Genomic DNA, 54,750 nt, shown 5'->3' with positions numbered 1-54,750 from the left:
ATGAAAAGGAATTTCTGGAGCTCACGCGGTCGAAATTCGGCATCCAGTCGTACGAGGCGATCAAGGAGTTTGCAGTACTTGCAAAACAGTATGTGCCGAATGTTGTGATGACCGTTGTCGAGAAAGTTATGCCGGAAGAAAAGATTCAGAAATGCCGGGAAATCTGCGATGAATTAGGTGTTACCCTTCGTGTCCGCCCGTTTGAAAATTAAAGTGTGCGGAACGGAATCTTTCGCTTGTGTTTCCAGAATATAACGCCTATAATGGGAAGGAAAAACAAAAGAGAGGGAGAGACGTATGAACGAGTCTAATGGAGTCATCCGCGATGCGAGAAAGCTCGGTATTCCTAAAATGCTGATTCTCGGATTGCAGCACATGTTTGCCATGTTCGGTGCAACCATTCTGGTGCCGATTCTGGTAAACAGCTACTTTGTAGACGCATGCGGCGAGGGGCCGTCCCGCGGTCTTACCGTATCCGTCACACTGTTCTGCGCCGGCTTTGGAACCCTGCTGTTTCATCTGTGCGCGAAATTTAAAGTACCGGCATTTCTTGGTTCTTCGTTTGCATTCTTAAGCGGTTTCGCCGCTGTTGCAAACCTGAATACCGGAAAATATGCCAGCATGAGTGTCAACGACAAGGCAGCCTATGCCTGCGGAGGTATTGTGGTAGCAGGTCTTCTGTACCTGATTTTTGCCTTGATCATCCGCATGGTCGGCGTCAAACGCGTGATGCGCTACCTGCCGCCGGTTGTCACAGGTCCGGTTATCATCTGCATTGGCCTCAGCCTTGCTGGTTCCGCCATTAATAATGCTTCGACGAACTGGTTCCTGGCACTGGTTGCGCTGGCAGTCATCATCATTTTCAACATCTGGGGAAAAGGAATGCTCAAAATCATTCCGATTCTGATGGGCGTTGTGATTGCCTACGCTGTGGCAGTTGTCCTGAATGCACTCGGCATCAAAAATCCGGACGGATCCGTGATCATCAACTTTGCGCCGGTTGCACAGGCAGGCATCGTCGGACTTCCGCCGCTGCAGCTCTGCAAATTCGATCTGACCAGCATTATGATTATGGCACCGATCGCGATCGCGACTATGATGGAGCATGTCGGCGATATGTCGGCGATCTCTGCAACCGTAGGAGAGAACTTCCTTTCTGATCCGGGCCTGCATAGAACCCTGCTCGGTGATGGTCTTGCAACCGCAATGGCAGGTTTCATCGGCGGACCGGCCAACACGACGTACGGCGAGAACACCGGCGTTCTGGAATTGAGCCGCGTACATGACCCGAGAGTCATCCGTATTGCCGCAGTCTTTGCGATTATCGTCAGCTTCATTCCGAAGGTATCGGCACTCATCAGCACCATGCCGTCCTCCATCATCGGAGGCGTCAGCTTCATGCTGTACGGTATGATTTCTGCCATCGGTGTGCGCAACGTGGTTGAGAACAAGGTAGACCTGACGAAATCAAGAAACCTGATTATTGCGGGCGTCATCTTTGTCTGTGGACTGGGCTTCAGCAACGGTCTCTCCTTTACGATCGGCGGAACGACCGTCACCCTGACTGCACTTGCCATTGCAGCCATCGCAGGAATCCTGCTGAACATGATTCTGCCGGGCAACGATTACGAATTCGGCGTAAACGAGACCGGAGACGAGAACAGAGGAATCCACGCATAAAGAAAAATGCAAAAGAAAATCCGTTTTTTCTGCATCTGTATTCTGCACAAAGGAATGTGCAGAAACAGAGGGGAAAAAGCGGATTTTCTTTGCATTTCGGTACGGGCAAGTGTATATTGGATGGTAAGAAGATATAAGGTTGGTAAAAAAATGACACACGAAAGATCGAAAAAGGGGATGATGGGACAGGTCGTCGGATCCTTATATTACCTGGATCCAACGGTGATTCCGCGGCTGAAAAGTCTGCGAAGCGGTGACGATCCGGTGTTTTCGTTTGGTGTTTTATTTTACGCGCTCAAATGCAATCCGCGGAGAGTGGTTCAGTACGTAGATGATGCCGCGCCGTTCAAATCCGTTTTTCTGGATCAGATGCTGCATGATTTGATTGTCCGTATGCGTATCGACGCGCAGGTGCGGGATCTGTGTCCAGCAGTAATCGACGATCTGGGAGAAAAATCCGTGGATTGTTCCGTCTGAGGCAACCTGGTGGATCGTGCCATACGGCGCATCGGAGAGCCAGGAGCCGTCGTCGATCTGCAGATACGTCGGATCCTCACCGATGATGAAGGCAAACGCGCCGTGCAGCGTGCCGTTTTCTTCCAGGACAAAAAGCTGTTTGTCACGGATTCTGTTGTGAATCAGCTCCTCCGGCGGAAAATGGTTTCCCCACTGATTCGGATTTCCGGTTTCCTGCATAAAAGAGCGGGCGTACGCATAGATTGACATGAGCGAAGTAAAATCCTCCGGGACGGCAAGTCGTATCATGATAAAAATTCTCCTTTTAGTTCAAAATAAGCAGTTTTATTGTAGCACAGCGGACGATGAAGCACAAGAAAGAGAAAACAGGATTTGACTTTTTGAAAAATCCCATGTACAATGCAGTTAGTTACAACTAACTAAAGCAACCAAAACCACAACAAAATGATTTCTGCCGATCCTGGATGGGCCGGTTCCGTATCAAATTGTCAGAAAGGAAAGAATATGAAACAAAATCGAAAACGAAAAGAGACGGCGGGCATGAATTTTCTCCGCTATCTCGGTCCGGGACTTTTTGTCACGGTCGGTTTTATCGACCCGGGAAACTGGGCATCCAACATTGCCGCCGGATCGGGTTACGGCTACGAGCTTCTGTGGATGGTTACCCTGTCCACGATCATGCTGATTTTTCTGCAGCACAATGCGGCGCATCTCGGCATTGCCACGGGAAAGTGCCTCTCGGAGGCGGCGAGCCTCTATCTGCCTGCGTGGCTGAAAAACACGATTCTTGCGACGGCGATGATGGCAGCGGTGGCGACCGCAATGGCGGAGATCCTCGGCGGTGCGATTGCGCTCCAGATGCTGTTCGGCATTCCGATTAAGCTCGGCAGCATGATGATTCTCGTGCTGGTTCTGATCTGTGAGTTTACAAGTGCTTACAAACGGATTGAAAAACTGATCATTGTGTTTGTCTCGCTGATCGGCTTTTCGTTCCTCTTTGAAGTCTGGATCGCCGATATCGACTGGGCGCAGGCGGCTGTCGGCTGGGTAAAACCGTCGTTTCCAGAGCACTCAATGCCGGTCATCTTAAGCGTCCTCGGTGCGGTCGTCATGCCGCACAACCTGTTTCTCCACTCGGAAATTATTCAGAGCCGCCAGTGGAATCTTGAGGATGATGAGGTGATTGTGCGCCAGTTAAAGTATGAGTTCAAAGACACCCTGTTTTCCATGATCATCGGATGGGCCATCAACAGTGCAATGATCCTGATGGCGGCCGCAACGTTTTTCCAGCCACAGAATGCAAAGCAGGTGGATGATCTCGCAACGGCGGGAAAGATGCTGACACCGCTCCTTGGAAATGCCGCATCGGTGATTTTTGCAGCAGCGCTTCTGCTCGCCGGAATTTCATCGAGCATCACCGCGGGAATGGCGGGCGGAACGATTTTTTCGGGGATTTTTAACAAGCCGTATGAGATCAAGAGTAAGGAGACACGCTGGGGAATCCTTCTTACCATGATCCCGGCCGCAGCGGTCATTCTTCTGATTGATTCCCCGTTCCAGGGCCTTCTCTATTCACAGATGTTTCTTGGAATGCAGCTCCCGATTACGGTATTTACGCAGATTTATCTGACGTCCTCGAAAAAAGTCATGGGAAAATACGCGAACAGTCTGCGGCTGAAAATTGCCCTGTTTGCGATTGCGGTGATTGTGACACTGCTGAATATCGCGCTGCTGTTTGTGCAGTAAAAAGAATGAGAAATAAAAAAAGGAAGTCCGCTGCGCTGATCCCTGAAAAAGAGACTGGCGCAGCGGACTTCTTCTATTATAATATGCTCTCCATGCAGGCATCGACAAAGTCCTGCAGAAGCGGAGAGAGTTTCCGCCCCTTTTTCCAGATCACGGCGATCTGCGTTTCCAGGTCGCTTTCTGCGAGCGGCTGGATGCGGAGTCCCTGGCAGAGAGAGCTCATGGACTGCGGGAAAATGGCAGTGGCAAGGCCTTCCTTTGCCCAGAGCATCGCGCCGCGGGGATCGTCGCAGACGCAGAAAAGATCGGGCTCCATGCCGCGCGAGTGGAACGCATCCATGATGAGCGCCTCATACCGGCGGTAGATGATGAGCGGAATATTCAAAAGATCCGAGAGCTTTAGCGATCCGTTCTTCTCGGGAAGCATATCTTTTGAAGAAACGGCAATCATAGGTTCAGAGCTTAAAATTTTATAGTCGACATCGTCGAGCCGCAGCGGCGTGCGGGCGATGGAAATGTCGATGATGCCGTCCATCAGATAGCGGTACAGCGTGTAGGTGATGCCGTCGTGCACCTCGAAGTTGACATCGGGATTGCGGCGGGAAAAAAGCGAGACGCACGGCATGATCGTCGCAACGGTGGTCGGTGTGATGCCGAGGCGCAGAACCCGCTTTTTGCCGACCTTTGCGACCTCAAGCTCCGTCGATTTCACGTACTCGAGCAGGTTGGCGGAGCGGTCGTACAGCAGTTTTCCGGCTTCGGTCAGGCGGACGCTTGGCGGGTGCGTTCAAATAAAGTGACATTCAGTTCGGCTTCCAGCTGCTTTAACTGATAACTGAGCGGCGGCTGGGACATATTGAGGCGGCGGGCGGCCTCGTGAATGCTTTCGGTTTCGGCGATGACGCGGAAATATTCAAGCTGGCGCAGTTCCATAAGAGACTTCCTTTCGTGAAATTATCTATGATATTAAAATTGTATCACTAAGCCATAAAAACAATACTATTCGTATTAATCATATGAGATTATACTGTCAATGTCAAGAAACAAAGAAATGGAGAGTGAAAAAGAAGATGAAAAGTCTTGGAGTCTACTTGAAGCACTACAAAAAAGAGAGCATCATCGCTCCTTTGTTCAAGCTTCTGGAAGTCGTATTCGACCTTCTTGTGCCGATGGTTGTTGCCAGATCATCGATGTGGGTATCGCAGGCAATAACCGTCCGTACATCGTCAGCCGTTTTGGAATCCTCGTTCTGATGGCGGCAGTCGGACTTTGCTGCAGCTTCACCGCGCAGTATTTCGCGGCAAAAGCGAGCGTCGGCTGTGCAACCGAGCTTCGCCAGGCGGTCTTTGACCACATTCAGGCTCTGTCCTTTACGGAGCTGGATACCATTGGAACCGATACGCTGATCACCCGTCTGATCAACGATATCAATCAGGTGCAGAACGGAATCAACATGGGTCTGCGTCTGCTGCTGCGGAGTCCGTTTATCGTATTCGGTTCCGTTGTGATGGCATTTACCGTCAACGTAAAATGTGCCATCGTATTCCTGGTTACTATTCCGATCCTATTCGTTGCCGTATTCGGCATTATGCTGGTCAGCATCCCGCTGTTCAAAAAGGTACAGGCGGCACTCGACCGCGTCACCGGAATGACAAGAGAAAATCTGAACGGTGTCCGTGTCATCCGTGCGTTCTGCCGTGAGGAGCAGTCTGTTGCCGATTTCGAAAAGAGCAACGATGAGCTGACTTGTCTGAACGAGTTTGTCGGAAAAATTTCCGCACTGTTAAATCCGCTGACCTATGTCCTCATCAACATCGCAGCCGTTGTCCTGATCTGGCAGGCAGGCTTCAGGTTAACATCGGCAGTATGCAGCAGGGACAGGTTGTCGCACTTTACAACTACATGCTGCAGATCATCGTGGAGCTGATCAAACTGGCATCGCTCATCATCACCTTAAACAAATCCGTTGCCTGTGCAGAGCGTGTCTCCGGCGTACTGGCGGTTCCGACAACCATGAACTACCCGGCAAAAGGCGGCGCTGCAAAGAAAGTAACTGGCGATGCAGCTGTTACATTTAAAAATGTCAGCTTCACCTATGCAGGAGCCGGCGCAGAGAGCTTATCGGATATCAGCTTTACCGCAAAACGCGGACAGACCATCGGAATCATCGGCGGTACCGGAAGCGGAAAATCGACGCTGGTCAGCCTGATTTCCCGTTTCTACGATGCGACCAGCGGTGACGTCATGGTAGACGGCGAGAATGTAAAGAATTACACGAAAGAAGAGCTCTGCAATAAAGTCGGTGTTGTTCAGCAGAGAGCAGTGCTCTTTAAAGGCAGCATCCGCGACAATATGAAGTGGGGCAAAGAGGACGCCACCGATGCAGAAATCTGGGAGGCGCTCACCACAGCCCAGGCGAAAGAAGTCGTAGAAGGCAAACAGGATCAGCTCGATTTTATGCTGGAGCAGAACGGAAAGAACCTCTCCGGCGGACAGAAACAGCGTCTTTCTATTGCGCGTGCGCTGGTAAAAAAACCGGAAATCCTGATTCTGGACGACAGCTCGAGTGCGCTTGACTTTGCAACGGATGCAAAACTCCGCAAAGCCGTCCACAATCTCGAAGGAAACACGACAACCTTCCTCGTATCCCAGCGAATCGCCGGCATCCGTCAGGCAGACCAGATCCTCGTTCTTGGAAATGGTACGCTCGAAGGAAACGGCACACACGACGAGCTGATGAAACCTGCGAGGTTTACCGCGAGATTTACTTCTCCCAGTTCCCGGAAGAGCGTGCAGCTTATAACAACGAAAGCGGGGTGATCGCATGAAAAAGACAGAAAACAAGTCCGGAAAAAGCGGCATGCAGGTCATGAAAAAGCTGATGGCGTTTATCGGAAATTATAAAATTTTCTTAGGCCTTAGTATTGTCCTGGCTGCGGTTACCGTTATTTTACAGCTTTATATTCCGATCCTGTTCGGCGATGCGATCGATGAGGTCGTTGCAGCCCACCAGGTCAATTTCCCGGAGATGTGGTTCTATCTGAAACGAATCGTATTCTTTACCCTCGTTTCCGCACTTTCCGCATGGATCATGAACCTGATCAACAACCGTATGACGTACCGCATCGTGCGCGACCTTCGTTCCCAGGCGATCCGTCATATCCAGGTGCTGCCGCTGTCCTATCTGGATCAGCACAGCTCCGGAGACATCGTAAGCCGTGTTATCGCAGATACCGATATCTTATCGGACGGTCTTCTGCTTGGCTTTACACAGCTGTTCTCCGGCATCGTAACCATTATTGTGACACTGTTTTTCATGTTCTCGAAGAACGTATGGATCACCCTTCTTGTGATCTGCCTGACACCTCTCAGCTTCTTCGTGGCAAAATTTATTTCCGGCCGCTCGTTCAAAATGTTCCAGAAACAGAGTGAGACGAGAGGAAAACAGACCGCACTCATCGATGAGATGATCGGAAACCAGAAAGTAGTCAAAGCGTTCGGCTATGAGGAAAAAGCTTCCGAGCGTTTTGCAGAGATCAACAAAGATCTGCAGAAATACAGCCAGCAGGCCGTGTTCTACAGTTCCTTAACGAACCCGTCCACCCGTTTTGTCAACAACGTGATCTATGCCGGTGTTGCCCTTGTGGGAGCTTTCATGATCCCGGGCGGCGCGCTGACCGTCGGCGGACTTTCCGTTCTGCTGTCGTACGCAAACCAGTATATGAAACCGTTCAATGATATCAGTTCCGTTATCACTGAGATGCAGAACGCGCTTGCCTGCGCAGGCCGTATCTTTGCTCTTCTGGAAGAGAAAGAGGAGAGTGCAGACCCGGCCGGAACGATCGATACCGTGACGGGAAATGTGACGATCGATGATGTAGCATTTAGTTATGACAAAGAGAAAAAACTGATCGAGAACTTTAATCTTGACGTACAGCCGGGCATGCGTGTTGCCATTGTCGGCCCGACCGGATGCGGAAAGACGACGTTTATCAACCTGCTGATGCGCTTCTATGATGTCGATGCCGGAAAGGTCTGCATCGACGGAAAGCCGATCGACGAACTGTCCCGCCATGCGCTCCGCAGCTGCTTTGGTATGGTGCTGCAGGATACCTGGATCAAACAGGGAACCGTGCGCGACAACATCAGCTTCGGAAAGCCGGATGCGACGGAAGAGGAGATCATCAATGCGGCCAAAGAGGCACACAGCTGGGAGTTTATCAAGCGTCTGCCGAAGGGACTTGACACGGTTCTCAGCGAAGACAGCATCAGCCAGGGGCAGAAACAGCTTCTCTGTATCACCCGTGTCATGCTCTGCCTGCCGCCGATGCTGATCCTCGACGAGGCGACCTCCAGCATCGATACCCGTACCGAACTGCAGGTTCAGGAGGCGTTTGACAAGCTGATGCAGGGCAGAACGAGTTTCGTCGTTGCCCACCGTCTGTCCACGATCCGCAATGCTTCGCTGATCCTCGTCATGAAAGACGGAAAGATTATCGAGCAGGGACGCCATGAGGAGCTTCTTGAGAAGAAAGGCTTCTACTACAATCTGTACAACAGCCAGTTCCAGGCGTCATAAAAGATATTTGGAAAAGAGAACAGCAGATCTGTGCCGCGCATGCGATTTTGAGGCGTGCGCGCTCAGATCTGCTGATTTTTTATATGTTTTTGCAATATTCTGAAAAAAATACGGCATGGGGTATTGACGAATCCTATCACAGGTGCTATAGTTTTACAAAAATAAAAAAAGACGTAGAAGTTTTTAGAAAATGTGCGGAGAGCTTTTGGAAATTTAATTTTCGAAAGGTGCACGACCGAAGAAGTAAAACTTTCAGGTGCTGGTTCTCTTCTTAAAACAAGAACGGACGGGAGACGGCGAGGACTAAAAACGGAGTGGTCTCTGGAGAAGCTCTTGAAAAGAGTGCCGAAGGTGCAATGCAGCGATGCAGAATCTCTCAGGCAAAAGGACAGAGTCAAAAAAGATACAGAAGAAAAACAGCCGCGGAACAAAAAAGCGGTGCGCAGAAACGAAAAAATTCCGGAAGCGTGGTTTTTTGCTGTATTTTTCAATCAGAGCCATGTTCTGCAGGAAAAATTCCGCAGGAGATGGTATTTTTTTTCTCAAAACGGTGCGGATGTGTGATCCACATCGTTCAGACCATACGTCGAATGGAAAGGGAGAAAAGAAAATGGATGCATTGAATCAGGCAATTGCGCAGATCAGTGATGTGCTCTGGAACAGCGTACTGCTGTTTCTGCTGGTAGGTACGGGAGTTTATTTCTCTGTTCGGACCCGCTTTGTACAGGTAAGAAAGTTTAAGACCGCGTGGAACCGCGTCTTCGGCGGTTTCTCGTTAAAGGGTAAGAAGGCCGGAAAAGACGGCATGACTTCCTTCCAGGCGCTTGCAACAGCGATCGCCGCACAGGTCGGAACCGGAAACATCGCAGGATGTGCGACCGCACTCGTATCCGGCGGCCCGGGAGCCATCTTCTGGATGTGGCTTGCTGCGTTCTTCGGCATGGCAACGATCTACGGCGAGGCGTATCTCGCGCAGATCTCCAAACGCCGCGATGAGAGCGGAGAAATCATCGGAGGACCGGTTTACTACATTACCCACGCATTCAAGGGAACGTTTGGAAAAGCACTGGCAGGCTTCTTTGCCGTAGCCGTTATTCTGGCGCTTGGCTTTATGGGAAATATGGTACAGTCGAACTCCATCAGTGATGCGTTCTACACCGCATTTTCCGTACCGAAATGGGTGATGGGTGTGATTGTAGCCGTTCTCGCCGCATTCATTTTCATCGGAGGTATCTCCCGTATCGCATCCTTCACCGAAAAAGTTGTTCCGGTGATGGCAGCACTGTATCTCGTCGGAGCCCTTGTTGTTATTCTGATCAACATCCAGCATGTGCCGTCAGCGATTGCTTCGATCTTTATCTGTGCATTCCGTCCGGACGCCGTATTTGGTGCAGCAGCCGGTATTACCGTGCGGAAAGCCATGCGTTACGGTGTTGCCCGAGGCCTCTTCTCTAATGAAGCCGGTATGGGTTCCACCCCGCATGCCCATGCGATTGCCGATGTCGAGAACCCGGAGGATCAGGGTGAAGTAGCGATGATCGGTGTCTTTATTGATACCTTCGTTGTCCTGACCATGACCGCTCTCGTTATTCTTTCTTCCGGCGTTCTGGAAGAGATGATGAGTACCGGTGTTGTAGGAACCCCGGTCGCACAGGCGGCATTCCGAACCGGCCTCAAAGGCTTCGGACCGGCGTTCGTAGCGATCTGTCTTCTGTTCTTTGCATTCTCGACCATCGTCGGATGGTACTTCTTCGCAAGACAGAACGTACAGTATCTGTTCGGAAAGAAAGCAGTCGTTCCGTTCTCGCTGATCGTCGTTGTGTTCGTTTTCCTCGGCTCTCTGCTGAAAGTAGATCTCGTATGGAACCTGTCAGACCTCTTTAACGGCCTGATGGTAATTCCAAACCTCATGGCGTTGATCGTCCTCGCAGGAACCGTAGCAAAAGCGGCAAAAGGTGAAAAAGTAGAATTCTAATCATATATACAGAACGGGAAAAAGGAGGAAAGTCTGCTGATGCAGACTTTCCTTTTGCAATTATTCAGAGCCACATCTCGATTCCGCTGCGCTGCATCTCGATGTGGCTTCTCGCCATATAAAATTTCAAGAAGAACTGTTCGTTCATGCGAGCATGACTCACAGTTCTTCTTGAAATTTTGCATGGCTCTGAATAATTGCAAAAAGAAAGACCGGCAGGGGAGCTACCGGTCTTTCAAGGGGAGTATAAATAATTAATAAGGGGTTATTAATTGTAAAAAAATTTATGAAGGGTAAATTCTTTTACAAAATTGATTATAATACAGATAACGGGAAAAAGCAACATCGAAATTCAAAAGTTGGAAAAAATTACCACAATTTGGAAAGCAGTGGTCCGAAAGCAGGAAAAACACTGTATTTTTGGGCTTGCATTCCCCACTTTGGAACAGATACCGTGGAAAAACAGGGTTCTGGATGCATAATCTGCGCGGAAAAAGCGATACTAAAGGATGTCGCAGGACAAAAAAACATTCAGGAGGAAACAAGATTATGACCAGAAACAGCAAAAATGAATACAGCAAAAACGAGTACAGCAAAAACGGATACGAGAAAAGCGAATACAGCAAAAACCAGAAGAACAGCAGAGACTGCAATCATGTGAAAGACCGTGAGATGTCATCCTACGGTCAGCAGAACCGGGAGCAGGACGAGAAGGATGAGTATGAAAAATACTAAGTAAACCTTGGGATTCCGGCAGAAAAAGCCGGCGGAGGGTCCCATACGGACTCTGCCGCCGGTTTCTGCATACATATAAAACAGGAGAGAAAGTCAGATCCGGAGAGGGGGACCAGGATATGGCAGGCATGACACTGCTGGCGGCAGACCAGCTGGACTGGTACGTGGGAAAACCGTGGGCGATGATCATCGATGTGCGGAGCCGGCGGGAATACGAAAAAGGGCATGTGAAAGGAGCGGTGAATCTTCCCTATGACCATCTGCTCGAACGGGTCTGTCTGCCGCGGGACAAAATTCTTGTGATCTGCTGTGAGCGGGGTGCCGCGAGCATGGCGGAGGGAAAGCGGCTGGCGGAGAACGGATACGAGGTCAAAACGGTCATCGGCGGAATGCATGCATACCGCGGACGATATCTGGTGGCGGGAGAAGAGCTGTAATGGGGCGGCAATCCAACATTTCTTCTTGTCAAGCGGGAAAAGATACGGTAAGATGAAACAGAAAACAATACAAAACCAAACCACAAAACGAAAGAGAGATCACGATATGAAATACATGTTTGCATCTGATATTCACGGTTCTGCCTATTACTGCAGAAAAATGCTGGAAGCCTTCGAGGCAGAGGGCGCAAGCCGCCTGTTTCTGTTAGGCGACCTTCTCTATCACGGCCCGAGAAACGATCTTCCAAAAGAATACGCACCGAAACAGGTCATCGCCATGCTGAATGAGAAAAAACAGTACCTCACCAACGTGCGCGGAAACTGCGACGCAGAAGTAGATCAGATGGTACTGGAGTTCCCGGTGCTGGCAGATTACGGCATCCTGATCGAGGGAGGCCATACCTTCTATATGAGCCATGGCCACATCTACAATGAGCAGAATCTGCCGCCGCTGATGGATGGAGATATCTTCCTGTACGGCCATACCCACGTCCTGCGTGCCGAGAAAAAAGGCGCACACACCTTCCTGAACCCGGGTTCTGTATCTCTGCCGAAAGAGGGCAATATCCCGACCTATGCAATCCTCGAGGACGGCGTATTTACGATCAAAGGCTTTGACGGCACCGTCGTAAAACAGCTCACATTATAAGAGGGGACGGGAGAGTATGGAATTATATGAACTGATCGCCCCGTGCCACTTCGGCCTGGAGGCGGTGATGAAACGTGAAATCCTCGACCTCGGCTACGAAATCGAGCGCGTGGAGGATGGAAAAGTAACGTTTCTTGCAGATGCAGAGGGAATCGCCTACGCCAACCTGTTCCTTCGCACGACCGAGCGTATCCTGCTCAAAGTAGGACAGGTCCACGCCGAAACGTACGATGAACTCTTTGAAGCGACAAAAGCGCTCCCGTGGGAGAAATTTATCCCGAAAAACGGAAAGTTCTGGGTAACGAAGGCAAACTCCATCAAGAGTAAGCTCTTCAGCCCGTCCGATATCCAGTCGATTATGAAAAAAGCGATTGTCGAGCGATTGAAACAGGTCTACCACATGGAGTGGTTCCCGGAGGACGGTGCACAGTACCCGATCCGTGTTTCGATTTTAAAAGACGAGGTTACGATCGGACTCGATACCTCCGGCGTTTCCCTTCATAAGAGAGGCTACCGCAAGCTGACCGCGAAAGCGCCGATCACCGAGACCCTTGCCGCAGCACTTATCATGCTGACTCCGTGGAAGGGTGACCGGATTCTTGTCGATCCGTTCTGCGGAAGCGGTACGTTCCCGATCGAGGCGGCCATGATGGCGGCCGATATTGCACCGGGTCTCAACCGTTCTTTCCTTGCGGAGCAGTGGACGCACCTCGTGCCGAAAAAATGCTGGATGGATGCGGCGGAGGATGCACGCTACCGGATCCGGAACGATATTGAGACAGATATTCAGGGCTTTGATATCGACGGAGATGTCATCAAGAGTGCCAGAGAGAACGCAAAGCTGGCCGGTGTGGATCACCTGATCCATTTCCAGCAGCGTCCGGTTGCCGAGCTGTCGCACCCGAAAAAATACGGTTTTCTGATTACCAACCCGCCGTACGGTGAGCGCCTGGAGGACAAAAAAGATCTTCCGGCCCTGTATCAGACATTAGGAGAGCGGTACCGCGCTCTCGATTCCTGGTCGATGTATCTGATCACGAGCTACGAGGATGCCGAGCGGTATCTCGGCAAAAAGGCGGATAAAAACCGTAAAATTTACAATGGAATGCTGAAAACCTACTTTTACCAGTACGCGGGACCGAAGCCGCCGCGCCGGGAAAAAGAACAGAAATAATACAAATGGAGGAGCAATGCCGAATGATTTTTGGCGTTGCTCCTTTTTGATAACAAAAATTAAAAGAAAAATTTTAGAAAGGTTTAATATTTCCTTGAAATCACTGCACTACTGTGCTAAACTGTCCTTATGCGAAATTTTTTCATCAAGCGGAGGAAACCATGAACGGACAGGAGATCAGAGACAGGCTGCTGCATTCCTACGAGAGGAGCTACGATATCGTAAAGCCGTCCGAAGTAAACGGCCATACATACGATGCCTGTGCAAGCTACCACGAGAGCGGCGCAAAATACGTGCTCTCAAAGAAAGCAGAGCTGTGGAGGATCAGCTGTCATGAGCATGCGTATTTTAAAGCGGTGGAAGAACTGAACGACCAGGACGTCGAAACATTTCTGACGGACCTGACAGAATGGATAGAGCCAAAGGTGGTTCGCGAGGGGAAGGAAGTACCGGATACCGACCACATGTACACGCTGGTCACCGGTATTTTTTTGCGGACAAACCGGTTGCGGACAGCGTAAAGAAGAAAATCCGAAAATATAAGTATTATAAAAATTACCGGTTTTCTTTGAGAGGCTACTGTCAGGTGCGGCTGCTCGTCTTTGATACGGCAGAACAGAAAGTGTTTGGAAACCGGGCGGCTTGGGAATTGGTAAAGGGATATGCTAAGATGTTCCGGTCTTAGTTATCTATAAATTTATTCTATCAAAAAGAGGGAGGAAAAAACAAATGAATAGTATTCTTGTACTGGTTGTCGGAATCGGCATTCTGATCGCCGGATACGTATTCTACGGAAAATGGCTTGCCGAGCAGTGGGGCGTTGATCCGAAACGGAAAACCCCTGCATTCACCGAGGAGGACGGTGTGGACTACGTTCCTGCCAAAGCTCCTGTCTTAATGGGACATCACTTCTCATCCATCGCAGGCGCAGGCCCGATCAACGGACCGATTCAGGCCGCTGTCTTTGGATGGGTTCCGGTTCTTTTATGGGTACTCATCGGCGGTATCTTCTTTGGAGGCGTTCATGATTACGGCGCACTGTTTGCATCCCTGCGCCACAAAGGACAGTCCATCGGCGAGGTTATCGCAGACACCATGGGAAGTAAAGCGAAAAAACTCTTTATCGTCTTCGCTTACCTGACCCTGATTCTTGTTGTTGCAGCCTTCGGTTCCATCGTTGCCAATACCTTCAAGGCAGCCTATACCGAGAGCGGCGCTGTCGATGTGGCAGCAAGTTCTGCAAATGCAACAACCGCTATGATTTCCATTCTGTTCATCGTACTCGCCGTTGTGTTCGGTTTCATGGTATACAGAAGAAATGTATCTCTTGGCGTTTCCACCATCGCAGGCGTTGCAGCCATTGTTGTCTGCGTTGTTGTTGGATTAAACTTCCATCCGATCTATCTCTCCGAGACAGTATGGATGGTAATCGTTGGTATCTATATCACCGTAGCTTCTGTTGCACCGGTCTGGATTCTGCTTCAGCCGCGTGACTACTTAAGCTCCTTCCTTCTGTACTTCATGATGATCGTAGCCGCTGTCGGTGTCATCGGAAGTGCTCTGATGGGCCATGCATCCCTGGATATCCCGGCATTCACCGGATTCAAAGATACGCTGGCTCCGACCGGAAGTTCTCTTGGATTTATGTTCCCGGCCCTGTTCGTAACCATCGCCTGCGGAGCAATTTCCGGATTCCATTCACTCGTTGGTTCAGGAACTACATCGAAACAGCTTGACAATGAGAAAAATGCCCGCCCGATCGCATACGGCGGTATGCTGATTGAGTGTGCACTTGCAATCGTATCTCTGTGTGCAGTCGGCTACATCTGGTCCAGATACGCAGACGGAACCACCGTTGTTCCGACCGCTGTATTTGCAACCGGTATCTCCGAGATGGTAGCAACCATTCCGGGACTTGGCGGATCGACCCATGTACTGTACTCTCTGCTGGTTCTGACTGTATCGGTATTCTGCCTGACTTCTCTGGATACCGCAACCCGTCTGGCAAGATACATGTTCCAGGAGTTCTGGCTTGAGCCGGGACAGACTTACAAAGAGGCAACCGGCTACAAAGCCGTTCTGACCAATCCGGTTGTATCAACCGTTATCACCGTAGTACTCGGCATCGGCCTTGGCCTGACCGGTTATTCCAAAATCTGGCCGCTGTTCGGTGCATCCAACCAGCTGCTGGCAGCCATCGGACTTCTTGCTGTTGCCACCTGGCTTGGAAAAGTCGGCAAAAACAACAAAATGTTCCTGTTCCCGATGGTATTCATGCTGATCGTAACCATCACATCCCTTGTACAGACGCTGCTCGCAAACTTCAAGGGCCTTGGCGCAGGCGTTGGCATCGGCTGGTGCGTAGCACGTATCGTGCTGGCAGGCCTGCTTGTCATCCTGGCGCTGATCCTGGCTGTCGATGGATTCAAGACTCTGGCAAATCAGAAAAAAGCAAAATAATGTGTGATTACAAAAAAGGCTCCCGGATAAAAACGGGGGTCTTTTTTTGTGACAGGGTTCTTGTGTTTGCGTCACACATACGGTATAATGATCGCAAGTTATTTCAGCGTGAAAGAAGGAAAACGGTTATGAAAAAAATTGTATTTGCAACAGGAAACGCCGGCAAAATGAAAGAAATCCGTGAAATCCTTGCGGATCTGCCGGTGGAAATTTATTCGATGAAAGAAGCCGGCATTTCGGTCGAGATCGATGAGAACGGCAAAACCTTTGAGGAGAATGCAAAAATCAAAGCACAGACCGTTGCCGGATGCACAGACGGCGACATGATCGTGCTGGCGGATGACTCCGGTCTGGAAGTGGATGCCTTAAACGGCGAGCCTGGTGTCTATTCGGCAAGATATATGGGAGAGGATACGTCCTACCGCATCAAAAATCAGAGCCTCGTTGACCGCCTGGAGGGCGTGCCGGTGGAAAAAAGAACGGCACGATTCGTCTGTGTGATTGCAGCCGCCTTCCCGGATGGAACAGTCTGTACCACCAAAGGAACGATCGAGGGAAAAATCGGTTACGAGGAACGCGGGGAGAACGGTTTTGGCTATGACCCGATTTTCTATCTGCCGGATATGAGCCGCACGACCGCAGAACTTTCTCCGGAAGAGAAAAACGCAGTCAGCCACAGAGGAAAAGCACTGGCGGCGATGAAAGAACAGATTGCATCATATTTGAAATAAGAAGAGGGAAGAGAATGAGTATGAAATTTCTGATAGTGAGCGATACCCATGGACGGATGTATAACCTTGAGGAGGCCATGGAACGTGAGGAGTTCGACGGCATGATCCACTGCGGTGACGTGGAAGGGATGGATGACCTGATCAAATCCAAGGTAAACGGCCCGTGCTATATGGTCATGGGAAATAATGACTGGTTTTCAAACCTCCCGGCGGAGATTCAGGTGAACATTGATGATTACCGTGCCTTTATCACACACGGTCATAACTACGGCGTATCGCTCGGCCTGGAGGGAATCTATGCGGAGGCGCTTTCCAGGGGTGTGGATATCGTACTGTTCGGCCATACGCACCGGCCGGTCGCAGAAAAGCGTGGAAATCTCTGGATTGTCAATCCGGGCAGCCTCACGTATCCGCGTCAGATGGGAAGAAAACCAAGCTATGCCATGCTGACGATCAATGAAGAGCATGAGCTTTCGGTGGAAATCAAGTATTTGGATTAAAAAACGGGTCGAAAAAGGGCGGAAAACAGCCCAAAATCGAATGAATTATCGCAACTAACATGACTATTCCAAAGAAAACAGGGTAGTACCGGAGCAGGTTCTGACTAATCCTTAAAAAGTTTGTCAAAAAAATACAATTTAGGTGTTGACAGATGAGAAAAGATATGATAAGATCTCTTTGTTGTCCGGTGAGAGCAAAACAACACAAAAAACATTTTGAAAAAAATGAAAAAAAGTGTTGACAAACCGAAAACAATGTAATATAATAAATCTTGCGTCGAGCGCGAAAGGGTTAAACGCAAATCGGGAAACCTTGTTTACGGGGTGTGGCTCAGCTTGGCTAGAGCGCTGGTTTGGGACCAGGAGGTCGCAGGTTCGAATCCTGTCACCCCGATGTCGTGCGGGTGTAGTTCAATGGTAGAACACCAGCCTTCCAAGCTGGATACGTGGGTTCGATTCCCATCACCCGCTTGCTGCTACAATTTTGTAGAAGCTGTGTGCTTGTAGCTCAGTTGGATAGAGCAACGGCCTTCTAAGCCGTGGGTCGGGGGTTCGAATCCCTCCAAGCACGCTTCACTAAAATTAAATAGTGAAAAAGACTGTAAGTCGTAATTATGGTGGGTATAGCGCAGTTGGTTAGCGCGCCAGATTGTGGCTCTGGAGGCCAAGGGTTCGAATCCCTTTATCCACCCTGCCAGCAAGGCGAAACATTGGCTATCGCCAAGCGGTAAGGCACAGCACTTTGACTGCTGCATTCGCTGGTTCGAATCCAGCTAGCCCAGTTGGATGCAAAAGTATACGGAGCATTAGCTCAGTCGGTAGAGCACTTGACTTTTAATCAAGTTGTCCGGGGTTCGAATCCCCGATGCTTCATCAAATGGAAACGGCTGAAAACCTTGATTTTACTGGGTTTTCAGCCGTTTTTCTGTTACAAAAATGAAATTGTAAAAAATGGTCGTACGACAAAGTAGAACAAAGTAATACAAAGTAAATGTGTCACTTCCGTGTCACATATACAGCGCTGCTTCTACGGCCCCTGCGGTGTCCTCGCGCTCCAACATAATGTGATTATACACGCGCAGCACCATGGCCTCGCTGTCGCCCAGGAGCGCCGCAATATTCTTGATCGACACGCGCGGGATCTGGTAGCACATCGCCGTACAGTAATTGTGCCGGAAAATGTGCGCTGTGAGCCCGGATATGGGCTGTTCTGCGACTTCATTCATGGCCTTGATAATTCTATCCCACTTGCGGCGATAAGAGGATTTAGACACCAATTTGCCGCCGCGCATGGAAAAGAGCTGGGTTCCTCTCATGCAGAAACGAACGTAGGACTCAAGAGAAGAGAAGAGCTGCGGAGGGATCGGAACCTGCCGGTATCCGTTATGAGACTTTGGGCACTTGATACTCGGATGACCGGCATCGTCAAATTCGATTGATTTATTGACGTTGATTGTTTTCTCCACAAAATCAATATCGAATCGAGTGAGAGCAAGAACTTCTCCACAACGTAATCCGGTGGCATACAAGATATCCACAAAAATCCGATCAGATGGGGATAACTCAGCATCTTTCATTGCTTTCTTCTCGTTTTCGGTCAGCGGACGCTTCTCATCCGCCTTGTAGTCGACCGGTTTCATGATGTCCTTCAGATCCTCGTAGAGATTCGCGGCGTAAAGGCGATCATGCACTGCGGTCCGCATAATTTGCGAAAAGCAGAGGAGCAGCTGCTGCTGAGTGCGCTTCTTGCCGGCGGCATCGTTGAGGAGCATCTGGTAGTGGATCGGGAGGACGTCACAGAGCCGCACACCCGCCATCTGGCTCATGTGTTTCTCAATGATGTTGAGATACATTCGTTTTGTATTGTTGGCCGCTTCGGCCTTATAGACGGTAAGCCACTTGTGAGCGTAATCCAGAAACAGGATGTGTTTATCGCGGACTGCCTCCATATTTTTGATTTTGTTGTTGTACTGAGCAACCTTTTCTTCCAGATCTTTGCTGCTCTTCTTTGATCGGATCGTGATATAGTGTTTCTGGGTCCCCTGATAGGTGCCGTCCCATACGCGGGCCTGGAAATATCCGTTTTTTTGACGTGTATATTTTGCTTTTGCCATGTTCTATACCTCCATTTTCTGAAAAAGGGTGCAAAAATAACAGGCATCGGGAAACGAATGTTCGTTTTGACACCTGTTCCAGAAAATGGTAATATACAGATGGTACCTGTGTCCATTATCTGGATGCAACCCCGCCTTGGTGTTGGCGCACCGGGGCGGATTTTTTTATTTACTTTTTAATGGCATTTCTTGCAAGGCGTGTATCCTTGCGCCTGCGCATCGGATAACGAGATCTGATGCGGATTTGACATATTGCTGCAGCTTGATTTGGAATGATATTTCTTTCCGGAATCAGAAACCCATACCATAGTTTCCTGCTGATCGGACGATGCCGGAGCCTGTGTAGCGGCGGGAGCAGCGGTTGGCTGTGTATCGGAAAGATAATCACTTGCCACGTAAGCCTCTGTCCCATTGTAGTCGATCTTAGACCAACCGTTTTCAGAACTGATAACGGTAACAGAGTCGCCAGCCGAGAACGTGCCGAGCTTTTCGGCATCCGCGCTTGCAGCGGCTCGAATGTTGAGCGATGACTGGGAGTACATTACTTTCGTTTCCACGGGCGCTTCTGTGGGAGTCGGCGTTGAGGTCTCAGACACAGCAGAAACGGTGGAAGATGAAGCTGCGGAAGAGGATGAAGCCGCGGCTTCGGCTGCTTTCTTCCGCCCGCTACTGAACCCGCTTGAGAAGACACCGACGATCAGGAAAAACAGAATGAAGCCGAGCAGGATAGTGCCACATCCGACGGTTCCACTTTGCGCTTTTTTAGAGGATTTCCTTTTACGAGATCCTCCACCGGAAGTTTTAACGTAGCTCAGTCCGGTACCAGGCGCGCTTACAGTGGTTGTCTTTCGACCGCTGCTACTCACAGAATGATGAACACCTTTCCCGCCAACAGAAACACCAACGCTCTTATTGGAGACGTTCAGTTTGACGCCTGGAGCAATTTTCTTACTCTTTTTGAATCGCATACCCATAACGATTCCCCCTTTCTGGAAGTATAATTTCCCGAATATCGGGAACTATAATGTCATGAAAATATTAATTCAAGACATCATATACAAAAGAAATTTGACGCTCCGCCAGGCGGCCTTACTGACTGGAATCCCAAAATCTACGCTGGAAGATATCTGCAGCGGAAGAATGCCGAGAATCGACACGATGGAATCCATAGCCAAAGGCCTGAAAGTGCGGATTACAGACTTATTCGACAGTCCGTACAAATAAGTGTCCGGGAACCCGGACAAATGTCAAAAAATACTAATTTTCGCCCGAAGATCTCGTATTATTAGCAAAGGGACGTTCGAAAAAAGATATTGAAATCGAACGAACGTTCGTATATAATAAGGATAGAGATCGGAGGGCGTACATATGGACTACAAAAAAATTATAATTGAGATGCTCGATCATGCAAATCAAAAACAATTGAGAATGATTTACATTCATATTCGAGCACTCTTGGGGCTGAGATAACTCAGCCCTTTTTTATTTGGATGGAATCAAGGAAATTTTCTAAAACGCTCCATCCGTTTTCATCCAGTGCAGCCAAACCAGAAATCAGGCGGCGTTTGAAAGAATCTTCTTCATTAGAAAGCAAATCTCCGATAAATTCTTCAATTTGTTCGTCCTTAGATAATTCGGCAAACATTTCGCCATCTCCTGTGCGGAGCCATTCAGGATTAAGATTGAATGTCGCACAAATCAAATCTAAAAAAGGTTCATCGGGATTGGTCCGACCGAGTTCAATATTTTCAATTTTCCCTCTGCTTTTTAAACCTAATTTATTGGCGAATTCCTCTCGGGATAATCCGAGAGCTTTTCTTAACTCCTTTATGCGTTCGTTCAATGTTTTCTCACCTCCGTTTCTAAAAATATTATAACACCTGCAAAATACGTTGTCAACGTAAATTAAAAGAAAAAATGCGAAAAATACGTTGACAATGCGTTGATAATGCGTTATAATACGTTCACAAAGCAAAATAAGACAGAAAAGGAGTGGCGAATATGTCAGAAAGAGAAAAAGAAATTCTTGAAAAGCTTACAGAAAAACTTCCGCACATGTCCGAAAGAGAGCGCGGCTATTTGGAAGGCACGATCAACACCGCGGCGGCGATGAGCGAGAGACAGAAAGAAAAATCGCAGAAGCTGGAAAAATAAGAAGAAAGGGGAAATCTGAATGGAAAAGATAACCACAGATGAAGCAGCAAAGATGCTGGAGCACCTGACAGGAAAGAGATACGTAATCAGTGCCAGCAAGAAGAAAGAGCCTATGCGCGTCGAGTATCCGGCGCGCTACATGAGAAAAGCGGAGCTGCTGAGAATGGAGAATCCGCTGATCGGAAGAGAAGTCCTGAACCGGGCGATCATGTACGCACCGGAGGGCGTAGCACGGAAAGTTGATCCGCGGAAGAAAAACAGTCCGGTCATTTTTGACACAGAAAAATTTGAAGAATGGAGGCAGAAACATTGAAAGTACAGAACGTAATTGCTGTTATGGCAGGAGTAGCAGGAACATGGACTTATTTTGCAGGAGTGGAGCAGTGGAAGCCGTCCCAGATGGCCGCCGGTCTCGGAATCGCCGCCGCCGGCTGGGCAGTCAAGCGGATATGGGAGACGATCGCAAAGCGTAAAGCAGAAGAAGAGGAGCGGATCGCACGCCATAAGGACGAGGTGTTTTCGATTTGGATGAACTGCGGAGCAAGTATGTTGTTTAGAGGTGATAAAAAATGGCAAAAGAAAGATTGACAGTAAAAAATCCAGATGGAACGTACCGGATCTGGATGGATCACGCCGGAACATTCCGGCTGGAAAGCCAGATGAATTCTGTATTTGCTTACGGAGACTTGGTAGACAAGCTGGGAAGATATGAAGATCTTGAAGAAAAGACAAAAAAGCGTCCTACATGCTGAGAAACATGTAGGACAGGGATTTAGAAGTGTTTTTTCGATATCTATCTTATCACGATCGGCATCGAAAGTCAAAGAAAATATTGAAAAAATAAGGGGAGAAAGTCCCCTGTTAAACCTTGATAAAGAGATTAAAGTTAGGACATAAGAGATGGCGATCAAGAAGAAAATATATAGGCTTCGAGGGGGAACCGTTCTGGATATCGATGAATTCCATGACGGGAGATATGGAGGGCCTGGGGGTAAGAGAGAAAAGAAAAGAGAAGTGACTCCGGAGCAAATGAAGGAAGCGAATCACCGGACGAAGGTGAAAAACTGTCAGCGAAGGATGTTGCAATACTTCCGGGCGGGAGACTGCTTTGCGACATTGACATATGCCGTGCAAAACAGACCGGCAACGATGGAGCAGGCGGTGGATGACTTCGGAAAAGCGTGGAGAAAGGTGAGAAGCGAGTATAAAAAACGTGGAAAAGAGCTTTTCTGGATACGAAATGTGGAGCGCGGGACAAAAGGCGCGTGGCATATTCACATTCTGATCAATGAGGTGGGAGACACGGCCACAATCCTGCAGAAAGCATGGAAGAAGGGAGGCGTGTACATAGAGACGGTAAAACAGAATAAATGGTACGATGTGTCTTTTGGAAAATTGGCTGAATACATGACAAAAGACGGAGATACGCAGGAAGAGAAAGAGGATGGAACGCTTGCAAAACCGAAATTGAAAGAAGCATCGTACAACCACTCAAGGAATATGCCGTTGCCGGATCCGGAGAAAAAGTATCTGAAAAGGTGGAAAGAAAAAGTAAAACCGCCGAAAGGGTATTACATAGCGGACTACTACGAGGGAATCAATCCGAAAACGGGCTACAAATACCGCCGATACACGCTGATCAGTCTGGAAAGGAGGAAAGAGGACGATGGAGACCGGCATCTACATAGAGCTAAGCGCAAACGATCCGCGAGAAAGAAGCCGTAGTTGGGGCTATGTACTGGAAGCTCCTGGAGGAAAGACCAAACACGATACAGGAGAGTGTACCAGTACAATGCACGGAGCCACCCTGCAGACATTGATCAAGGCGCTTGGCCGGTATCACAAGCCGAGTCAAATCACGATCCACGCCGCGGACGAATGGGTTCTGAACATGCTGGAGAATCAACTCCCGGCATGGGAGCAGAACGGTTTCCGGAATGCGCGTGGGGAACCGATCAAGTATCAGCAGGAGTGGGAGCAGCTGGCAGAAAAAGTAAAAGACCACAAGATCACGATCGCGCCGGGACGGCATGAATACAGCGCCTGGCTGCAGGATGAAATGAAAAGAGGAAGATGAGATGTTTGAACGATTTGGAGAGCTGGAATCAGCAAAAGAAATTAACGAGTTGGCAGTAAATCTGTTCAACGAGGGAGACGTGGAGAGTCTGCGCGTCATGGCGACAGAAAACGGAATTCCGGAGATTTTCGTGGATTTGTTCTGCGAGGGAGAAATTCCGGAACTGTGCGATCCAATGACGGCCGCACTGGGCAAAATTGAGGTTGAGTCTGCAGAGCTGCAACCGAAAGAGATCATGGAGGACTGGGTGGAGTATATAAAAAGCCAGTGTATGGAAAACGAGCTGATGGCCTACAGCGTCAGAAAAAAAGGAAAATCGCTGAAAGGCTGTATTGCCGCGCTGCTGAAATGGTCATTCGGGAACCAGATTCCCATCGAAAAGGAGATTCTGAAAGCCGCCGGCGTGACAGCGGGAAGAGTGACGCTGGGGATTCCGGGGATGGGAACTGCGAAGCGGATCATCCGGGAATATTATATGGGAAAGTAGGCGGAGCAGATGAGAAAAAAAGAAATTGAGAGAATCCCGTATCTCGGATTGAAGAAAATCAGCAGGAAAAAAGATGTGAAGTACATCGGAGTGACAGCGGTTAAGATCGTTGGAAACAAAAAGCACTTGTTTTTGGAGGTGTACAAAAACAAGAAAGAATCCAAAATGGTACCTGTGGTGCGAATCATCCTTACAGAAAAGGAGTTTTGGAATTATTTTCCCAAAACAGAGCAGTGGACACGGCAGAAAGTGGAGAAAGATGGTGGATACGGGAATTATATATGGGGAGAAAAAGCTGTTACATGGGAGCAGATAGAAAAAGAAAATGTCCTCCAGAGCACGGAGGATCTGGAAAGAATAAAGAAATTCTGCAAGATAAAAATACCTGTATACTACGAGGCGCGCTGGTGGCAGTACATCTACAAGCACGAGGATGATCTTGCGACCGCTGCCAGAATTGACAGAGAACATCGAAAATTCGTACGCCGACAGGAAGCACTGAAAGACAGGATGTCGCATACCGCAAAACTTCCGGAAAAAAGAATTTTAGAATATGCGGACAGAATTTATTTCCACAACAAACACCATCTGTATTACAAGAAATGCGGGAGCTGGGCGAAAATCGCCTGCAGCAAATGCGGCGGCGTAACGGATGCGCGGTGGAGAGATGGCATATCCTACGAGAGCCAATTTCAGAAACATACCGAAGAACCGAGAGAAGGAAAAAGCGGAAAATGCCCGATGTGCGGCGCGGTTGGAACGTACAAGTGCCAGGGAAAAATAAAGGGTGAATACAGTAAGAAAATCCATCTGTTCCTGGGACAACGATACAAAGAAGATGGAGCAGTGCTGCGGTACGTGGAGATTGAGAAAGCATGGACACTGGGCTTCATCGAGGGGAACGATGGACCAGAGATGTACAATGCCGCAGAAGAACTTTCCGGCGTAGAGGTGGCAAGAGCCTACTTTGAGCCAGGGAAAAAGGTGCAGATTGACTATCATAAACACGACTTGTACCGGAATGAAGACTTTTGGGACGACTGCAATCTATATGGACTTGCCAACATTGACATCAAAGCGGCGACGATCATGCCGGAGACTTACGAAGAGTTGAAAAATACTATATTTCGTTACAGTGGCTTAAAAGAATATGACGAACAGGCGCAGGAAGTAAATCCGATCCGGTATCTGCAGAATTATCAGAAAACGCCGCAGATTGAAATACTGGCAAAATTGGGGCTGAGTGAGATTGTGAAAGGCATCAACGAAGGGCGCACCGGAATTATTGTGGATGCATCTGCGAAAAGGTTGGATGCGTTGCTGGGAATTCGAAGGGAACGTACAAAAAAGCTTATCGAAGAAAAGGGAGATGCGCGCCTTTTGAGAGTTCTGCAGATCGAAAAGAGCCTGGATCAGCATTGGACGGAGGAGCAGGTAAATCATCTGCGGGAAACGGGGTTGGACATTGCACACATCGCATTTGTGCTGAATTACATGACCATTCAAAAACTGCTGAATCGAATTGAAAAATATGCAGGATGTGCTTATGAAACAAATTGCGGGAGAGCCGTGGCGAACATCCGAAACACGGCTATCATATATATTGATTATCTGATGATGCGGGAAAGACGTGGATACGACCTGCATAATACCGTGTACCAGCAACCGCGGGATTTGAGCGCAGCTCATAGACAGATGGTTACCGAGACAAACCGGGAAGAGGTCAAAAAACGGTTGGAAGAAACAGAAGAAAGATATGAGAATATCAAGAAGCGGTACAGGAGCTTGCGAAAAGAATATTGTTACGAGGACGCAACGTATCTCATCCGGCCGGCTCGATCAGCAGAGGAAATCGTGATGGAAGGGCGCCTTCTTCATCACTGTGTGGGAGGAAATGGCTATTTGAGCAGACACAACGAAGGAAAAAGCTATATTCTGATGATGCGATTTCGAAAAGAACCGGAAACACCGTACATCACCGTAGAAATCAACCCAGAACAGAAGAAAATCGTGCAGTGGTACGGAGAAAGGGACACGAAGCCAGATGAGGAGAATATTCAAAGCTGGCTGGATAATTATCTGGAAAAGCTGAAAAGCGGAACTCTGCAGGAAGAAACCAGTGAAATGATGACAATGACAGCATAGGAGGTAGGTATGGAAGAATATACACAATTAACCCTAGATGACTGGCTTGCGATGAAAGAGAGCCTTAAGCGGGACTTGATCGGCGTGCAGGAGAGTTTTGTGCGGATCGGTTACACACTCCGGAAGATCGAGGAGCAGAAACTATATAAAAATGATGGCTATGAGACAGTGACAGAATTCGCTAAAGCAGAATACGGATTGAACGCATCGACGATCTCGAGATTCATGAGCATCAACCGAAAATTCAGCATCGACGGTTATTCGGACCGCCTGCGGCCGGAATATGCGCAGATGGGGAGCAGCAAGCTCTCCGAGATGCTTTCCCTGCCGGATGCAGACTTAGAAATGGTTCGGCCGGAGATGCCAAAGGCGGATATTCGGGAATTAAAACATTTCAACAAGGAGGAGCCGGTGCCGGAAGCCGCGGATTCGCTGGAAAAATTGGTGTGGAAGTTCTTCGAAGCCAATGCAGCGATCGCGAAGGAGCTGGAACAGAGCGAGGCCTATGCGGACGGCGAAGCGGAGAAAATGGTTGAGATCGTCAACCCGGCGGGAGTCAAAACGTTCCGCGCCGGGCTGTACTATATGGCGATGTACGAGAATGACATCCAGATTAAGCAGTTTGGGCAGCAGCCACAGAAAATGAGTTGGGCGGAGTTCTTCGCGATCACAAAGAAAATCTTCAAAAGCGCGGAATGGAGCCAGAGAGTGCAGGAAGAAGAACATCCCAAAACAGAGACACAGGAAAAAGCTGAGAAAAACCCAATTGCGCCGGCGCAAATTAAAAAGCCAGAAAGCCCTGTAAATACAGAAGCGGAGCCGGTTTTGGAGACACCGAAAAAGCCAGAAAAAGAGACGTCCCAAAATGCGGCGCAAAAGAAAAATGAGGCACCGCAATCAGAAGAACCGCGGAAACCAGAAGAAAAAGTGCAAAGTGAGACGGAAATTGCGGAAAACGGAGCGGAAAGCACGCAAAACGCAACGGAAATCACACAAAACGCAACGGAAACCGCACAAACCGAGACAGAGGAGCAGCTGCCGGGGCAAATGAATCTTCCAGAGGATTATCCGGGAACGGAGAGCATTGATGTACTGGGAAAGACGATGCAGCGAAAAGAGTATCTGGATACGCTGACCGCGTGGGGCGTGGCGGAATACCTGCATAAAAATCTGACAGCAGAGATCCTGGGAAACAGAGAGGGTCTCTATGAATGGCTGAAAGGCAAGGTCGATGAGCGGGGATATGGAATGGAGGACGTGAATGTATTGTAGAAGAGAGGGTACGGCGATCAAGGAAGAAATATACCGATATATCGCCAGATACATTTCAAAACATGTATATCCGCCGAGCTACAAAGAGATAGCGGACGAACTGAGCATATCTGCAAAAACGGTGAAAAAACACATGGATGAGCTCGTAGCCGATGGAATCCTTGAGACAGATGCGGAGCCGGGAGTGCAAAGAACGTTCCGGATCAAAAATACAAAGGTAATAAAGAAAGGGGAAAAGAAATGAATAAAGTGATGCTGATGGGAAGATTAACCAGAGATCCGGACGTCCGCTGGACACAGGGACCGGAGCAGAGTGCGGTGGCGCGCTATACGTTGGCAGTGGATCGCCGATTTCAGAAAGAGGGAGGAGCGACTGCGGACTTCATCGGATGCGTAGCGTTTGGCCGGCAGGCGGAATTTGCAGAGAAATATCTGCAGAAGGGAATCAAGATCGCCATCACCGGCCGGCTTCAGACAGGAAGCTACACAAACCGGGACGGGCAGAAGGTATACACGACAGACGTGGTTGTAGAGGAGCAGGAGTTCGTAGAGAGCAAGGGAGCGAGCGCGGCCAGACCGCCAAAGAGAAAGACAGAACCGGAGACGGATGACGATGGATTTATGAATATTCCAGAGGGTGTTGAAGATGAAATTCCGTTCCGCTAACAGAGAGGAGAGAAAAATGTTATTTCCGAAACCGCAGACGAAAAAGAAGAGAAAGAAGCACAGAGAGAGCCTGCTGCAGAACAAGGAGAGCCGGATTTGCTACCTCTGCGCCAGAGGGGGGGATTATAGCTGGAAACAGGTGTTAGAGGAACATCATATCTTTGGCGGCCCGAATCGGCACCTGTCAGAAGAATATGGCTTGAAAGTATACATCTGCCCGGAATGTCACCGGACATCCGCCAGAGCGGTGCATCAGGATCCGGCGGGAGAAGCCAACCGGTATCTGCAGACGAAAGGACAAAAAGCATTCGAAGAGCATTTCCCGGGATTAAGTTTCCGGGAGATCTCGGGAAAAATTACCGGTAAAGGGGCGAGAATGCATGAGCAGACCAAGAATACCGAAAGAAAAAGAGGAAAAGGTTGTAGAGATGCTGCTTGCGGGAGCAACACCGTATCGGATACAAAAAGAACTCGGAGTTGTCAAAAGTACAATCACACGGATCATGTGGGAGCATGGAATGCAAAGCAAACCGGCAAAAGGGGACGAGAAATACAATCAGGCAAAAAAAGAACTGAAATTCTCGAAAAATTTGCTGAATGACTGGGACTGGACAACGACGATGCTATTGAAATTGCTGAAAGGAGGAGAAAATGGAAACAATCATCGGAATTGTGATATTCTGCGCGGCGACGGTCGGAGCAGCAGCGTGGCTGCTGAACCGGCCGGAACATCCGAAGGACCCGCGGGAAGATCAGGAGCAGATGGAATATCTGATAGAGTGGAATAAAAGACACGGGAAGGGAACAAATGAAAAATAAAGAAAAATATCAGAAAGAAATTGTTGAAATCGCGTGCGAAGGAAGAAAATTCGCGGTCCACATCAATGGAAATCTGTACCCATGCGTTAAGATTGCTTGCACAAACTGCAAATTTTGCAGCAACTCGGTGTGCGAAGAAAATAGAAAAAATTGGGCAGAAACAGAAGCAGAACCGGAATTGACCGAACAAGAGAAAAAGACACTGCGGATGCTTGATCCAAAGTGGAAATATATTGCTCGTGACAAGCGCGGAAGGTTATGTATTTATAAATACAAACCAGAAAGAGAAGATACATACTGGGACGACGGAGAAGAGTGGGCGCATATAGAAAGCTTGTTTGCAGAATGCGATTTTGCCGCGATCAAATGGGAAGACAAAGAGCCTTGGGAAATCGCAAAACTGATCGCGGATCGACGATTGAAATGTGAGAAATGAGCATGAATGGAGAGGTGATGCCGATGGAGCAGACCAAAGGAGAAAACGAGAAGAAAAAGGAGTATTTGAAAAGGTACCACGCAGCGGTGCTGGCGGAGAAAGAAATCCAGGAGGAAATTGACCAGCTGCGAATGGATAAGATGTTTCCGGGCATGATCCAGGACGGAATGCCGCACGGGAGCAGCTGTGGAGATTTATCGGCGTACGCGGCGCAGCTCGATGAATTATTGGTAGAACTGAAAGATCAGATGGAGAAGAGGATCCGGATTCGACGGGAAATCACTAGAAAAATCGAGTCAATGCAAGATGAGACCGAAAAAACAGTTTTGAGACTGAGATACATACGCTGGTTGCGGTGGGAGCAGATTGCTGAGCGGATGGGATACGGATGGGCACAGGTACATAGAATCCATGGAAAGGCGTTGGCGAATTTCAAAATGAAATAGAATGATACACGGTATATATGATATAGTGTAAAAGAAGAGAAACGGGAAAAGGAAAACCGGTTCTCTTCCAGTTCAAAAATCGATCACACCTTGTCGAAGAAAATCCCTGCAGAAATGTGGGGATTTTCTTATGGGGGAAACATGACAGATAAAGAAGCAAAGGAATTCTACAATTCCGAAAAGTGGAAACACAAACGCCTGGCCATTCTGCGAAGAGATCAGTACGAATGCCAGGACTGCAGAAAGAGACTGCAGGAAGCAAAAGAAAAAGATGTGAGGCTGCCGGCGATGGATGCAAAGATCAGGAGGGCAACACAGGTCCATCATATCATGGAGCTGAAAGAGCATCCGGAGCTGGCGCTGGATGATGAGAACCTGGTGAGCCTGTGCACACAGTGCCACAATGAGCGGCATGGCAGACATGTCGAACGGAAATTCATTCCGAAGCGCCGAGTGATCGCGCCGGAGCAGTGGTGACCATCCCCCCGGGGTAATTCTCGGCGATTTTTGGCCGGGGTAGAACGGGTAGGAAGGGACATGACTGTTCAGATTTTTCGGATTCTCGCGTGAAAGGGGTGGGGTAGCCAGTTCGGATGGAACAGAAAAACAGAAGGGTGGTGAGCAGATGTCACAGAAAGATGTTAAAGAGTCGCTGCTGGAGCAGTTGAAATTACAGGGAAAAACGGCGGATTTTTACGGGGATCTGGTGGAAGATTATATGCACTACTGGAAATTAAAAAAGGATCTGATTCAGGATATTAAAAAGCGTGGAATCCGTTATGAAGCCATGAACGGAAACGGAATTAAGGTGGAAAAAACGAATGAATCTGTGCAAAATCTGCAGAAAACCACGGCAATTATGTTAAAAATTTTGAGTGATCTTGGTCTGAGAGACCAGATCTCGAATGAGTCTGAGGCAGATGGTTACCTGTAAAGAAATTGACGACTATCTTGCCTACGCGAAAGCACATCCGGAATGGATCAACACAGAAAGAAAACTGTTAATCGAGAACATCGTACTCACGACTTTGAAGAGAGACGATGTTTTTTTTGACGAAGAAACCTACAGAAAATGTCTGCAGTATTGCGAGAATAATTATTACCCACTTTTTACGTACCAGAAATTCATTTATGCGTTTGCTTTTATGTACATTGACGACATGCCGCTGTTTCAAAAATTCATCGTGATGATGGGAAGAGGAAACGGAAAGGATGGATTTATTGTACCGCTGGCGAATTTCTTTCAGACGCCATTGTACGGCGTTGAAAATTATCACATAGAAATCGTGGCGAATGCGGAAGATCAGGCGAACGAAACTTTCAAAGTTGCTTACAATGTCTGCAAAAAGAAAAAGTTTAAAGGAAAATTCAGCGTTACAAAAGAGCTGATCACGAATCTCAAGACCGGGTCGGAGTTGAAATACAATACAAGCCGAGCGGAAACCAAAGATGGAAAAAAGCCCGGATGCCTGATTCTGAATGAGATACATGCCTATGAGAATTATGATCAGATCAACGTGTTTGAAAGTGCACTTGGAAAAGTAAAGCATCCGCGGGAATTCATTATCACGACAAATGGATACGTGCGAGATGGACCTCTGGACGAAATCCTGACGATGATAGAAGAGATTCTGAGGACGGGAGAAAATCCGCTCGGATATTTTCCTTTCGTCTGCAAGCTGGACACGAAAGAAGAAAAAGATCTTCCGGAGGCCTGGCACAAAGCGAACCCATCGTTGGAATATATGCCAATTTTGGCAACGCAGATCATGAAAGATTATCTGGAAGCACAGAAGCTTCCGAGTAAACTTCCGGAGCTGATGACAAAACGTTTCAATTTGCCGGCGCGGAATGAAGAAGAGACCGTAACGTCGTGGGAAAACATTCTGCGGTGCTGCTATGACGATATCGAGCGGAAAACGCCGAGAAGAACTGCAGACACGAAAGGAAAGCTTGCGATTCTGGCGTTGGACTATGCCGATATTCGAGATTTTGCGTCGGCCGGAGTGCTGACACAGGACGGTGAGGAGTTCATATGGAGGCAGCACACATGGATCTGCAAAGATTCGCCATTTCTGGAAAAAATCAAATTCCCGCTGAACAATTTCGGACAGCCGGAATTTGAGGACTTCGAGGTGGTGGATGGCCCGACAATTCCAATTGATGCCATCATTCGGTGGTGCGTTGAGAGGATGAACGAATATGTCGTGCAGAAAATCACGATGGATACTTACCGCTACCAGATGTTCAAAACAAAATTCGAGGAGGCGGGAATATCAATCGAAAGCAAACAGAATCCGGCGGGGCTGGTAAGGCTGGTACGAAGAATTGGATCGGCGTGTGCCATCATTGCTCCGGAAATTGAAAGACTGTTTGCGGAAGGAAAAATAAATTATGGTCCATCATCCATCATGCGATGGTACACGAACAATACGAAAGTGAGCACGGACAAATACGGAAACAAGATGTACGGAAAAATAGAACCGAAGTTAAGAAAAAACGATGGATTTATGGCTTTCGTGGCGGCGATGTTTTCGAAGGATGAGATAAAGGAGACGGTTATCTATGTTTGATTGGTTTTTCAAAAGAGCAGAAAAAGAAGAGTCTCTGCTCGAAATCATAACATCGACCACACAGCAGCTGCAGTTGTATGAGTTCGCAAAAGAGAAAGCAATTGGCATGATTGCGGATGCGATTGCAAAATCGGAAATTGTAGTCCAGAGGAAAGACAAAAAAGGAACAAGACGGGCAAAAGATGACGTCTATTGGCGGCTGAATGTGCGACCGAATGCCAATGAAACCGGAACGGATTTCTGGCGTGCGGCGATCCACAAACTGCTGACGAAAAAAGAAGCGTTAATCTGCAGAGTGGGTGAGCAATACTTTCTTGCGGATTCCTGGACACTGAATGACAGTGTAATCTTACCGCAGATCTACAGCGATATCACGATCAGCTGCAACGGAAGAACGATGACGCTGGACATGTACCTGACGGCGGATCAGGTGCTGCACTTGCGGCTGCGAAATGACCGGCTCAGTGCACACCTTGGGAATATTGCGAAAAAGTACAATAAGCTGGCGAACGCGGTCTGCACGATGCAGACGTATGTTAATACGCCGAAATTCAAGCTCCATTTTGACGCAACAAATTCCATCATTGCGACAAAAGATGAGAATGGAAACGTGAAAACGCTGACAAAAGATCAATACAAAGAGAAGCTGCAGGAGACGTTGCTGAGTGATGAACCGTCAACTATCATCACGAGCGCCGGAATTGATATCAACCAGATTGAAATTAAGGCCGGAGGGGCAAGTGAGGACGTTGTAAAGTTTGCGAAAGAAATTTTTAAGGACACCGCAATGGCATTTAACATCCCAATGGCGGTATTCCTGGGAGAAATCACAGAAAAAGCGGACAGCACAAACGAGTTCATCACCTACGCAGTTTCACCGATTGCCGAAATTCTGAACGATTCATTCAACGCAAAACTTGTCGGAAAAGAAAGTTATGAAAAAGACGAGAAAATTTGGGTGGATCTGTCAAGATTCAAGCACCGCGACCTGATCGAGTGCGCAACCGGCATGAGTACCCTGCGGAGCATCGGCTTCAACCTGGATGAGCTGCGGGAATCCATCGGCTGGGAAGCACTGAATACAGAATTCAGCCGAAGCCGTATGGTGACAAAGAACTATACCGCGGACGAAAGCGCGGTCACGGGAAACACAGAATAAATCTCCCAGCTGATGGGTGAAACAGCAAATAACAAGGGAAGGAGAAAGCCATGAAAAGAAAAGAGATGCATTACTGCCAGCAGGTGGATGGCAACGTGCACAAGATCTTTCTGTATGACGATATCTCGAAATATGGAGAGTGGAACTGGGAAACCTGGGACTATGACGAGTCGGAGACATCCGCGGCACATTTCCAGAAGCTCCTGGAAGCGGTGCCGGATGGGGAAGAAATTGAACTGCATATTAATTCCTACGGCGGATCGGTTTCGGAAGGAACGGCCATCTACAACCTGCTGCAGGAGAGCAAGGCACACAAAGTGGGAATCGTGGACGGCGTATGCCATTCAATCGCGTTTACAATTCTGCAGGGGTGCGATGAGCGAATCATGGGGTACGGCACAAGCGCGATTATCCACAACATGTGGGCCAGCGTCACAGGAAATGCAAAACAGCTCCGGGAAGAGGCGGACAAGCTGGACGTGTGTATGGAATCCTGTGTGCAGCTGATGATGCGCCGTGCGACCATCGATGAGGCAGAACTGAGAGCCATGATGGATGCAGAGACCGTGCTCACACCGCAGAAAGCCCTGGAATGCGGATTAATTGATAAAATCGGCGTGGAGCAGAAGGAGGAGCCGCGGACAGAACAGCTTCTCGCAGAAAATGAACAGCTGATCAAACAGCTGAACAATCGCACATTCCTGGATGCGGAGGTTAAAAAGTTCATGCGGGCCGTTGCGCCGGCGCAAAAACAGAAAAGCGGATTTGACGCTTTCTTTCAGAAAGGAGAAAAAAATGAACATCGATAAAATCACAGAGGCAGAGCTGAAACAGAAAGTAATGAAGATGATGGAAGATGCAGACGATAAGGTAGAGGCGATCTATCAGGCTGCAGCTATGATCGTGGAGGAGAAAAACAAAGAACTCATCAATCAGCTGGTGGAGCAGAACGCCCGCGCGGCTCACGATGAGGAATACAGAAAACGCCTGAACCTTCACAATCTGTCAGACAAGGAAAAACAGTTCTACGAGGGGCTGAAAGATGTGAAACAGGCAATCACTGCAAAGCAGATCGACATTATTCCGGATGAAATCATCGACAGAACGCTGGATGATGTGAAAAAGGCAAGTAAAATTCTGAGCCTGGTAAAATTTGCCCCGGCAAATGTGAAAAAATGGCTGGTTGGTGAACATTCCGGGACTGCAGTATGGGGGGACTTAACAGATGCCATCAAAGGAGAGCTGAACGCAAGTTTTGAAACTCTTGACCTGGAAGTGAAAAAACTGACAGTATATCTTGTGATTCCGAAAGCAATTCGGGATCTTGCGCTGCCATTTGTGGACAAATATTTTACGGCAATTCTTGCGGAGGCAATGCAGGACGGTCTGGTAAAAGGATATCTGGATGGAAACGGAAAAACGGGTCCTGTAGGAATCATGAATAAGATCGCGAGCTTCAAAGCGGACGGAACCGCGCAGGCGAAAACGGTAATGAACACGGTAACCAAATTCAGCCCGAAAGGACTTGCTCCAGTAAGAAAGACACTGAGCAAAGACGGAAAGAGAGAAATCGGAACGCTGTATTTACTGTGTAATCCGAGCGATGAGGCGGAATATGTGGACCCGGCGCTGTATGGAGAAAGTCTCACAGGAGGATATAGAAACACCTCATTTATGAGCCTTGAAAAGATTCCGGATGCGAACGTACCGAAAGGAAAAGGCATTTTTACCATGGCAGGTGTCTACACGATGGGAGCATCTGGCGTGGAGCTGAACACTTATGATCAGACAAAAGCAATGGATGATGCAGACGTTATCATCGGAAAATGCTATGCGAACGGCCGCGCGGTGGATGATGACTGCGCCGTAGTATTTGACGTGACGAAACTGGAAGAGTACGTGCTGCCGGTTCAGCAGGTAACGGTTCCACAGACAATCGCGCAGGCAGCAGAGCCAACAGGAGAATAAGGAGGTAAGGCGGAATGCTGGAAGAAATGATTGAGGAAGTGCGGCAGGAATTTCAGATTCCGCCGTATTTCCCGGATGAGTCGCTGCTGCGGTACCTGAAAGAAGGAAAACACCGTCTTGATACGCTCAATCCGGGAAGAAGCCTGGAAACAGATGATACGTTTCGAAGTCTGCTGAAAAATTACGTGTACTATGCATACAATCATAAAACGTACGAATGGGAGCAGAACTATGCTGCAATTATCTTATCATGGCAGCTGGAAAGCGAGGTACCGTCATGAGCCTGCCGGTGTACACAAGCGGCTGCTTTGAACTCTATAGAATCAAAACAGACGAAACCAAAGATTTTCCAGAAGATATTTTGGAAAATCAGCATATGACGATCTGGTACAACGAGATTTCTGTGTATGACCATACCCGATACGCACTGAGCCAGAGCGGCCGGGAAATCACGATGAAAATTCGGATTCCGCAGTACAAGAAAATTGACAGTGACTGTGTGTGTATCATTGAGGGAACACAGCACAGAGTCTATAACGCCGCACACATCATCAACAAAGACGGATTCCCGGAAACGGAGCTCACACTGGTGCGACCAGATCGAACGATTGAGGTGATTGCATGAAAAAACAGGAATTAAGCGATTTGCTCCACTCGCTCCAGATCCCGGTCAATGAGGGAATCGCAAGCCAGGAAAATACAAACAAATACCCGCGTGTGGTCTATTGGGACTATATCTGGGAGGATATTCTGGCATCTGGAGAAGAGTACGAAAATGTGGAAACATACCAGATTAGCTTCTATTCTCGTACGCCGCGGAATGAAAAACTGATGGAACTGAGAGAAAAACTCAGAAAAGTCGGGCTCCATCCTACCATCTATCACGAGTACGTGCAGGAAGATAAGGTCTTTCATTCTTATTTTTCCGTTGAGGTAACAGTATGAATGAGGACGATTTCTATTCTGCAGGCATGAACGAATTTCAGAAGATCATTCAGGAATATCAGGAGAAATTCGAACAGAGCAGAATTGAAGCAGCCATGATGGATGGCGCGGAGCAGCTGGCCAGAGATGTGCGGGCGCTGCCAAAACCGAGATCACAGATTCGAAAGTCTGGATACGCCCATCTACTGGACACCGTTTCGGCCAGAAAAGGAAAAAACGGAGAAATTGAAGTGGGATGGGGAAAATATTACGGTCCAATGGTAGAAGCTGGAACACGAAAAATGAATGCACAGCCGCATCTGCGCGGATTGTTCAAAAAAGATTCAAATAAATATTATAACCTGATACTGCAGAGATTGTTCAGGTAGAAAGGAAAAAAATATGTCAATCAAAACGAGAAAACCACCGCTGAAAGAAACAGTGGGAGCACAGTATGTGTGTTTCAATACGCCGGACGAAAATGGACAGTGGACAGAAACGTTTGAGGAAAGCGTGGAGAAAACCGAAGTTGTAAAAAGCGTAAAAGTAACAGAGAACACAGGGACAACGGATGTATATGCTTCCGGGAAAATCTACGATACAGACACCCGCCAGCCATCAACGAACATCGAAGTCGAGGTAGTGGCGTTCCCGGCAGATACGCTTGCAAAAGCGAGAGGGGATGAGGTGACGAAAAACGGCCTCATTCTGTCCGGAGGAAAGAGCATTCGTCCGTTTTTTGCGTATGGAAAAGTGGTCAAAAACAAGGACGGCTCAGAGAGATATGATTGGTATCCGAAATGTAAGCTCACAGCAAACACAGATGATGCGGCAACAGGTGAGGAAACGTTTTCCGTGCAGACAGATACAGTAACGATCGTTGCGTACCCATTCGACGCAAAAGAAAATATTAAAGTATCGCTGGATTCCAGCATGAAAGCATTCCCGGAGGGGCTGACAGAAGAAAAGTTCTTCTCGAAACCAATCCTCAAGGATGACGATCTGACAACGGCAGTAGCCGGATAAGGAGAAACATGAAAGATTATATTGTAGATTTGACGGACGGCACCCGGCTGCCCGTCAATGTTAATTTTGGCACACTCTATTATCTGCAGAAAATGCCGAAATTTTACAAGCTGGCCAAAAAGAAGCAGGAAAAACTGACAGATCCGGAAAAAATGGATCTTGCGGCCGCGTCCGTGTACGCAATCCTGCGAAGCAACGGAAAAACGGTGACGTTTGACGAGGCACTGCAGCTGGTGCCGATGGACGATGAACAGATCCGCGTGCTGCTGGAGGGATTTTCGGCCAGATGTGACGAGTATGCTAAAAAAAAACGAGCACGCCAGCAGATGGCGAAGGGCTTGACGTAGACTGGGCGGAATACCGGATCTGCGCCGCGGAGATGGGGATGAGCGAGGAAGAATTTTTTAATTGCGACCCCATATTTTTTAACGAAATGTGTGAAAAATTTTGGGAGAGAAAGAAAGTAGGTGAGCTGTATGGCGGATGATATGAAGCGGGTCGGTTTATCGTTCAAAACGGACGGTACGGTAGATTTTCAGAAAAGCCTGAAACAGATTTCGGAAGCCGTACAGGGTAACCGGGAAGAGTTTAAACGTGCGAGAATCGCCTGGGATGACAGCACAACGGCCATGGAGAAACTGACCGACAGACAGAAATACCTGCAGAAACAGACCGAAACATATAACGAAAAAGTGGAGGTCCTGAGAAGAGAGCTTTCTGAACTGGAGGGAGCAGAGAACAAAAACGAGAAAGCGATCTCCCAGAAGAAAAAACAGCTTTCCCAGGCAGAGACAACACTTGCCCAGTACCAGAAAGGCCTGAAAGAAGTAAACCAGGAAATCAAGAGCGGCTCCGCGGTTTTGGAAGAGAACATGAAAAAACTGGATGACTCCATCAGCACGCTGGATGCGTCCGCAAAAAAGAATGAATCCTCATTCAAGCTGATGAAGAGCCAGTGGGACAAAAACACCTCATCTGCGAAAAAATTAAAAGATGAGCAGAAGTATCTGACGGAGCAGGGCGAGACGTACCAGAAAAAAGTCGGTCTCGTAAAAGAAGAACTGAAACTGTTGGAAAATGCCGAGGGCGACAACAAAAAGGCGATCGAGGAAAAGAAAGCCGCGCTGAATGAGGCGGAAGCGTCGCTAAATGAATACAAGAGCCGTCTGAAAGAAGTAAACGAGCAGCTGAAATTCGGAAAAGCATCAATTGAGGAATATACAGAAAAAGTCCAGAAAGCAGGGGAAAAGGTCAAGGACGAGGGAAGCGGAATGACGAAAAAGGTGACCGTTCCGATTCTTGCGGCCGGAGCGGCGTCTGCCAAAATGGCTATGGATTTTGAGGATTCGATGGCAAAAGTTTCGACGATTGCTGACGCAACGGAAGTCCCAATGGACGAAATGCAAAAGGCGATCTTGGATCTTTCCAATCAGACAGGAATCTCATCGGAAGAAATTGCACAGAATGTCTATGATTCTATTTCAGCAGGACAGAAAACAGGCGATGCAGTCAATTTCGTTTCGAATTCAACAAAATTGGCAAAAGCAGGCTTCGCGGATGCGGGAGCGGCGCTGGATGTGCTTACAACCATCATGAATGCGTATGGATTGAAAGCATCTGAAGTAACGAATGTTTCGGACATGCTGATCCAAACACAGAATTTGGGAAAAACGACGGTTGCTGATCTTGCATCATCAATGGGAAAAGTAATTCCGACAGCAAACGCCTACGGAGTAAGCCTGGACGAGCTGTGCGCGGGATATGCCATCATGACAGCGAACGGAGTTGCAACGGCAGAAAGCACAACCTATATGAACGGTATGCTGAATGAGCTCGGAAAATCAGGAACGACCGTATCGGAAACCCTGAAAGAAAAGACGGGAAAGACGTTTAAGGAATTGATGGACAGCGGCATGTCATTATCTGATGTCCTGAAAATAATCAGCGATGCGGCGACGGAAAACAACAAATCGTTTGGCGATATGTGGAGCAGTTCGGAGGCCGGAAAAGCAGGTATGATCCTGCTGGGAGACAGCGCTGAGAATTTTAATGGCGTTTTGGAACAGATGCAGAATAGTGCAGGCGCGACAAATACGGCATTTGAAAAACTGGACACAAACTCCACAAAGACTAAAAAGGCGACGAATGAGCTGAAAAACGATGCTATCGACATTGGAACAACACTGATGGAGGAAATCGCACCGATTATCGAAAATATTGCGGAAAAGATTTCGCAATTTACAGAATGGTTTAACGGATTGTCGGAATCGGAAAAACAGATGATTATACAGATTGGCCTGATCGTGGCTGCTATTGGTCCGTTGCTTATTGTGCTTGGAACAGTGGTGAGTAGCGGGGCAAAAATAATCGGAGGTATTCCGGTCATAGCAAAAGGCTTATCGGGTCTATTTGGCATCATCGCGGCGAATCCGGTCCTCGCAATTATAACGGCAATTGTGATTGCTGTTTTTACACTCTGGACAACCTGCGACGAATTCCGGGAAGGGGTACTCGAAGGGATTGATATTTTAAAAACGGTACTGACCGCCGGTTATGATTTCTGCGTGGAGCTGGGCGAAGAGAAGCTCGGCCGGATCCAGGATGCCTACGAAAAACACGGAGGCGGAATCACCGGAATCTTGGCCGCGAGCTGGCAGACATGGAAGGAAATATGGTCCACGGGATTTGATGTGATCGACAAGCTGACAGGCGGCAAGCTCACAGGAGTCAAAAATAAATTCTGGAGCAAATTTGAAGAAATCAAAAATGTGGTAAAAAATGCATTGGACACAGCGAAACGATTCCTTGCCGGCGATTGGCCAACACCAAAAATCAAAACACCACATTTCCAGATCTCGCCGCCGGGTTGGACAATCAGTGATCTGATCAAAGGCAGCATCCCGAAATTAAGCATCAACTGGCGTGCGAAAGGCGTGATCCTGAACCGGCCAACAGTGGTTAATCAGTCCGGAAGCACGATCGACGTAGCGGGCGAGGCAGGACCGGAAGCCGTAACGCCGATTGAGACGCTGAAAAAGTACGTCCGCGAAGAAGTACGGGCCAACAATGCAGACCTGATAAAAGCACTTGCCGAGGTCCTGGGAGATCTTGGATTGACGATGGAAAACGTGATTAATCTTGGAGACGAAAGAATCTACCAGAAAGTCGTGAAATTAACCATCAAAGAGCTGAACAGACAGCAGATAAGTAAGCCTGTCTGGAAAGGAGGCTTTGCATGATTGACGATTACGAAGTTATTTTTGCAGGGGTCAGTTCCGCCGACCTCTGCATTTTTGCAGTCAACAGGCCGAACATCCCTGCAGCAGAACGGGACATCGAAACTCTGGAAGTGCCGGGAGTAGATGGGGCTTATCATATCGACAATGGCCGCTACAAGGAGATGACAATCTCGATCGAGATGAACTATATCGGCCCGGAGTCAAAATGGCACGAAAAATGGCGGGAAATCAAACGATGGGCACAGGAGAAAAATGCAGAACTGATCCTGAATGATGACCCTATTTTTTCGTACCGTGCCTATTATGCAGTATTAAGCGAAAACAGCAGGGAAAGCCTGCGGGTGGGAAAATTCACAATCACATTTTACTGCTCCCCGTATCTGCACGTCCGCGGAAGCGATGAATATGAAAAGCCATATCCAATGCCGGTATACTGGGGTCACAAAGTAGGCGGCGGAGGATACGTGCTGACAGAAAACGGCCAGAAAGTAGCCACAAAAAGAAGATTTTTTACATTGATGAATGATTATGATATTGCGTGCCCAAAAATCAAAATTGAGGGTCACGGAGAGTGCTGGGGACGAATCAACGGAAATGAGTTGCTTGCACAGGTCAACGGAACGTTGATCATCGATACGGAAAAAGAAATCACAGTGAATGGCCAGGGACGAAATGCGAGCAATGCGATCAGAGGAAATTATGAAGATTTCTATCTGAACCCGGGAGAGAACGTGATCTTATTTGATTCTGCATTTGAAATTTCAATTGCGCCGCGTTGGAGAACAAGATGATACAAGTTTACAAGCCAGAAAACAAAAATTACGAAAATAACGGTGACTGTGTACTGCATCCGACAAAATGCGAGCTGACTATGCAGCTTAGCGGGGAATGGGATATGGAGATCGAGTGCGCGGCGGATGCGCTGTATATTGATTGCCTGAAAGCCGGATCCGTTATCACAGCGCCGACCCCATACGGAGAAAACGAGCAGTTCCGGGTGTATGATGCAGAAAAGGAGATGGGTGGACTTGCCGCAAAGGCACGGCCCATCTTTTTTGATGCATCAAGAGAAACCCATCTGAAAGATGTGCGGCCAACACAGTGCACGGGCACGGAGGCGGCGGAGAAGATCAGCGTTGGAAAATATCGTGTTATTTCGGATATCACGGATATCAATACCGCGTACTACGTCAGGAAGAATTTGATTGAGGCGCTGCTGTCTGACGATGAAAACAGTTTCATCAACAGATGGGGTGGAGAACCTATTTTCAAGAATTACGTATGCCAGATGAGAAAAAGAGCCGGAGGAGATTACGGAGCAGAAGCGCGGCTTGGATTTAACATGTCGTCCGTTAAGGCGAAAGTAAACATGGATAACGTGGTTACCAGAATTATTCCGGAGAGCTACAATGGGCACACACTGCCAGATGATAGTTACTATGTGGACAGCCCCAATATTGGGAAATATCCGATCGCCTACACAAAAGTGGTACAATACGAAGACGTAAAACTGCAGGAGGACTGCGGAACCGATGAAACAGGATATGCTACACTGGAAGATCTGCAGAAAGCATTACGGAAAAAGGCAAAAGCAGATTTTGAGGCAGGATGTGACCTGCCGGAAATCACGTATGAAGTGGATCTTATCAACATCGAAAACACAATTGAGTATGCAGATGTGGAGAATCTTGTGAAAATCGGTCTCGGAGATTACGTGAAAGTGGAGAACAAAGATCTGCAGATATCAACAAGGGAACGTGCTGTGAGCGTGGTGTGGGACTGTATCATGAAAAGAAATACAACCGTCACGCTCGGATCCGCGGAGAACGATTATCTGGATCGGATCAGTGCGGCAATGAAAATGGCAGAGCTGGCGCTGAACAAAGACGGAACCGTAAAAGGCGATCAGGTAACCGGAATGATTAACATGATGAAAACAAGACTGAAAGCAACTGCAGAGAATGCGGAAAAACAGGCGGCAAAAGCAATCCTTTTCGAAGAATTGGACAAGAACAGCGACCTGTACGGAGCGATGGCACTCGGCACAACGGGATTTTTGATCGCATCCGAAAGAACGCCGGACGGCAGAGATTGGGACTGGAAAACATTTGGGACGGGTCAGGGATTTCTAGCAGATTATCTCATTGCAGGGGTGCTGCTGTCGCAAAATTATAAAGATGGAGAACAAGGATTTAAGCTGGATCTGAACAGCGGAAAAATTTTTGCGTCACTGTTGGAAATCTTTGGAAAAGAAGCAGGGAAACCATGCTCGGTTGCTTTGGAGAATGGAAGAATTTTGGTAAAAGAATCCAGCGGAAAGTCAGTTATCCAGATATCACCACTCCAAAATGTGGATATTGTGACAGGAAAAAGCACATGGTCGGGAATGATCGGAAAAGGAAACACCTTCATCGAGGTGAATCCACAAGATGATTATATCAGGTTCAGGGCAGGGGCGATCTACGAGGGATATTCCGGATCTGCGGGATTGAGTGGGAAACTCGTGTACTCTGACGAAAGTTATCTGGTTATCCGAAACGGAAGAATCACGGGAGGAAGGATCAAGAAATCGGATGGAACGTGGGAGGAACTGAAAAATGGCACTAATTAGCTCAAATGTTTATCTGAGCATGGAAAATGCTACAGACAATGCGCAGTACATCTATAATTTTATGATCCGAAATGGAGCGTCGCAGAACGCGGCGCTTGCCGTGCTGGGCAATATGTACGCGGAATCCACCTGCAATCCGGGGATCTGGCAGAATCTCGACAGCAGTAGAACAGACCTGGGATTTGGGCTGGTGCAGTGGACCCCCTCCACGAAATATACAAATTGGGCCGCAGCGAAAGGATACGAGAGCAAGAACATCAATGGACAGCTGCAGCGGATCCTCTACGAAAAAAACGTAGGGATCCAGTGGCAGAAAAGAACCACATCAATGTCATTTGCGGAATTCTGGAACTCCGGAGAAAGCCTGGAAACGCTGGTAGAATTATTTGAACTCAATTATGAGCAGCACGCCGGAGCAGTACAGCCAAAAAGAAAAGAGTATGCGAATTACTGGAAAACGCATCTGACGTTGGATGATGATTCGGTGGAAAAAATTGAAAAGGCGCTTGCCTGGATGCTGAATATCGCGGCGGATAACTCACATGGGTATGATCAGGGGTATCGGTGGGGGCCAGATTATGACTGTTCCTCGTTCTGCATCACAGCGTGGCAGGAAGCCGGCGTGCCGGTGAAAACGTATGGAGCAAGCTACACCGGAGATATGCGGGCGGTATTCCTGCGCTGTGGCTTTTCGGATGTGATCGGGAGTGTAGACGTCTATTCCGGATCAGGTCTGAAACGCGGCGATGTGCTGCTGAGCGAGGGCTATCATGTTGCTACCTATATAGGCAATGGACAGATTGTACACGCATCTCAAAACGAATTCGGTGGAGCAGTGGGAGGACAGACCGGGGACCAGACGGGAACCGAAATCTGCACAAGAAGTTATTATTCCCACACACCGCCATGGGATCATGTATTGAGATATAAGCAGGGCGGCACAGAGGAGACACCAACACCAGAACCAACGGCAACAGTGTACCCGGTGCAGTGGATACCGGCATAGAGAGGAGACGAAAAAAATGGACATGACAATGTTTGAGTGGCCGACGAAAGCCAAAGTCGAAAGCACAGATTATGTAGCGATTTGCGACGCAGACGGAAATGAGAAAAAAATTGCCGTGGACGATTTGAAAAATATCCAGAAAGCAGAAACCACAGGGGAAACTGTGGAGGAGTGGCTGAAAACAAAACTGAAAAGCTATGCAGGATTTTCGGACGGATTCTACCCGGATCTGGGCGGATGGTCTGGAGGAACGGATGCATTCGGACTGATCACAAAAAAAGGAACAACAGTGCAGTATGTAGGTTTTATGGCGGACGGGAAAATTCGGATGGGATCTTACAACACACAGAACGAAGCCTACAAAATATATATGCACAGCGACGAGATGGCGAACCATCCGGTCGGATCTATATGGATCACAGAAACAGAAACTGCGGATCCGAACCAGATTTTCGGGGGAACATGGGAAAGATACGCCAAAGGGAGAACACTGATCGGCGTAGATGAAAATGATACAACCAAAAAATGGAACAAATCAGGAATCAAAGCAGGTGTGGCTGAAAACAATATTGACCATAAACATTATGAGACAAATGGAGCAGATGGAGGTCGAATGTATCAGATTTTTGGGGATGACGGAGGCCCATATGGATCTACGGTGCAGGCGAATATGACGGCAGCTTCATGGGCGGCACAGACGTCAGTTGGAAATATCAGAGTAAATAAGGTATCTGCCATGACGGATCGTGCACAGGTGATCAATAATCTGCCGCCATATATCACAGTGTATATCTGGAAACGAACGGCGTAGGAGGAGAATCATGAGAGTACTTGAATTTTCTGTTATGGGTCAGCAGATCGAAAAGCGGGGGGATTTTTCCGGTCTGGTGGCGGGCAGTGAGCAATATATGACAGCGAAATTTTATTTTGACCGGGAGTGGGCAGGAAAAGTAAAAGTGGCAGAGTTCCGCCGAATTGACTCGAAGATTGCAGAATGCTTTTCGGAAAAAATAACAGGAAACTGCTGCATCGTGAGAACAGAGGTACTGCGCGGAAAGAAATGGTACGTGAACGTAGTAGGACTGGGAAAAGACGGAATGAAACTGTCAACAAACAGGGTAGAGGTGAAACAGGAGGAATGACATGAGTACAACAGACGAATTACTGGAAGAGATGCTGGAAGATGTGGAAGAGTACGCAACACCAGTCACGGACGATGATCTGCAGTTCTGGATTGACGAACATCTGAGAGTGATTTCTATCCCGAAAAATGGCGTAGTAGCTGGAGTTGAAGGAGATAAAAATGTAAATAAGATCAAATTCGGCATGAACAGGTACTACCACGGCTTCGATATGTCCACATTCTCCGGGAGAATTTTGTACTCAAACGCCAAAGGAAATAAAAATTACTACAACATCACAGATATGCAGGCAAGCGGGAGTGCCATCACGTTTTCGTGGCTCGTAGACGCCGATGCTGTGCAGTACATGGGGAAAACCGCGTTCGTGGTCTATCTATTCAAAACCCAGGGATCGGAGCTGCGGCAGAAGTTCTATTCGACACTCGCCACTCTGAACGTATTAGAAGGAATGGAAGTAGATTCTGCCGTGCCGGTTGAAAAACAGACGGACATCATCGAACGGATGAAAGAGGAGATCAGCGCCTACGCAGAAGAAGTCAAGAAAAGCCTGCCGGCCGACTACACGGCGATGACGGAGCAGGTTAGTTCGCTCAAGGAAGAGATAAATTATATTGATGAAACTGTAATCGGAAATAGAAATTTGATTGGTAAAGAATTGGGAAAACTCTATCCGATTTTCGCTCAAAAAGGGGACAAGTTTTATGTAAAAAAAATGAATAATGGCAAATTTGGATACTTAAAAATTCAATTTTATGATAACAAAAAAAGTAAAATAGAGAATGGATATTATGGTATAGCACTTCAACAGGGAAGAAAATTTACATATGACGTTGATAAAATTGGGTATTATGTTGCTTTTGAAAAAAGTGAAGAGGAACAAAGTTATTACGCTATTGGAAGTGCAATGCTAGTCCGTGGAGACGTTGAACCTCAGACATATTTTTTATACAATGAAAAGGACATTCTTGAACGCATTGGAGATATTGAAAAAAAAGAAATTCCAGAAATAGTTTCCAAAAATATTGATATAGAGCCGATTATGACAGCCATAAGCTTCTCTGATACAAAACAGACAGGAAACACGCTGTATAGAAAACATTACTTATCACTCTTACACTTGTCTGATAGTCATGGATATGCAAACACTGTTGAGGACGCATTTCAATATGCTGATAATTATAAAAACATCGATGCAGTTATTCACACAGGAGATTCACAAGAAAGCAACTATTTTCTTAATCGCACAGAAAATGGCTTTTCCGATACTGTAAAACCTTATGCTCTTAAATCCAAAAAACCTTTTTTGTATGTAATAGGAAACCATGATGCAGGAAACCACTTTGAAACAAGTTTTTCTGAAAAAAATTTATATGATTATTATATATCTGATATATCTCAAAAATCAAATTATATAGTAGGAAAAGAGAAGCCATATTATTATAAAGATTTTATAAATGAAAAAATAAGATTAATCGTCTTGAATGAATATGATAATCCAAAAGTTTTGGATAACAATGGGAAATATTTATTTGACCAATGGAATCGTTTTTTTTCGCAAGAACAAGTAACGTGGCTATGCAACATTCTTTCATCAACGAAAAAAAACAGTTTAAATGGACTTCCAAACGATTATTCAGTAATAATTGCATTGCATCAGAAAGTATATGACCTTGACATTGACACCTTAAAAAGCAATTTCTCGTATATGAAAGGACGTACTGGGTGGAAAGGCAGTACGGGTGATTATAAATCGAATCAGAGTAACAATGTTTTACGAGATATTATTGATGCTTTTATTTCAAGAAGCCAACTGAATAAAATTTATGATGTTGATAACGAAGCATATCCTTATCTTCCCTTAAATACATATACCGTAAATGTACTAGCTGATTTTTCCGACCGAGAAAATAGTAATTTTATTTGTTTTTTGTCGGGGCATACACATTATGATAATGTCGGATTTGTAAAAGGAACAAAAAATAAAATGTTAAATATTGTCGTGACTGATTCAGCAAATCCAACGACACAAGCAAGCTATACGGATGATTTACCGAGAATTGCAGGAACACGGAGCGCAGATGCATTTAACATTATATCGTTTGACACAGATAATAAAGAAATAAAAATATGCAGAATTGGTGCGAACTGCACATATGATATGATTGAAAGAAAATGTACAAAAATAAGTTATAACATTAACTAAAGAGGACGAAAGGTAACTACCGATACCATTTGAAACACATAGAATGGTATCGGTAGCATTGGAAAAGGATCATGAATCATGTTTATCAAGCCACTCGGAAAGAGCCTTGCGGATGACCCACGATGCGGTACGCTCTTCGCGTTCGCGGTATGAGATAAGCTGCTTAAGCTGTTCCGGTTCAAAGCTGATCGACATTTTCTTGTACTTGTCCTCTTCGGATTTGCGTGGATGAGCCATGATAACCACCTCCTCGAGACCACTATACCAGACGCGAGTGAGTGGTAGCAAGAAGCAGTGATATATTGGGATATGTAGGCTTGACAGACTAAGCGCCGGAGGGCGATAAAGGTCATATTTGGTCGATAAGTAGATAGAGTTTAAAATTGCAACTAATTGAAAAAGACTCATTGATGCCTTATAATAAAAGAAAATATATTATGTGGGCAAGGAGGAATTTTGTATGCAAAGGGATATGGATTTGATCAGAAATTTGTTGATTAAGATTGAAGAAGTATATGAACCTGGTGCCGGATCAATAAATTTCTCGAAAATTAGAATTGACGGTTATGATGACAAGGTTATAGTGGAACATTTGTTATTGATGAAGGAGGCAGGATTAATCCGAAATATTAATGCAAAACAATATGTTACCGGTTCAACCATACTCAATATCGGAAATTTAACAAACGAGGGCTATGATACGCTTGAAAAATTTAGAAATGATACAGTTTGGAATAAAACCAAGGAGATTGCCCGCGACAAAGGACTTCCAATGCTGATTGAAATATTTAACCAGGTAGCAGGTACTGTGATCGCTGGTATTACAGAAGGGGCATTAAGAGCAAATTCATAAATTCAGAAAAGATTACGTATCATTCTTTCCAAAACATTCAACTAATAATCATTGGCAGGTTTCCTTGCCCGTGGTATAATTTTTAGTATCAAAAGTACGGGAGGAAAGGAAAATGAGCTGGAAGGAATGGAAACATGATTTAGACGAGGCAAACAAGGCGTATGATTCTGGAAGGATTGAAAGAGAAGCATATGAAACGAGGATTAAATATGCTTTATGCATGATTTATGAAGGGGGAAATGTTGAAATGGCAGAAGGGATTGCCGAAGCACATGGATATGATATGGAAAAGTTATTAGAGGAACATTAAGATTAATTTTACTAACCACTCAATACGATGGTTGGTATTTTAATGGAGAAAAATATGATAGAGATTCGAGCGGGACCGGAAACGGTCTTATTTTTATGCAAAAATCAGAAAAAAGGAGAATTGAGTACATGGAAACGATTATTTCCGCCTGCATCAGTGCCGCCGTTACACTTGTGGTCTGCCTGATCAGTAACCACAGTCAGCAGGAAAAGACACGGGCACTGATGGAATACAAGCTGGAAGAGCTCACGAAACCGGGTCGTTTAGTGAACTAGATTTTTGAAAAATATCGAAAATATATTCGAAATCGCGCATGAAATGTGGTATAATAAGAGGGTAGAAAACAAAAAAGGGAGCCGAACTCCCGACGACCAATCTGAAAGTTCGGCTCCACACACCCTAAAGGGGCTGAGCTTATTATAGCATATCAGCCTCCTTTTGGGTACCCCGAAAAGGAGGAATTTTTATATGCGCGAACAGTTTGCGAAGACATTCATGACGAAGCTTGTTGGTGAAATTCCGGATGACGCACTGAAAGTGGTGTATCAGAAACTCATTATTTTCGTTGGAGACTACGAAATAGCTCCGCGGAATACAGAAATTGTGCCGTACGAGGGGTATCTGCCGGAGTGCTATGAGATCTACTTTGCGACTCGCAAAATAGAGGGTTTGAGCGTCAGATCGCTGGAGCTGTACAATATGGTTCTCCGAGACTTCTTTTTCCAGGTGAACAAAGATCTGAAGCAGATTACAACGAACGACATCCGGATCTATCTGTATAAGACGCAGGAGACAAGAAAGATCAGCAATGCGACGCTTGATAACCGCAGAGTTATCATTCAGACGTTTTTTGAATGGGCGGCCAACGAGGGTTACATAGGGAGCAATCCGTGCCGGAATATTAAAGCAATTAAGTATGAGCGAGCGCAGAGACAGCCACTGTCTGGAATGGAGCTGGAACGGCTGAGGAATGCGTGTGAGACAGTCAGAGATAAGGCCATGATTGAGATGCTGTACAGCACCGGATGCCGCGTAACAGAGCTTGAGAGGCTTGATATTGCAGATGTGGATTTTGAGCAGAAAGAAGTACATTTATTTGGAAAGGGGGATAAACACAGAACTTCTTACTTGAACGTAAAAGCAGAATTTGCATTGCGGAATTATCTTGAAATGAGAACAGACGAAAATCCAGCGTTATTTGTGTCGGAGCGTATGCCACATGGCAGGTTAAAGAAGCCGGCGATTGAAAAACGTGTACGACAGCTGGGAGAGCTGTCAAAGATTGGTCGGAGAGTGTATCCGCATCTGATACGGCATACAACAGCGACAGACGGTCTTGACCGAGGTATGCCAGTGGAAGAAGTACAGCAGATTTTGGGGCATGTCAACATCAACACAACTATGGTCTATGCTCAAGTGTCGCGTGCCAATGTCAAACGAGATCATAGGAGATGCATTGTGTGAGAGCGGGAAACCGCTCTCATTTTTATGGAGGAAACATGATAGAAATTCGAGCGGGACCGAAACGGTCCTATTTTTGTACTTAATTATTGAAATTTGAAAAAGGAGAATATAAAAATATGAAAATTATTGATTCTTATAATGCATTAGCCGGTGCAATCGTTGCGGTATTATCGTACATTTTCGGAGCGCATTGGATTCTTTTTGTGATGTTTCTGCTTTTTAACGTTCTCGACTGGATAACCGGTTGGATGAAAAGTCGTATTGCTCACAAAGAAAGTTCCAGTGCCGGCTTAAAAGGGATTCTTAAAAAAATGGGATACTGGATGATGATTGCAGTTGCTTTCGGCTCCAGCGTGGTATTTGTTGAGATCGGCAAGACTATTGGCGTAGATCTCGGCATCACTACATTATTAGGCTGGTTTGTCCTTGCATCTTTACTGGTCAATGAAATTCGGTCAATTATTGAAAATTTCGTGGAAGCTGGATTTAATGTGCCGGTTGTTTTGACAAAAGGGCTGGAAGTCGCAGATAAAGCAATTAATCAGGAACAGGAAAAGAAAACAGAGTGAGGGCGGCTAACAACCGTCATTTCTTTGCGCCGGCGCAATTCGTCTGGCAGAAGGAGAAACAATGAAGATTGATAAATCATACATCAGCAGCCAGAACACCTATCCGTACAACAACCCACAGTGTATTGTTGTACATAACACCGACAATTTTGAGCCAACTGCCAATGCCCGCGCTCATGCCAGAGCACAGCATCACGGGAATTTTTCTGGCATGTCGGCTCATTATTACGTGGATGACAGCGACACTGCCTATCAGGCCGCGCCGCACAACCTCGGATGCTGGCACGTTGGCATCAACTACGGAAACGGCAACCTGTTCGGCTCTTATGGCAACCGGAACAGCATCGGTGTGGAAATGTGCGTGCAGGGCGGATACAATTACGAAAAGGCATTCCAGAACACCGTGGCGCTGGTGCGGCAGCTCATGAAAGAAACAGGCATCCCAGCATCCAGAGTCTATCGACATCTCGATATCTGCAGCAAAAATTGCCCGTCGCAGATCATTGCAAAAGGCGACTGGATGAGATTCAAGAGGCTGATCAGCGGCGGCAGCTCAGAGTCTTCTGGAAACAATACATCCGGCGAGGAGATATATAAGCCAGGAGTTTACAAGGTCAATGACACGGAATTAAACATCCGTATCGCGCCGAATGCAGAATGTAAGATCGTCGGAGTAATCCGGGATCAGGGCAGCTATACTATCACCAAAATCCAGAATGGAAGTTGGGGAAAACTGCTCTCGGGCGCAGGATGGATCAATTGTCATAAAAAATACTGTACCTACGGCGGTACAGCATCCGCTCAGAAGCCGGACGCAAAAGCGATCTCAGTTGACGGGGTATGGGGATCGGAACTGACACGCCGCCTGCAGGAGATCTTCGGGACACCACAGGATGGCAGGATCAGTAATCAGCCAACATCCAATCGGGAATGCTGTGTCGGCATTACAGTTGCTGAGTGGTCCACAAAACTGTCCGGCGGATCCGCGTTGATCAGAAAGTTGCAGGAATGGGCAGAAACCACAGAGGACGGCTACATCGGGCCGCAGACCATCCGAGCGCTCCAGAAAAAACTCGGCACACCGGTAGACGGCGTGATCAGCTACCCGTCAGCGATGGTACGCGCTCTGCAGGAATGGTGCAATCGGCAGTAAAAAAATATAAAAGATATCAAGAGGCGTGGGGATTTTCCCTACGCCTTTTTTTATTGCCATTTTTTAAGGTAAAATTAAAATAAATATATTACGTAAAATGTATTGACATATTGCGCAATATGTGATATATTATAACCATAGAAACGAAATAATAATTGATGAAAGAAATATTTACTCGGAAGATTGGAAGAGGTGATAATAAAATGGTAAAATTAAAAGTTGGTAGAAATATAATTGAACTTGATGAAAAAGATCTAATTTTAGATAACGGAGCTTGTTATCAAATTGTTACTAAAAAAGTTGGAGGATTTGATTGGTATTATCCGATAATGAGTAAAAAATTGTTTCATGATTTAAGAAAACTTGAATTAATTTTCACAAGTGAAGAATTAAAAAAAGATGCTATAAAGAAATATGGTACATCGGTAATAACTTATTGGAAATTTAACATTGAAAGAATGCAAAAACTTGGATATTAAATCGATGTAAAGGCGGTAATTATGAGAGAAACAAAAGAATTTAATCAAATTGAATACATCAACAATTACATAAAGAAGAAATACGATCGGATAAATTTGGTTGTACCGGCGGGAAGCAAACAAGTTATTAAAAGTAGGGCTGCACAAAAAGGAAAAAGTGTCAATCAGTATATAAATGAACTGATCGACAATGACTTAAAAAATAGTAAAGAGAAAAAAGGAGATAAGAAAATGAAAAAATTTGAAATCGTAAAAACAACAGCAGAAATCAGCTGGAAAGAAAGGGATGAAATCAAGGAAGGATGCACGATGTACGATGTGGATCCGGAAAAAATTGCTTCATTCGGAACCAAAGAGGAAGCCGAAAAGGAATTGAAAAAATACAAAACGGATGTTTGCGCATCCGGAAGCCTCTTCACGGTCGAAGAGTTTTCGATCCAGGAAAACGAATATGACGAAGACGGCGAGTGGATCGGAGGCGGAGATATTTGGAAGTTTACTCCAATGGAAATTTTCGTGGTCGACAAAGAAACGCGGAAAACGATCGCAAAAGTCAAAACTTACGAAGAGGCGGAGGAGGCCGCAGAAGAGTATGAGGGCGATGCGGGCGCCGATATCGTGTTTTACGAATAAAAAAATAGTCGTGTCGAAATGGCACGGCTTTTTTTATTTGCAAAAAAATGCACATTATACGTATAATGTGCTAATATATAATCACAGAAAGGAAATAAACAAATCAGAAAGGTGGTAGTAAAAATAGAAGAAAAAGTGGTAATAACGAATAGTTCGGAAGCAAAGAATTTAAATGAAAATGAATATTTCACTGCATATTTTAATGACGTAAAATATGGTATGACAGATTATTACGAGGACCTTGATGGTAACGGAGCTGCAGAAGTGGTGCAACGAGCAGAAATAATGAGGAGACGCAGGGATACCAACCCCTGCGTCTTTTCTATAAAAAACTATTGGGAAACTTGAAAAAACTATTGACTTTTGTACTCCAATGGAGTACAATATAATTAACAAAGGAACACAAAACAAAAAAGAGAAAGGCGGAAACAACAATGACAAGATACGGAGAAGAATACAAACTGAACACGGAAGAAATGGAGAACATCGCAACCTATATGAACGATGAGATCAGAGAAGACCTTCACTTCGAGATGGCTCCATGTGAACCGGAAGAGTTTCTGAGAGCTTACGTAGAAAAAGATCCAGATTTTGAAGAGCTGCTGAACAGCGAGTTCTCAATCGAGCTGTAAAGAAAGGGGAGGAAAAGATGTACTGGAAAGAGATCCTAGATATTTACGAAAGAATGGGAGTGGAGAACATCATTCCGATTGCGCACACGAGAATTAAACCGAACATAAAAGTATTGCTCGACGAGAGTGGAAATTTCGTTGGGGCAACACTGAATGAGCAAGATCGTTTTACGATTCCGTGCACGATTGAATCAGAGTCAAGAACGAGTGGATGTGCACCGCACCCGATTCATGATAATATGCAATATTTATGCAACGAGTACAATGACCCGAAATGCAAAGAAAAGAACGAAAGTTACATGAAGCAGTTAGGAGAATATATCGAGGAAGTAGACGACGAGCTGGCGAAATCAGTGTACAAATTTCTCGAAAAAGGACTTCTCAGAGAGTGTATCAAAGATCTTTTAAGGAAAGTAAATCTTCCGGAAGAAAAGGTAATGATTTGTTTCGTGATGGTAACGAGGGAAACCCTGACAAGGGCCTCCATATCGGACGAATACGAAAGATTTTGCCTGTACGCGCTACAAACAGGAGACGGGCAAGACCTCCAATGGCGTGACTACTATCTGAAAAAGCTGGATCCAAACGGAATATGCAGTATAACAGGAAAAGCTGATTTCATACCACCAACTTATCCGAAAGCAATACGAAACCCGAGAGACTCAGCAAAATTGTTCGTCGGCGGAGCGCCCCAAAAGCAAAAAGAAAAATTAAACTCAATGCCGGTGATCAATCCGGGATATGTGATCACACAGAAAATCATTCACACACTACAGTGCATGAACTACGAAGGAGCACAATGGCATATCAAGTGGTCCGGGAAAACAAAGGAATAACAAAAGAAGTCATAAACAAAATTGAAAACGATCGTGAAATGACAGAGGAAGAAAAGAAGAAATTCGAGAAAAAAATAGTAAAAAGTTTTAACAGGATAAAACAAAATAAAGAGTGGATGGCGAAGAAAGACGGGGAAGAAAGTTATGACGATTAAAGAGATAAGAGAACGCTCCGGACTTTCACAAGGAGCTTTCTGCAAACGGTATGGGA

At 46.8% G+C, this 54,750-nt stretch carries 67 protein-coding genes, 6 tRNA genes, 1 pseudogene and 1 riboswitch (1 of these 75 only partly in view); of the genes and pseudogenes, 67 read left to right on the top strand and 7 right to left on the bottom strand.

Going from position 1 to position 54,750, the window contains the following annotated elements:
• Both DW965_RS01645 and DW965_RS01640 read left to right on the top strand, forming a co-directional pair.
• Positions 1–212 carry the end of a TatD family nuclease-associated radical SAM protein gene (locus DW965_RS01645; protein WP_117760508.1) on the top strand. 448 nt of this gene lie to the left of the window's left edge, so 212 of the gene's 660 nt are visible here — the last part of the coding sequence; its start codon lies off the left edge, out of view; it ends in the stop codon at positions 210–212.
• Positions 213–297: 85 nt separating this feature from the next.
• Positions 298–1,680, top strand: coding sequence for a uracil-xanthine permease family protein (locus tag DW965_RS01640; RefSeq protein ID WP_117804221.1), 1,383 nt, complete (start codon positions 298–300; stop codon positions 1,678–1,680).
• 282 nt (positions 1,681–1,962) lie between these two features.
• Here DW965_RS01640 and DW965_RS01635 read toward each other — a convergent pair whose 3' ends face one another.
• On the bottom strand, positions 1,963–2,445 hold the full coding sequence (locus DW965_RS01635; RefSeq protein ID WP_022462640.1) for a hypothetical protein: 483 nt from the start codon (positions 2,443–2,445) through the stop codon (positions 1,963–1,965).
• A 216-nt stretch (positions 2,446–2,661) separates the two neighbouring features.
• Here DW965_RS01635 and DW965_RS01630 point away from each other — a divergent pair, with 216 nt between their 5' ends.
• The gene (locus DW965_RS01630; RefSeq protein ID WP_117760506.1) at positions 2,662–3,903 is read left to right on the top strand and encodes an Nramp family divalent metal transporter; all 1,242 of its coding nucleotides are present in this window, start codon (positions 2,662–2,664) and stop codon (positions 3,901–3,903) included.
• A gap of 76 nt (positions 3,904–3,979) precedes the next feature.
• On the opposite strand, the gene DW965_RS01625 is transcribed toward DW965_RS01630, so the two are convergent.
• Together DW965_RS01625 and DW965_RS19500 are read right to left on the bottom strand one after the other, a co-directional pair.
• A complete protein-coding gene (locus DW965_RS01625) occupies positions 3,980–4,615 on the bottom strand; it encodes a LysR family transcriptional regulator substrate-binding protein (RefSeq protein ID WP_243036242.1) in 636 nt (211 codons plus the stop codon).
• A gap of 50 nt (positions 4,616–4,665) precedes the next feature.
• The gene (locus tag DW965_RS19500; protein WP_242998360.1) at positions 4,666–4,836 is read right to left on the bottom strand and encodes a helix-turn-helix domain-containing protein; all 171 of its coding nucleotides are present in this window, start codon (positions 4,834–4,836) and stop codon (positions 4,666–4,668) included.
• 137 nt (positions 4,837–4,973) lie between these two features.
• On the opposite strand from DW965_RS19500, the pseudogene DW965_RS21920 reads away from it, so the two are divergent.
• The 18 genes and pseudogenes from DW965_RS21920 to DW965_RS01535 all read left to right on the top strand — a co-directional run bounded on the left by DW965_RS21920 (position 4,974) and on the right by DW965_RS01535 (position 18,016).
• A pseudogene (locus tag DW965_RS21920) lies at positions 4,974–6,731 on the top strand (ABC transporter ATP-binding protein).
• 41 nt (positions 6,732–6,772) lie between these two features.
• Complete coding sequence (locus DW965_RS01615; protein WP_117760599.1) at positions 6,773–8,482, top strand: ABC transporter ATP-binding protein; 1,710 nt, start codon at positions 6,773–6,775, stop codon at positions 8,480–8,482.
• 311 nt (positions 8,483–8,793) lie between these two features.
• Positions 8,794–8,884, top strand: a riboswitch (glycine riboswitch).
• 208 nt (positions 8,885–9,092) lie between these two features.
• Positions 9,093–10,457: an alanine/glycine:cation symporter family protein gene (locus tag DW965_RS01610; RefSeq protein ID WP_117760598.1), complete on the top strand. Its 1,365-nt coding sequence runs from the start codon at positions 9,093–9,095 to the stop codon at positions 10,455–10,457.
• A 286-nt stretch (positions 10,458–10,743) separates the two neighbouring features.
• Positions 10,744–11,010, top strand: coding sequence for a hypothetical protein (locus tag DW965_RS01605; protein ID WP_055227029.1), 267 nt, complete (start codon positions 10,744–10,746; stop codon positions 11,008–11,010).
• On the top strand, positions 11,007–11,192 hold the full coding sequence (locus DW965_RS01600) for a hypothetical protein (protein WP_022462634.1): 186 nt from the start codon (positions 11,007–11,009) through the stop codon (positions 11,190–11,192). The genes DW965_RS01605 and DW965_RS01600 overlap by 4 nt, the downstream gene beginning before the upstream one ends.
• Positions 11,193–11,311: 119 nt before the next feature.
• Positions 11,312–11,629, top strand: a complete 318-nt coding sequence (locus DW965_RS01595) for a rhodanese-like domain-containing protein (protein WP_243001874.1) — start codon at positions 11,312–11,314, stop codon at positions 11,627–11,629.
• A 106-nt stretch (positions 11,630–11,735) separates the two neighbouring features.
• Complete coding sequence (gene yfcE / locus DW965_RS01590; RefSeq protein ID WP_022462632.1) at positions 11,736–12,278, top strand: phosphodiesterase; 543 nt, start codon at positions 11,736–11,738, stop codon at positions 12,276–12,278.
• Positions 12,279–12,294: 16 nt separating this feature from the next.
• Positions 12,295–13,452, top strand: a complete 1,158-nt coding sequence (locus DW965_RS01585) for a THUMP domain-containing class I SAM-dependent RNA methyltransferase (RefSeq protein WP_022462631.1) — start codon at positions 12,295–12,297, stop codon at positions 13,450–13,452.
• Between the two features lie 161 nt (positions 13,453–13,613).
• Positions 13,614–13,973, top strand: coding sequence for a hypothetical protein (locus DW965_RS01580; RefSeq protein ID WP_119188565.1), 360 nt, complete (start codon positions 13,614–13,616; stop codon positions 13,971–13,973).
• 208 nt (positions 13,974–14,181) lie between these two features.
• A complete protein-coding gene (locus tag DW965_RS01575; RefSeq protein WP_117760505.1) occupies positions 14,182–15,912 on the top strand; it encodes a carbon starvation CstA family protein in 1,731 nt (576 codons plus the stop codon).
• 128 nt (positions 15,913–16,040) lie between these two features.
• Entirely contained in the window at positions 16,041–16,643 is a 603-nt protein-coding gene (locus DW965_RS01570; protein WP_117760504.1) for an XTP/dITP diphosphatase, read from the top strand.
• 14 nt (positions 16,644–16,657) lie between these two features.
• Positions 16,658–17,143: a metallophosphoesterase family protein gene (locus tag DW965_RS01565; protein WP_022462627.1), complete on the top strand. Its 486-nt coding sequence runs from the start codon at positions 16,658–16,660 to the stop codon at positions 17,141–17,143.
• Positions 17,144–17,463: 320 nt separating this feature from the next.
• Positions 17,464–17,537 (top strand) — tRNA-Pro (locus tag DW965_RS01560).
• Positions 17,538–17,543: 6 nt separating this feature from the next.
• A tRNA-Gly gene (locus tag DW965_RS01555) sits at positions 17,544–17,614 on the top strand.
• 26 nt (positions 17,615–17,640) lie between these two features.
• Positions 17,641–17,714, top strand: a tRNA-Arg gene (locus DW965_RS01550).
• Between the two features lie 46 nt (positions 17,715–17,760).
• Positions 17,761–17,834: transfer RNA gene (locus DW965_RS01545), tRNA-His, on the top strand.
• Positions 17,835–17,853: 19 nt separating this feature from the next.
• A tRNA-Gln gene (locus DW965_RS01540) sits at positions 17,854–17,925 on the top strand.
• 18 nt (positions 17,926–17,943) lie between these two features.
• Positions 17,944–18,016 (top strand) — tRNA-Lys (locus DW965_RS01535).
• A gap of 134 nt (positions 18,017–18,150) precedes the next feature.
• Here the strand turns inward: DW965_RS01535 and DW965_RS01530 are convergent.
• Together DW965_RS01530 and DW965_RS01525 are read right to left on the bottom strand one after the other, a co-directional pair.
• Positions 18,151–19,257 carry a tyrosine-type recombinase/integrase gene (locus DW965_RS01530; RefSeq protein ID WP_119197954.1) on the bottom strand — a complete coding sequence of 369 codons (1,107 nt, stop codon included), beginning with the start codon at positions 19,255–19,257 and terminating at the stop codon, positions 18,151–18,153.
• 176 nt (positions 19,258–19,433) lie between these two features.
• Positions 19,434–20,231, bottom strand: coding sequence for a DUF4236 domain-containing protein (locus DW965_RS01525; protein ID WP_117804556.1), 798 nt, complete (start codon positions 20,229–20,231; stop codon positions 19,434–19,436).
• Positions 20,232–20,286: 55 nt separating this feature from the next.
• On the opposite strand from DW965_RS01525, the gene DW965_RS01520 reads away from it, so the two are divergent.
• Complete coding sequence (locus tag DW965_RS01520) at positions 20,287–20,481, top strand: helix-turn-helix domain-containing protein (protein WP_117804555.1); 195 nt, start codon at positions 20,287–20,289, stop codon at positions 20,479–20,481.
• A gap of 247 nt (positions 20,482–20,728) precedes the next feature.
• Here DW965_RS01520 and DW965_RS01515 read toward each other — a convergent pair whose 3' ends face one another.
• A complete protein-coding gene (locus DW965_RS01515) occupies positions 20,729–21,100 on the bottom strand; it encodes a helix-turn-helix domain-containing protein (RefSeq protein ID WP_117804554.1) in 372 nt (123 codons plus the stop codon).
• Positions 21,101–21,258: 158 nt separating this feature from the next.
• Here DW965_RS01515 and DW965_RS19020 point away from each other — a divergent pair, with 158 nt between their 5' ends.
• The 33 genes from DW965_RS19020 to DW965_RS01355 all read left to right on the top strand — a co-directional run bounded on the left by DW965_RS19020 (position 21,259) and on the right by DW965_RS01355 (position 47,610).
• On the top strand, positions 21,259–21,411 hold the full coding sequence (locus tag DW965_RS19020; RefSeq protein WP_158565846.1) for a hypothetical protein: 153 nt from the start codon (positions 21,259–21,261) through the stop codon (positions 21,409–21,411).
• Between the two features lie 19 nt (positions 21,412–21,430).
• The gene (locus DW965_RS01510; protein WP_117804553.1) at positions 21,431–21,724 is read left to right on the top strand and encodes a hypothetical protein; all 294 of its coding nucleotides are present in this window, start codon (positions 21,431–21,433) and stop codon (positions 21,722–21,724) included.
• On the top strand, positions 21,721–21,999 hold the full coding sequence (locus tag DW965_RS01505; RefSeq protein WP_119197953.1) for a hypothetical protein: 279 nt from the start codon (positions 21,721–21,723) through the stop codon (positions 21,997–21,999). The genes DW965_RS01510 and DW965_RS01505 overlap by 4 nt, the downstream gene beginning before the upstream one ends.
• The gene (locus DW965_RS01500) at positions 21,981–22,163 is read left to right on the top strand and encodes a hypothetical protein (RefSeq protein WP_117804551.1); all 183 of its coding nucleotides are present in this window, start codon (positions 21,981–21,983) and stop codon (positions 22,161–22,163) included. Before DW965_RS01505 ends, DW965_RS01500 begins: the two co-directional genes overlap by 19 nt.
• A 277-nt stretch (positions 22,164–22,440) precedes the next feature.
• Entirely contained in the window at positions 22,441–23,136 is a 696-nt protein-coding gene (locus tag DW965_RS01495; protein WP_199681612.1) for a rolling circle replication-associated protein, read from the top strand.
• A complete protein-coding gene (locus DW965_RS01490) occupies positions 23,078–23,488 on the top strand; it encodes an RNase H family protein (RefSeq protein ID WP_119197952.1) in 411 nt (136 codons plus the stop codon). The genes DW965_RS01495 and DW965_RS01490 overlap by 59 nt, the downstream gene beginning before the upstream one ends.
• 1 nt (position 23,489) lies before the next feature.
• Entirely contained in the window at positions 23,490–23,975 is a 486-nt protein-coding gene (locus tag DW965_RS01485) for a hypothetical protein (RefSeq protein ID WP_117804549.1), read from the top strand.
• 9 nt (positions 23,976–23,984) lie between these two features.
• Complete coding sequence (locus DW965_RS01480) at positions 23,985–26,120, top strand: PcfJ domain-containing protein (RefSeq protein ID WP_119197951.1); 2,136 nt, start codon at positions 23,985–23,987, stop codon at positions 26,118–26,120.
• A 9-nt stretch (positions 26,121–26,129) separates the two neighbouring features.
• The gene (locus DW965_RS01475; RefSeq protein WP_119197950.1) at positions 26,130–27,392 is read left to right on the top strand and encodes a hypothetical protein; all 1,263 of its coding nucleotides are present in this window, start codon (positions 26,130–26,132) and stop codon (positions 27,390–27,392) included.
• Complete coding sequence (locus DW965_RS01470; RefSeq protein ID WP_119197949.1) at positions 27,382–27,636, top strand: LexA family protein; 255 nt, start codon at positions 27,382–27,384, stop codon at positions 27,634–27,636. Before DW965_RS01475 ends, DW965_RS01470 begins: the two co-directional genes overlap by 11 nt.
• Positions 27,633–28,058 carry a single-stranded DNA-binding protein gene (locus DW965_RS01465; protein ID WP_119197948.1) on the top strand — a complete coding sequence of 142 codons (426 nt, stop codon included), beginning with the start codon at positions 27,633–27,635 and terminating at the stop codon, positions 28,056–28,058. Before DW965_RS01470 ends, DW965_RS01465 begins: the two co-directional genes overlap by 4 nt.
• 380 nt (positions 28,059–28,438) lie before the next feature.
• On the top strand, positions 28,439–28,846 hold the full coding sequence (locus DW965_RS18940; protein WP_147398763.1) for a hypothetical protein: 408 nt from the start codon (positions 28,439–28,441) through the stop codon (positions 28,844–28,846).
• A gap of 158 nt (positions 28,847–29,004) precedes the next feature.
• Positions 29,005–29,313: a hypothetical protein gene (locus tag DW965_RS01455; protein WP_147398762.1), complete on the top strand. Its 309-nt coding sequence runs from the start codon at positions 29,005–29,007 to the stop codon at positions 29,311–29,313.
• A 2-nt stretch (positions 29,314–29,315) separates the two neighbouring features.
• Entirely contained in the window at positions 29,316–29,759 is a 444-nt protein-coding gene (locus DW965_RS01450; protein WP_158582775.1) for a DUF1492 domain-containing protein, read from the top strand.
• A gap of 141 nt (positions 29,760–29,900) precedes the next feature.
• Entirely contained in the window at positions 29,901–30,236 is a 336-nt protein-coding gene (locus tag DW965_RS01445) for an HNH endonuclease (protein ID WP_119197980.1), read from the top strand.
• A gap of 148 nt (positions 30,237–30,384) precedes the next feature.
• Positions 30,385–30,693 carry a P27 family phage terminase small subunit gene (locus tag DW965_RS01440; RefSeq protein WP_119197944.1) on the top strand — a complete coding sequence of 103 codons (309 nt, stop codon included), beginning with the start codon at positions 30,385–30,387 and terminating at the stop codon, positions 30,691–30,693.
• Positions 30,680–32,332 (top strand): terminase large subunit domain-containing protein, encoded by a 1,653-nt coding sequence (locus tag DW965_RS01435; RefSeq protein WP_119197943.1) that lies wholly within the window; start codon positions 30,680–30,682, stop codon positions 32,330–32,332. Before DW965_RS01440 ends, DW965_RS01435 begins: the two co-directional genes overlap by 14 nt.
• Positions 32,325–33,491, top strand: a complete 1,167-nt coding sequence (locus DW965_RS01430; RefSeq protein ID WP_117804536.1) for a phage portal protein — start codon at positions 32,325–32,327, stop codon at positions 33,489–33,491. The genes DW965_RS01435 and DW965_RS01430 overlap by 8 nt, the downstream gene beginning before the upstream one ends.
• Before the next feature lie 50 nt (positions 33,492–33,541).
• Complete coding sequence (locus DW965_RS01425; RefSeq protein ID WP_117804535.1) at positions 33,542–34,300, top strand: head maturation protease, ClpP-related; 759 nt, start codon at positions 33,542–33,544, stop codon at positions 34,298–34,300.
• The gene (locus DW965_RS01420; RefSeq protein ID WP_243036240.1) at positions 34,287–35,459 is read left to right on the top strand and encodes a phage major capsid protein; all 1,173 of its coding nucleotides are present in this window, start codon (positions 34,287–34,289) and stop codon (positions 35,457–35,459) included. The genes DW965_RS01425 and DW965_RS01420 overlap by 14 nt, the downstream gene beginning before the upstream one ends.
• A 14-nt stretch (positions 35,460–35,473) precedes the next feature.
• Positions 35,474–35,740 (top strand): hypothetical protein, encoded by a 267-nt coding sequence (locus DW965_RS01415; protein ID WP_119197941.1) that lies wholly within the window; start codon positions 35,474–35,476, stop codon positions 35,738–35,740.
• Entirely contained in the window at positions 35,737–36,084 is a 348-nt protein-coding gene (locus tag DW965_RS01410) for a phage head closure protein (protein WP_158582773.1), read from the top strand. The genes DW965_RS01415 and DW965_RS01410 overlap by 4 nt, the downstream gene beginning before the upstream one ends.
• On the top strand, positions 36,081–36,404 hold the full coding sequence (locus DW965_RS01405) for a hypothetical protein (RefSeq protein ID WP_119197939.1): 324 nt from the start codon (positions 36,081–36,083) through the stop codon (positions 36,402–36,404). Before DW965_RS01410 ends, DW965_RS01405 begins: the two co-directional genes overlap by 4 nt.
• The gene (locus DW965_RS01400; RefSeq protein ID WP_119197938.1) at positions 36,401–36,772 is read left to right on the top strand and encodes a hypothetical protein; all 372 of its coding nucleotides are present in this window, start codon (positions 36,401–36,403) and stop codon (positions 36,770–36,772) included. Before DW965_RS01405 ends, DW965_RS01400 begins: the two co-directional genes overlap by 4 nt.
• A gap of 13 nt (positions 36,773–36,785) precedes the next feature.
• The gene (locus tag DW965_RS01395) at positions 36,786–37,409 is read left to right on the top strand and encodes a major tail protein (RefSeq protein WP_117804529.1); all 624 of its coding nucleotides are present in this window, start codon (positions 36,786–36,788) and stop codon (positions 37,407–37,409) included.
• Positions 37,410–37,417: 8 nt separating this feature from the next.
• Complete coding sequence (locus tag DW965_RS01390; protein WP_117804528.1) at positions 37,418–37,756, top strand: hypothetical protein; 339 nt, start codon at positions 37,418–37,420, stop codon at positions 37,754–37,756.
• 129 nt (positions 37,757–37,885) lie between these two features.
• Positions 37,886–40,648, top strand: a complete 2,763-nt coding sequence (locus DW965_RS01385) for a phage tail tape measure protein (protein ID WP_199681604.1) — start codon at positions 37,886–37,888, stop codon at positions 40,646–40,648.
• Entirely contained in the window at positions 40,645–41,439 is a 795-nt protein-coding gene (locus DW965_RS01380) for a distal tail protein Dit (protein WP_119197937.1), read from the top strand. Before DW965_RS01385 ends, DW965_RS01380 begins: the two co-directional genes overlap by 4 nt.
• Positions 41,436–43,259: a phage tail spike protein gene (locus DW965_RS01375; RefSeq protein ID WP_119197936.1), complete on the top strand. Its 1,824-nt coding sequence runs from the start codon at positions 41,436–41,438 to the stop codon at positions 43,257–43,259. Before DW965_RS01380 ends, DW965_RS01375 begins: the two co-directional genes overlap by 4 nt.
• The gene (locus DW965_RS19015; RefSeq protein ID WP_158582771.1) at positions 43,246–44,265 is read left to right on the top strand and encodes a phage tail tip lysozyme; all 1,020 of its coding nucleotides are present in this window, start codon (positions 43,246–43,248) and stop codon (positions 44,263–44,265) included. The genes DW965_RS01375 and DW965_RS19015 overlap by 14 nt, the downstream gene beginning before the upstream one ends.
• Positions 44,266–44,281: 16 nt before the next feature.
• On the top strand, positions 44,282–45,076 hold the full coding sequence (locus DW965_RS01365) for a phage baseplate protein (RefSeq protein WP_119197935.1): 795 nt from the start codon (positions 44,282–44,284) through the stop codon (positions 45,074–45,076).
• 10 nt (positions 45,077–45,086) lie between these two features.
• Positions 45,087–45,407, top strand: a complete 321-nt coding sequence (locus DW965_RS01360; RefSeq protein ID WP_119197934.1) for a hypothetical protein — start codon at positions 45,087–45,089, stop codon at positions 45,405–45,407.
• 1 nt (position 45,408) lies between these two features.
• A complete protein-coding gene (locus DW965_RS01355; RefSeq protein ID WP_119197933.1) occupies positions 45,409–47,610 on the top strand; it encodes a metallophosphoesterase family protein in 2,202 nt (733 codons plus the stop codon).
• 69 nt (positions 47,611–47,679) lie between these two features.
• On the opposite strand, the gene DW965_RS19010 is transcribed toward DW965_RS01355, so the two are convergent.
• The gene (locus tag DW965_RS19010) at positions 47,680–47,847 is read right to left on the bottom strand and encodes a ribbon-helix-helix protein, CopG family (RefSeq protein ID WP_158582770.1); all 168 of its coding nucleotides are present in this window, start codon (positions 47,845–47,847) and stop codon (positions 47,680–47,682) included.
• Positions 47,848–48,070: 223 nt separating this feature from the next.
• Between DW965_RS19010 and DW965_RS01350 the strand changes: the two genes are divergently transcribed.
• The 12 genes from DW965_RS01350 (at position 48,071) to DW965_RS01300 (ending at position 54,694) form a co-directional block, all read left to right on the top strand.
• Positions 48,071–48,463: a DUF2513 domain-containing protein gene (locus DW965_RS01350; RefSeq protein WP_119197932.1), complete on the top strand. Its 393-nt coding sequence runs from the start codon at positions 48,071–48,073 to the stop codon at positions 48,461–48,463.
• 112 nt (positions 48,464–48,575) lie between these two features.
• Positions 48,576–48,773, top strand: coding sequence for a hypothetical protein (locus tag DW965_RS01345; protein WP_119197931.1), 198 nt, complete (start codon positions 48,576–48,578; stop codon positions 48,771–48,773).
• A 128-nt stretch (positions 48,774–48,901) separates the two neighbouring features.
• Complete coding sequence (locus DW965_RS19005; RefSeq protein ID WP_158582769.1) at positions 48,902–49,048, top strand: hypothetical protein; 147 nt, start codon at positions 48,902–48,904, stop codon at positions 49,046–49,048.
• A 193-nt stretch (positions 49,049–49,241) separates the two neighbouring features.
• Positions 49,242–50,237: a site-specific tyrosine recombinase/integron integrase gene (gene xerA / locus DW965_RS01340; protein WP_119197930.1), complete on the top strand. Its 996-nt coding sequence runs from the start codon at positions 49,242–49,244 to the stop codon at positions 50,235–50,237.
• Positions 50,238–50,353: 116 nt separating this feature from the next.
• Positions 50,354–50,806: a phage holin family protein gene (locus tag DW965_RS01335; RefSeq protein ID WP_119197929.1), complete on the top strand. Its 453-nt coding sequence runs from the start codon at positions 50,354–50,356 to the stop codon at positions 50,804–50,806.
• A 61-nt stretch (positions 50,807–50,867) separates the two neighbouring features.
• Positions 50,868–51,959, top strand: a complete 1,092-nt coding sequence (locus tag DW965_RS19495) for a peptidoglycan recognition protein family protein (protein WP_119197928.1) — start codon at positions 50,868–50,870, stop codon at positions 51,957–51,959.
• 203 nt (positions 51,960–52,162) lie between these two features.
• Entirely contained in the window at positions 52,163–52,438 is a 276-nt protein-coding gene (locus tag DW965_RS01325) for a hypothetical protein (protein WP_119197927.1), read from the top strand.
• A 231-nt stretch (positions 52,439–52,669) separates the two neighbouring features.
• Entirely contained in the window at positions 52,670–53,071 is a 402-nt protein-coding gene (locus DW965_RS01320) for a hypothetical protein (protein WP_147342464.1), read from the top strand.
• 111 nt (positions 53,072–53,182) lie between these two features.
• Positions 53,183–53,419, top strand: coding sequence for a hypothetical protein (locus DW965_RS01315; RefSeq protein WP_117804516.1), 237 nt, complete (start codon positions 53,183–53,185; stop codon positions 53,417–53,419).
• Between the two features lie 86 nt (positions 53,420–53,505).
• Positions 53,506–53,703 carry a hypothetical protein gene (locus DW965_RS01310; RefSeq protein ID WP_117804515.1) on the top strand — a complete coding sequence of 66 codons (198 nt, stop codon included), beginning with the start codon at positions 53,506–53,508 and terminating at the stop codon, positions 53,701–53,703.
• 17 nt (positions 53,704–53,720) lie between these two features.
• Complete coding sequence (locus DW965_RS01305) at positions 53,721–54,539, top strand: type I-C CRISPR-associated protein Cas8c/Csd1 (RefSeq protein ID WP_119197926.1); 819 nt, start codon at positions 53,721–53,723, stop codon at positions 54,537–54,539.
• Positions 54,503–54,694 (top strand): hypothetical protein, encoded by a 192-nt coding sequence (locus DW965_RS01300; protein ID WP_119197925.1) that lies wholly within the window; start codon positions 54,503–54,505, stop codon positions 54,692–54,694. Before DW965_RS01305 ends, DW965_RS01300 begins: the two co-directional genes overlap by 37 nt.
• Positions 54,695–54,750: the final 56 nt, after the last annotated feature.

The organism is Blautia sp. AM47-4, assembly GCF_003479865.1.
Lineage (GTDB): Bacteria > Bacillota > Clostridia > Lachnospirales > Lachnospiraceae > Fusicatenibacter > Fusicatenibacter saccharivorans.
The sequence above is the reverse complement of the archived record's forward strand: the minus strand, read 5'-3'. Positions and strand labels throughout refer to the sequence as shown.

Excerpts from the sequence above, each read along its gene's own strand:
- DW965_RS01485 (WP_117804549.1), top strand. The coding sequence starts at position 23,490 with ATGTTTGAACGATTTGGAGAGCTGGAATCAGCAAAAGAAATTAACGAG.
- DW965_RS01385 (WP_199681604.1), top strand. The coding sequence starts at position 37,886 with ATGGCGGATGATATGAAGCGGGTCGGTTTATCGTTCAAAACGGACGGT.
- DW965_RS01440 (WP_119197944.1), top strand. The coding sequence starts at position 30,385 with ATGTCACAGAAAGATGTTAAAGAGTCGCTGCTGGAGCAGTTGAAATTA.
- DW965_RS01475 (WP_119197950.1), top strand. The coding sequence starts at position 26,130 with ATGGAAGAATATACACAATTAACCCTAGATGACTGGCTTGCGATGAAA.
- DW965_RS01630 (WP_117760506.1), top strand. The coding sequence starts at position 2,662 with ATGAAACAAAATCGAAAACGAAAAGAGACGGCGGGCATGAATTTTCTC.
- DW965_RS01480 (WP_119197951.1), top strand. The coding sequence starts at position 23,985 with ATGAGAAAAAAAGAAATTGAGAGAATCCCGTATCTCGGATTGAAGAAA.
- DW965_RS18940 (WP_147398763.1), top strand. The coding sequence starts at position 28,439 with ATGAGCAGACCAAGAATACCGAAAGAAAAAGAGGAAAAGGTTGTAGAG.
- DW965_RS01500 (WP_117804551.1), top strand. The coding sequence starts at position 21,981 with ATGGCAAAAGAAAGATTGACAGTAAAAAATCCAGATGGAACGTACCGG.
- DW965_RS01325 (WP_119197927.1), top strand. The coding sequence starts at position 52,163 with ATGGTAAAATTAAAAGTTGGTAGAAATATAATTGAACTTGATGAAAAA.
- DW965_RS01610 (WP_117760598.1), top strand. The coding sequence starts at position 9,093 with ATGGATGCATTGAATCAGGCAATTGCGCAGATCAGTGATGTGCTCTGG.
- DW965_RS01420 (WP_243036240.1), top strand. The coding sequence starts at position 34,287 with ATGAACATCGATAAAATCACAGAGGCAGAGCTGAAACAGAAAGTAATG.
- DW965_RS01575 (WP_117760505.1), top strand. The coding sequence starts at position 14,182 with ATGAATAGTATTCTTGTACTGGTTGTCGGAATCGGCATTCTGATCGCC.
- DW965_RS01305 (WP_119197926.1), top strand. The coding sequence starts at position 53,721 with ATGTACTGGAAAGAGATCCTAGATATTTACGAAAGAATGGGAGTGGAG.
- DW965_RS19495 (WP_119197928.1), top strand. The coding sequence starts at position 50,868 with ATGAAGATTGATAAATCATACATCAGCAGCCAGAACACCTATCCGTAC.
- DW965_RS01350 (WP_119197932.1), top strand. The coding sequence starts at position 48,071 with ATGCAAAGGGATATGGATTTGATCAGAAATTTGTTGATTAAGATTGAA.
- DW965_RS01580 (WP_119188565.1), top strand. The coding sequence starts at position 13,614 with ATGAACGGACAGGAGATCAGAGACAGGCTGCTGCATTCCTACGAGAGG.
- DW965_RS01495 (WP_199681612.1), top strand. The coding sequence starts at position 22,441 with ATGAAGGAAGCGAATCACCGGACGAAGGTGAAAAACTGTCAGCGAAGG.
- xerA (WP_119197930.1), top strand. The coding sequence starts at position 49,242 with ATGCGCGAACAGTTTGCGAAGACATTCATGACGAAGCTTGTTGGTGAA.
- DW965_RS01470 (WP_119197949.1), top strand. The coding sequence starts at position 27,382 with ATGTATTGTAGAAGAGAGGGTACGGCGATCAAGGAAGAAATATACCGA.
- DW965_RS01430 (WP_117804536.1), top strand. The coding sequence starts at position 32,325 with ATGTTTGATTGGTTTTTCAAAAGAGCAGAAAAAGAAGAGTCTCTGCTC.
- DW965_RS01310 (WP_117804515.1), top strand. The coding sequence starts at position 53,506 with ATGACAAGATACGGAGAAGAATACAAACTGAACACGGAAGAAATGGAG.
- DW965_RS01395 (WP_117804529.1), top strand. The coding sequence starts at position 36,786 with ATGTCAATCAAAACGAGAAAACCACCGCTGAAAGAAACAGTGGGAGCA.
- DW965_RS01525 (WP_117804556.1), bottom strand. The coding sequence starts at position 20,231 with ATGGGTATGCGATTCAAAAAGAGTAAGAAAATTGCTCCAGGCGTCAAA.
- DW965_RS01640 (WP_117804221.1), top strand. The coding sequence starts at position 298 with ATGAACGAGTCTAATGGAGTCATCCGCGATGCGAGAAAGCTCGGTATT.
- DW965_RS01355 (WP_119197933.1), top strand. The coding sequence starts at position 45,409 with ATGAGTACAACAGACGAATTACTGGAAGAGATGCTGGAAGATGTGGAA.
- DW965_RS01615 (WP_117760599.1), top strand. The coding sequence starts at position 6,773 with ATGAAAAAGCTGATGGCGTTTATCGGAAATTATAAAATTTTCTTAGGC.
- DW965_RS01415 (WP_119197941.1), top strand. The coding sequence starts at position 35,474 with ATGCTGGAAGAAATGATTGAGGAAGTGCGGCAGGAATTTCAGATTCCG.
- DW965_RS01490 (WP_119197952.1), top strand. The coding sequence starts at position 23,078 with ATGGAGACCGGCATCTACATAGAGCTAAGCGCAAACGATCCGCGAGAA.
- DW965_RS01435 (WP_119197943.1), top strand. The coding sequence starts at position 30,680 with ATGGTTACCTGTAAAGAAATTGACGACTATCTTGCCTACGCGAAAGCA.
- DW965_RS01565 (WP_022462627.1), top strand. The coding sequence starts at position 16,658 with ATGAGTATGAAATTTCTGATAGTGAGCGATACCCATGGACGGATGTAT.
- DW965_RS01595 (WP_243001874.1), top strand. The coding sequence starts at position 11,312 with ATGGCAGGCATGACACTGCTGGCGGCAGACCAGCTGGACTGGTACGTG.
- DW965_RS01390 (WP_117804528.1), top strand. The coding sequence starts at position 37,418 with ATGAAAGATTATATTGTAGATTTGACGGACGGCACCCGGCTGCCCGTC.
- DW965_RS01530 (WP_119197954.1), bottom strand. The coding sequence starts at position 19,257 with ATGGCAAAAGCAAAATATACACGTCAAAAAAACGGATATTTCCAGGCC.
- DW965_RS01380 (WP_119197937.1), top strand. The coding sequence starts at position 40,645 with ATGATTGACGATTACGAAGTTATTTTTGCAGGGGTCAGTTCCGCCGAC.
- DW965_RS01320 (WP_147342464.1), top strand. The coding sequence starts at position 52,670 with ATGAAAAAATTTGAAATCGTAAAAACAACAGCAGAAATCAGCTGGAAA.
- DW965_RS01605 (WP_055227029.1), top strand. The coding sequence starts at position 10,744 with ATGAAGGGTAAATTCTTTTACAAAATTGATTATAATACAGATAACGGG.
- DW965_RS19020 (WP_158565846.1), top strand. The coding sequence starts at position 21,259 with ATGTCAGAAAGAGAAAAAGAAATTCTTGAAAAGCTTACAGAAAAACTT.
- DW965_RS01400 (WP_119197938.1), top strand. The coding sequence starts at position 36,401 with ATGAATGAGGACGATTTCTATTCTGCAGGCATGAACGAATTTCAGAAG.
- DW965_RS01300 (WP_119197925.1), top strand. The coding sequence starts at position 54,503 with ATGGCATATCAAGTGGTCCGGGAAAACAAAGGAATAACAAAAGAAGTC.
- DW965_RS19010 (WP_158582770.1), bottom strand. The coding sequence starts at position 47,847 with ATGGCTCATCCACGCAAATCCGAAGAGGACAAGTACAAGAAAATGTCG.
- DW965_RS01450 (WP_158582775.1), top strand. The coding sequence starts at position 29,316 with ATGAATGGAGAGGTGATGCCGATGGAGCAGACCAAAGGAGAAAACGAG.
- DW965_RS01445 (WP_119197980.1), top strand. The coding sequence starts at position 29,901 with ATGACAGATAAAGAAGCAAAGGAATTCTACAATTCCGAAAAGTGGAAA.
- DW965_RS01345 (WP_119197931.1), top strand. The coding sequence starts at position 48,576 with ATGAGCTGGAAGGAATGGAAACATGATTTAGACGAGGCAAACAAGGCG.
- DW965_RS01520 (WP_117804555.1), top strand. The coding sequence starts at position 20,287 with ATGAAAATATTAATTCAAGACATCATATACAAAAGAAATTTGACGCTC.
- DW965_RS01570 (WP_117760504.1), top strand. The coding sequence starts at position 16,041 with ATGAAAAAAATTGTATTTGCAACAGGAAACGCCGGCAAAATGAAAGAA.
- DW965_RS19500 (WP_242998360.1), bottom strand. The coding sequence starts at position 4,836 with ATGGAACTGCGCCAGCTTGAATATTTCCGCGTCATCGCCGAAACCGAA.
- DW965_RS19015 (WP_158582771.1), top strand. The coding sequence starts at position 43,246 with ATGGCACTAATTAGCTCAAATGTTTATCTGAGCATGGAAAATGCTACA.
- yfcE (WP_022462632.1), top strand. The coding sequence starts at position 11,736 with ATGAAATACATGTTTGCATCTGATATTCACGGTTCTGCCTATTACTGC.
- DW965_RS19005 (WP_158582769.1), top strand. The coding sequence starts at position 48,902 with ATGGAAACGATTATTTCCGCCTGCATCAGTGCCGCCGTTACACTTGTG.
- DW965_RS01425 (WP_117804535.1), top strand. The coding sequence starts at position 33,542 with ATGAAAAGAAAAGAGATGCATTACTGCCAGCAGGTGGATGGCAACGTG.
- DW965_RS01360 (WP_119197934.1), top strand. The coding sequence starts at position 45,087 with ATGAGAGTACTTGAATTTTCTGTTATGGGTCAGCAGATCGAAAAGCGG.
- DW965_RS01585 (WP_022462631.1), top strand. The coding sequence starts at position 12,295 with ATGGAATTATATGAACTGATCGCCCCGTGCCACTTCGGCCTGGAGGCG.
- DW965_RS01510 (WP_117804553.1), top strand. The coding sequence starts at position 21,431 with ATGGAAAAGATAACCACAGATGAAGCAGCAAAGATGCTGGAGCACCTG.
- DW965_RS01335 (WP_119197929.1), top strand. The coding sequence starts at position 50,354 with ATGAAAATTATTGATTCTTATAATGCATTAGCCGGTGCAATCGTTGCG.
- DW965_RS01635 (WP_022462640.1), bottom strand. The coding sequence starts at position 2,445 with ATGATACGACTTGCCGTCCCGGAGGATTTTACTTCGCTCATGTCAATC.
- DW965_RS01405 (WP_119197939.1), top strand. The coding sequence starts at position 36,081 with ATGAAAAAACAGGAATTAAGCGATTTGCTCCACTCGCTCCAGATCCCG.
- DW965_RS01410 (WP_158582773.1), top strand. The coding sequence starts at position 35,737 with ATGAGCCTGCCGGTGTACACAAGCGGCTGCTTTGAACTCTATAGAATC.
- DW965_RS01600 (WP_022462634.1), top strand. The coding sequence starts at position 11,007 with ATGACCAGAAACAGCAAAAATGAATACAGCAAAAACGAGTACAGCAAA.
- DW965_RS01375 (WP_119197936.1), top strand. The coding sequence starts at position 41,436 with ATGATACAAGTTTACAAGCCAGAAAACAAAAATTACGAAAATAACGGT.
- DW965_RS01465 (WP_119197948.1), top strand. The coding sequence starts at position 27,633 with ATGAATAAAGTGATGCTGATGGGAAGATTAACCAGAGATCCGGACGTC.
- DW965_RS01365 (WP_119197935.1), top strand. The coding sequence starts at position 44,282 with ATGGACATGACAATGTTTGAGTGGCCGACGAAAGCCAAAGTCGAAAGC.